The sequence below is a fragment of the Diplocloster modestus genome, from assembly GCF_019042245.1.
In the GTDB taxonomy this organism is placed as follows: domain Bacteria; phylum Bacillota; class Clostridia; order Lachnospirales; family Lachnospiraceae; genus Diplocloster; species Diplocloster modestus.
Window position 1 is genome coordinate 230,685 of record NZ_JAHQCX010000003.1, and the last position, 57,671, is coordinate 288,355.

A 57,671-nucleotide genomic window follows, 5' to 3' on the forward strand; every position below is an offset into this window, starting at 1 on the left:
TCAACGGCCTGCCTCTGAATCCGGTAACCCGTGAGTATCCCAGGAACTACATCCGTACCGGCATCTCCGCCATCGACGGCCTGACCACCCTGATCCGCGGCCAGAAGCTGCCGATCTTCTCCGGGAACGGACTTCCCCACAATGAGCTGGCCGCCCAGATCGTGCGCCAGGCTTCCCTGGGTGACGCCGAAGCGGACAAAAACTTCGCCATCGTATTCGCCGCCATGGGCGTCAAGTACGATGTGGCCGATTTCTTCCGAAGAACCTTCCAGGAGAGCGGGGCATCCGACCATGTGGTCATGTTCTTAAACCTGGCCAACGACCCGGTGGTGGAGCGTCTGATCACACCCAAGGTAGCTTTAACAGTGGCCGAATATCTGGCCTTTGACTGCAACATGCATGTGCTGGTCATCTTAACAGATATGACCTCCTTCGCTGAGGCTATGCGTGAAGTCTCCTCCTCCAAGGGCGAGATCCCTTCCAGAAAGGGTTATCCCGGCTACCTGTACAGCGAACTGGCGACTATCTATGAGCGCGCCGGTATCGTGGAGGGCGTAAACGGGTCTGTCACACAGATCCCGATTCTGACCATGCCCAACGATGACATCACGCACCCCATCCCCGACCTGACCGGTTACATTACCGAAGGCCAGATCGTGCTGGACCGGAACCTGCACGGCCAGTCCGTGTATCCGCCGATCAATATCCTTCCTTCCCTGTCCCGTCTGATGAAGGACGGTATCGGCGAAGGCTTTACCAGAGCCGATCATCAGGATGTGGCCAATCAGCTGTTCTCCTGCTACGCAAAAGTGGGAGACGCCAGAGCTTTAGCCTCCGTTATCGGCGAAGACGAACTGTCCCCTCTGGACAAAAAATATCTGGAATTCGGGAAAGCTTTCGAGATAGAATTCCTGGGCCAGAGAGCCGACGAAAACCGGACCATCGAAACGACACTGGACATCGGCTGGCACCTGCTGCGTATGCTGCCCAGAGAAGAACTTGACCGAATCGATACAAAGGTACTGGATGTATATTATAATAAAGAAGAATCTGAGCTGCCTTCCGAAGAGGACAGCACAGATGGACCTTCCAACGCAGAATAAGAGGTGATTTCATGGATCCCAGAACATTTCCCACTAAAGGAAATCTGATGTTAGCCAAAAACTCCCTGGTTCTATCCAGGCAGGGTTTCGATCTGATGGACAAAAAACGGAATATTCTGATACGGGAAATCATGAATCTGATCGATCAGGCAAAGGAAATCCAGACCCAGATCGATTCCACCTTCACAGCGGCTTATATCGCCCTCCAGAAGGCCAATATCGAGATGGGGATCCATTATGTCTACGATCTGGCCAGGACCATCCCCATCGAGTCCTCCATCGAGATCAAGTCCCGAAGTGTCATGGGGACAGAAATCCCCCTGGTCCGGTATGAAAGCCAGACCAATGCTCCGGCCTACGATTTCATGTCCACCAAGGAGTCATTAGATAAAGCCAAAACCTGTTTTGAAAAAGTGAAGGACCTGACGATTCAGCTGGCCATGATTGAAAATGCCGCCTACCGGCTGGCAGCCAATATCAAGAAAACCCAAAAACGCGCCAACGCGCTTAAGAATATTACGATCCCCCACTATACGGAGCTGGTCACATCGATCACCAACGCTCTGGAAGAAAAAGAACGGGAAGAATTTACCCGTCTGAAAGTAATAAAACGAATGCAGTCCAAGCGGTAAGAAAGAGAAAACAGAGGAGCCCTGCCGTCATGGACAGCAGGGCTCCTCTGTTTTTCGTTTTACTATTATCGGGAAATCAGCGTTCTGTGGTATCCCTCAGATGCTTTGCAAGCTCGGCTTCTTTATAACGCTCTTCTTCCAGGGAGGTTTCCAAGCGTCTGTAGTATTGGGAGGGAGGCACCTTTTCCAATTTTTTAAATACTCTGGAGTAGACCCGGTAATCTTTAAATCCAACACTTCCAGCGATTTCAGCTATGGACTTTTGGCTTGTCATGAGCAGTATCTTTGACTTTTCGATCCGTAAATGAGTAAGATATGACAAAAAGTTCACACCCATTTTATTCCGAAACATCTGGCTGACATATACGGGACTAAGATAAAATTTATCGGCAAGGACCTTCAGTGTGATTTCTTCCTGAAGATTTTCCTGTATATATTTTGTCATTTCAAATATCATTTTGTCTTCTCTTTCAATCTTGTCTGTCTCCTGTCTTTCACAAAACGTTTTTTCCTGATACAACGCAATCTTCAGATTGTCAATAACATCGCCGAATTCTTCATAGTCCACGGGTTTTCGTATATAATCGACAATTTTCAGCTTTATGGCTTCTTTACAGTAATGAAAATCGTCATACCCGCTTACCACGATAAAGGCAATCCCGGGATCTTTGGCCTTCAATATGCGGATCACATCCAGGCCGTTGATAATCGGGATGTTGATATCCATAATTACCACATCGGGCTTCAGCAAAGCAGCCTGATTGATGGCCTCCACACCGTCGCTGGCCTCCCCGACAACTTCGCAGTCATGCTCTTCCCATGAAAACAGTTTCTTGAAGCCTTCCCGGATCATATGTTCATCATCTACAAGCAATACCTTCCATCTTTTCATATTGCCTCCCTGCATGTTACTGTTACGGCTGCCGTCTGTAATTGGTTAACAGCTTACTGGTTACCCCGCATCAGAACTGCTGTCACCGTGCCGTTGGAATGGCGTCCTATGAGGGAAACGCTGATTGAGATCTCCAGTTTTCCGCCCTCATATCCATCGGCATTCAGTTCAAATTCCGTCTCGGCAGCAGAACCGCTTAAGTTGTTTAGCGGCAACTGCACACATTTGCTGCTGAGCATTTCTACCCCGGCGGGAACATAAGCTTTTATTTCGATCCACTGCTGCTGATTCAGATAGAATGCATTAAAGACTTTCACTTTTATTTTTTTATTTTCCCCTTTTTTGAAAAAAATTGAGCCCTCATAGTCGAGCAGCATCCGAAAAGCAGGGAACTCATATTTTACTACATAGGGGGATAGGGAGATTAATTCTTTGATATTTATATCTCCGTCTTTACACTGGGAGTTAAGTTCCGGCAAATATTCCGGGACATCCGGTGCATAGAGATCTTCTTCTTTCCCACAGATGATCTCCATTTGCTCTCCCTTCAGAATATCGCAGTACTTCAGCCCAAGAAAAGCAGGCATCACACGGATAACCCTGTCTGTCAGTTCACTGGCCGTATCCGGCACCCAGATTCCCGCACTTGTTTTGTCTATACACATGGTTGCTATCTTATCATTGAGCGGCGCCTTCCAGCGTTCCGGCAGTCTCTCATCTCCCAGAATAATTCCAAGCGTCGCCCCAAGTGTCGCACAGGTACAGTCCGTATCCTCTCCCATGGAATTGGCGATGATCAGGCTTTCTCCAAAATCACCATTCCCGTAAAGCCATCCTGCTATGACAAAGGCTACGTTTTCCGGAGCGTCGAAACCGGGTGCCCCCAGCTCCATCCCCTCATTTCCTTCGGTCTTTATGTCTTTAAGCCGCTGTCCCTGGATGCCAAAAGTCCCCGGTGCGGTATTATGAATCTGTTTTCTGGCCTCCTTAATTTCCACCTGGCGGTCATAACAGTCCACCGCTTTTCGAATCGCCCGGCTCATCATTGAATCATCCGGAATATAAGATAAGCCAATATTAATCAGGGTTCTGCAGTCGCTGATTATAAAAGCCGCACTCTGTAACGCGGCGAAAAAAATCTCTCCATACATCCCCTCGCCTTCATGATCCACCACTGCATCCTCATAAGCGTAGCGAACGGCGATATCGGGGTGCCCGGGCGCCAGACAAGCCCATATCTCCGATCGTATAAAGCATCCGCAGCTGTCCTTGTACGGATTATTAACTACACCGCTAAGCGGCGGCCTAAGACCCGCCCTCAGGTTCGCCTTACTGGTACCGTACTCGGCCCAGTTCGGTATGACATAGGCTAACCAGTACTCACCCAGTATGGAGGCATTCACATTTCGTCCGTACTTTTCTACTGCTGCAAGCCATATGATCTGTAGATCCAGATCGTCGTTGGGCGGAGGCCCCATGGATAAATCCTGTGTGTAAAACTCTACATCATTCACCTGTCTCATACACTCGAACGGCGCCCCCAAAACACCGCCGATATTCTTGCCGGCCCAGCAGCCCAATACTTTGTCCCGATAACTTTTAAAGGTCAGTTCCATAATCTTCTCCTTTTATTCCATTTAAGAAATTTCATATCTTTCTTTTATAATAATATGAGCTGTAACTCCTCCATCCTTATTCTCTGTGTAATGCAGGCCGCATTCCTCTCCATAAAACATTTTCAGGCGTCTCTGGACATTAACGATTCCGATACTGGTCCGTCTGTTCAGATCGCTTTGATCCTCATATTTATCCAGCAAGCCGCATATATGATCCCTGTCCAGCTGATCAAAACCCCTTCCGTCATCCATAATGGAAATCTCAATCTGTCCCCCGTTCGCCCTGCGGTGTGCTTCTATAAGAAGCTTTCCCTTATAGCCTTTATCACGTAAGCCATGTACCAGACTGTTTTCCACCAGAGGTTGAAGTATAAAGTTCGGCACCATTACCCCTAAAAGTGTTTGATCGATATTATAGTGATACCCGATCTGCTCATAGCGGTAACACATCAGTTTCAGATAGGAATCGATCAGGCTGAATTCATGGTCCAGAGTTACAAACTGATGACCAGCTTTCACGTTCAGGCGAAAAAACTTCACCAGTTCCATCAGCATGTAGCAAACCTCCGTATCTCCGTTGATCTGCGCCCTGATCCGTATATTATCCAGTGTGTTATATAAAAAATGAGGATTCACCTGACTTTTTAGATACAGCATGGAAAGCTTCTGCTCATTCAGCTTTATTTCATTGATTCTCATTTGATCCTTATATTGTGTTTCCATCAGTTGATCCAGCATATCCACCATACCCCGGAACGCTTTTACTAATTGTCTTATTTCATCACTTCTGGCCTCCGGGTAATGTATCTTACCGCTGTCGCCGTCAAAATCCGTCATCTCCTTTACCAGGAATTTCAGAGGTTTTAAATTTCTTCCTACATTCCGAAATGTCAGTATAATGATAATTACCGCCACTCCAAGGCCGATACCCACGCTATACCATACAAATCCGGTCGCCTCCTTAGCCAACAGACGGACAGGCTTTCCGGTGATTAACCTCAGACTGCTGTACTCAGACTGCAAAGACATGATTTTGCAGATTTCTCCATCCCATTTTGCTTCCATGCTCCCCTTCGTACTGAGGGCGGCAGCGATATCCCCGGAGATACTTTCCAAGTCCATCCCAATTAGATTCCCATCCCGACAGCATACGATCTTATTGGTCGGTGTCAGCAGAATATAAAACATCTCTTCCCCAATGCTGTCCTCCAGAATCTCCCTTAATTTTTCCGCCTGTATGGTCAGGGCGACACTTCCGACCACTTTATGAGGTGAAAAACTGTAGATATCTCTCAACATCCAGATACAGTTCCCTTGAAAAGGATTCTCTATATAATTCTGTGAATACCTCATAAATCCGGGCAGCTGTTCCGCCGCCAGATAACAGTTTGCCTGCTGCAGGTTCGTGGCCTTTTGCTTTACCCCCGCCATCAGGCTGAAAGCGTTTAAATTTCTGCGCAGAGAGGGATTCATGCTGTCATGATAGAATATCAGGGATTCCATATCATAGATATAGATACCACTGATATCATCTCTTATCCCAACCAGAGAAGTATAGTATTCATCCAGATATTCTTCATCCTGTATCTGCTCGTAGATATTCCGGTTTTGATTATTAAGCAGGATATCCTGGAACCTGTCCCCGGATGTGCTCATTAAAGATACCCTGCTCATATCTTTTAACTTATTGTCCACCGATATCAGAGAGTTTGTCAGATAGGCCCGGAATGCCTGTTCTTCCTTTCTGATAATCGTCTTATAATTCATCACGCTGACAATTGCCAGAATTACCGTCAGGGCGGCCAAAAAAAACACGCTGTTTAACATGCTTATTTTGAACCTCAGCCCTTTTTTCAGATTATTTAATCTTTTTAATAAGCGCTCTGCGTGATTTTTCAAAATAACCTACCCTTTCACCGCTCCCTGCGTTAAGCCGGAAATCAGGGATTTTGATGCAAAAATATAAAAAACCGCTATGGGAAAAAGACAAATGGTCAACGCGGCAAACATTACCTGCGTCGGAAATTTTGTGGAGGTAGCAGAGGCTGCGAATCTGATCGGTATCACCGATATTGGCAGCCTGCTCTGATCGCTGATAAAAATCATGGCCATCTGCAGTTCGTTCCATGCATTTAAAAATGTCTGGATCAATACAAATGCAAGTCCGGGCTTGGCGATCGGCATCATAATCGAGGAAAATATCCGCAGCATACCCGCTCCGTCTATATATGCCGCCTCCATCAGCTGATCGGGCAGCGAATCAAAATAATTCTTAAACATCATCAGACTAAAACAGCAGTTTAACGTGACATACGGCAGCACCACCGAAAGTCTGGAACCCAACATACCCATGCTCTTTACTGTATGAAACAGCGGGAAAATAAGTGCCGAGACAGGTATCATCAGTCCCATAAGTATAACATAATACAGCGTCTTTTTTAAGGGAAATTCCAATTTGGAAAAGGCAAAAGCCGCAAGGGAAATTACGACAGCCACCAATACCAAAGTGCATCCCACGATCAGGACACTGCTGGCAAAATTTTCCATCAGGTTAAAAGAATCAAAAACCAGCTTGTAATTCTCAATACCATCCACTGAAAATGATTTTACCAGCATGAGAACAATTGGAAAAACAAATAGTGCAGATGCCGCAATACAAAACACCTGCAGTAAGGTTCTTTTGAATTTTAAGATTGTCATCTAACACAGCTCCTTATCCTTATCGCCTTTATAATAAAAGTAGAGTTGGACAGCCGTTATAATCATTGCTATCAGGAACATAACCATCACAATCGCAGACGCCTCCCCCTGTTTAAACAGGTCGAAAGACATCGAATAGATGTAGGTGGAAAAGAACTCCGTCGCGTGATTCGGGCCTGCCGCAGTCAGAACATAGGGGATATCAAAAGTCTTCAGCGATCCGATCATACCCATGATAAATATTGTATAATGCGTTCCCCGAAGCAGCGGAAACGTAATCTTCGTAAACTGTGTCCATCCCCCGGCGCCATCTATCTTCGCAGCTTCATAGAGTTCCCCCGGTATATTCAGCATATTCGTGTAATACAGCAGCATGCTGTATCCGGTCCACTGCCATATATTTACAAAAATCACACAGCCCAGAGCTATCTTCGGCTCTGCCAGCCACTGCCGGCAGAGCCCATCCAGATGCACCGCCCGCAAAATACCGTTGAGATAGCCCCGGTTGGTTTCAAAGATCTTGGAAAATATCTGTCCTACAACGGCCGGCGTCGCGATGATGGGAAGATAGATCAGTGTCCGGTAAATCTGTGCAAATCTCATCTTGTTCCTGAGAATCACAGCAAAAAGCAATCCCATCAGTGCCTGGACCAGGATGGTCACCAACGCAAATATGCAAAAATTCCTGACGGCTATCCACATTACCGGATCGTTCAGTACCTCTATGTAATTTTGGATCCCGATAAAGGCTTTCTCCCGATCGATACCGTTCCATTCATAAAAGCCGATCCACAAATTATAAACAATCGGATATACGATAAATATCAAAAACAGGCCCAGTATTGGTGCGATAAACATATAACCTATATAATTCTGCCTTTTCATCTCTCATACCTTTCCTGCTTGCCACGGAGCTGCAGAAATAAAGAATTTATCCCGGCAGCTCCATCTGTATCAATAGGGCAATCGTTTTTATCTCTGGGTCGTCCCGGAGACGGATTCGATCTGCTCCGCTGCCTTCTGAGGAGTTACCTGCCCCACAGCAAGTGCCTGAAGCATATCTCCTATGCTGTTATTCAGCTCCGGATAAGGGATGATTCTGTCCCCCGCCACATTACCTGCTGCGTTATCCAGAACAACCTGCAGCGCCTCCTGACCGTCTTCGCTGAGTCCTTCCACATTTAATTCCATATCGGCGCGCGACGGCATATACTCCAAATATTTATTAACCAGCAGATCCTGGCCTTCATTTACCAGGTAGTCCATAAACCGGAAGGCTTCCTCCTTAACCTTAGAATCCTTATTCATACAAAGTACCACATCGGTTGCTGATGTTACCGGGCTAACCTTGCCGTCATTGTTCCAGTCGATCAGAAATATCTCATGATCTGCTCCGTCGGAGTTGAATACCTGATGTGTTTCCGTATCCCCCAGCGTATACATGTTCATCGCCCATGAACCATTGAGAATCATCGGGATGCTTCCTTCCTTCTGAAACTGGTCATTGACATCATTATACAGTGTCATACCCACGGCTCCGTCCTGGAATATCCCTTCCGTAAAACAGTTCTGCCAGATGGTAAACGATTCCACCAGTTCCGGGTCCGTAAAGGGGGTTTTTCCCTCAATGGCAGAGTAAAGTTTATCACTGTTCAAATCATTTGCCATACTCATCCAGACATCCACATTCAGCCAGGCATCCTTTGCGCCAATTGACAGCGGGAGCTGACCGTTTTCACGCAGCACTTTACTGTCTGCCAACAGCTCTTCATAGGAGGACGGAACATCCAGTCCGTATTCCTTCAGCATATTTTTATCTGCCCAGGCATAGCCGGCGTAGGTAACTCCCAGAGGTATTCCGTAGTAATTTCCATCCGACTCAAGTGAGCTCATACAGCTGTCGTAGAATTTGGATAACCATTCATCTCCCCAGGCACTGCTGCAATAAGATGACAGCTCTTCCTCAAAATCCCGGAACTCCTGATAATTAGCTCCCGTACTCATACCGTAAATATCCGGCCCCTCTCCTCCTATTAATCGAACCTTCAGCTGTTCGTGATGACTCCCGGGATCCACATATACATAGTTGATTTCAATATCCGGATTCTCCTGCTCGAAGGCTGAAATAATCTGATGAATCGCACAGTCCTCACCGGTATCTGCCGGATTCCAGGTCTGGAATGTGACAATTGTCTTTTCTTCCGATACCGCCGCATCTTCCTTCCCGGCTTCTGTGGCTGCCGGCTTATCTGTTTCGCCGCTCTGTGCAGCCTTTTCACTACCTCCCTGTGCACCGCAGCCGGTCACAAACATCGCAACCGTCAAAAGCACGGCAAATATTCTGTACCATTTCATCTTCCTTGTCATTTTGCATCCCTCCCATTTCATTCAGGTCAACAGTGTCAATAAATGCGTTTCACTCTGCAGAGCAAATAGGATATCAGCGGCTGCTACGGTCCTTACCGCTTACAAGTAAATTATACCGCTTGCCGACCGTTCTCAATAGTTCCATTATTACACTAAATGTGATAATACTTTAGATTTATTTCTCATTGAGCCACTGAAACATCAATGCAGTCCATTCCTGACAGGACGAATTTATCTCCTCCGGCCTGCCGGCTGTAAATTCATTGGCCAGTGCCAATCCATGTACTCCCCGCTCAAACACATGCAACTCATAGGGTATTTGGTGGCGCGATAATTGCAGGGCATATTCCAACGCGTTTTCCACGGATATCATTTCGTCCTCCGCTGTATGCCAGATAAAAGCTGGTCTTGTATTCTCATTCACCTGGCAGACCGGGCTTAACTTTTCTAATGTTAATATGCCTGGACTCTTATCTTTGCAGATAACCTCAATAGACCGTTCCAAAAACGCTTTTACCTCAATGTTCATACTGTCATCGTCTGTAAGGAACCTGCTTAAAATCCGTAAGTCACATAAGGGGTATCCTAATACTACTGCTCTGATCTTCAGCCTGGCACTTACGGTATCCAGCGTCTTCGCCATCTCCGAATCGGACCAGCAATTACTGTAGAAAGCCGCCAGATGAGCTCCTGCAGAAAATCCCACAAGAATAATTGAAGACGTATCCACATGCCACTGTTCTTCCTTCTCATATAATGTTCGAACGGTTATCCCCACTTCCCTCAGCGCCCTGAAAAAAATATCTGATCTCACGTCCTGTGCGGTAGCTATACTATAATGCAACACGATAGCATGGTACCCCTTCTGTAAAAATGTCAGCGCTACCGGCTCCCCTTCTCTTTCCGATAATTTCATAAACCCTCCCCCCGGGCATATAAGCACCACCGGTCTTTTCACCCCCTGCTGATACTCCTTATAATCGTCTATAAGATAAGCAGTAAAATAAGCCTGACTATCTGCCTTCGATAAATAATGTTTCCGTACTTTCATAACGTCCCCCTTTCCCATATAATATATTTCATGACCAATATACCAGACAAATCGTTTAAGCAATATACAGATAATCAAGGACTATGTATCTATTTTTATTAAGCCTTACAAATAATGCAACGCTTAACTGTATGGATACCGGCAAAATATTATCTTATAAATCGTTTGTTTCGGTGTTGTTATCAGACAATTTTCGACATTTCAGACTATCGTTCAGACGATAAAAAAGTCAATACTTTTTTCAACATATTTTTTATAAAACGTCGATTTATGAGGATTAAACAAAACTTCTGTTCGTTTTTTATCCACTCACATTCCCTCGTTTTATGTGATTTAATGTGGATAATGTGCATAACTTAGTGTATAACTCGATTTCACCTACTTTTTTCGAGTTTTCGATGTGGATAACTTTTTGCATAATACATCCTTTTTATGTTAAGCGCTATCGACGAAATTTGACATTTTTGTGCAAAATGCATACTTCCCACTTTGTCAATACCGCGGCCCCATGTACACAATTAAATACAATTTCATAACGCTACTATTCACCACCTGCAAGTAAGTAACCCTAACCCTTTTACCAAAGATCTCAGTCCGCCAGAACCAGGATATGGAAGGGTAAGCCCTCCGCTTAAGGCCAGGGATCGTGAGGGGGGCCGGGGACGCTTGCGGCGGCCGGGTTCTTTTGTGTCACCTTGAGAGCGCATAGGGCGGCTGTGCATCCGCTTAGTGAAATCGGAAAGCCGGGTTCAGGATGACCGGCGGACTTCACGTCCGACGGGCAAGAGCCTCTGAACCGGGAACACATCCTGTGTTCCTGGTGAATAGGCTCGGTTCCTGAACACGGCTTTCCGATTCCACTTAGCGGATGCCAGCACAAGCCCTCCGCGCTCCCAAGGTGACACAAAAGAACCCGGCCGCTGCAAGCGTCCCCGGCCCCCCTCACGATCCCTGGCCTTAAGCGGAGGGCTTACCCCAGCCCGAGCATGAGCCCGTCCATGGCGGGCAACCTAAAAAAGACCTCTGCATCCGCAGAGGTCCTAATTTTACTAATTCAGATAACTAACAGCCTTAACCGGTGAACGGTAATTGTAATTCGATACTTTAATGCCGCCCTGAGGGGTACTGGCATGGACTACCTGGCCATTTCCGATATACAAAGCCACATGATTGATGCTTCCGCCGTTAGAGTAGAACAACAGGTCTCCAGGCTGGATCGAATCCATAGAAACCTCTCTTCCGCCTGCTGCCTGGGATCTGGAATCTCTCGGGATTCCTACCCCATTATTCGCGAATACCGCCATGGTGAACCCGGAACAATCCGCTCCGTTTGTCAGGCTGGTGCCGCCGGCTACATAGGGATTACCCACTACGCTGAGTGCTGTATTGATGATAGCCGCTCTGCTGCCGGATGCTTCTCCGCCGGAGGAAGGTACTGAGCTTTCCTCTGACTTGGAACTCTTTGACTTAGAATTCGCATCTGCCTGTCTCGCGGCGTTTTGTGCCGCCTGCTTAGCTGCCTCTTCTTTTTCCAGTCTGGCCTGCTCTTCTTCTATCGATTCTGCCTGTACAAAATCTGTTCTGATATCTACATATTCGCTGGATACGAATCCGACTACGTCGGCGTCTAAGGATACCTTAACCCAGCCGTCCAGCTCTTCCACTACATCCAATTCTTCGTCGATGGGTACCAGCGTCAGGATGGTGGATTCCGTGTTCATGTCCTGGCGTACATACAGGGTCGTTGTATTTACCTTCGCTACCCTGTGCCCAACCTGCTTGGCCAGTTCTTCGCCCGCTTCCCCGGTCACTACATATTCTCCTTTTACATATCCGGTAACGGAACCTGAGGTGATCTGATACCAGTCTCCCTCCGAGCCCTGAACGGTAGCTGCCGAGTTATTATATAATTTACCGAGAACCTGGCCCTCTTCACTGGCGCTGTCTCTGATGTTCACGTAATTATCTACCTGCGCTATAGCGATGTCCGAATATTCGGACTTCACGGTGGGGACCAGATACTCCTTTATCTGAGCGTCCACATTTGGATTCGCGGTTTCTGCTTCTGTAAGTATTGTGCCGATTCCTGCTGTGACTCCTGCTGTTCCTGCTGCCGCGCTCATTGTCATTCCGCTGAATGTGATCGCGCCGACCAGACAGCCTGTTGCAATTCTCAGGTACTTGCTTTTCATGTGAATCCTCCGAACTATTAGTTATTTCAGATATATTATTAATTATTACAAATTTGTTACAAATGTTAAATTCAGTATACTGCAAGCACAGAGCCTTGTCAATACACTGGATAAATTTAACATTTTGTTCAGAATTCACATTTTGTTAATATATAAGGGGCTTTCAGAGCTTACTTCAGGGTCAGTAAATACTTCTGAACCGAGGTTACCGCGTTCGCCCCATCGGATACCGCCGTAACAATTTGCCGTAACATTTTCGTTCTCACATCCCCGGCCGCAAATACACCCGGGATGTTCGTAATGCCTTCTTCCCCTGCGATCAGGTATTTTCCTTCATCCATCTCGACCGGGTGTTCAAATTCATCGGAATTCGGAAGGATTCCCACCGCAATGAAAATGCCGTCTACCGCAAGCTCACTGGCCTCGCCGGTTTTCTTATTGTGAACCTTAAGTTTTTCCACCTGCTGATCCCCGCTGATCTCATCCACAACTGTATCCCAGACCATTTCCGCATTGTCCAGTTCGAATAGATTATGCTGCAGTATGTTTGCCGCACGCAGCTCATCCCTGCGGTGGATCACATATACTTTTTTGCAGATTCTGGCCAGAAAGATCGCGTCTTCCACGGCTACGTCCCCGCCGCCTGCCACCGCTACCGTCTTACCGCGGAAAAATGCGCCGTCACAGGTCGCGCAGTAGGAAACGCCCATACCTGACAGTTCTTCTTCCCCCGGTACTCCCAGCTTCCTGTGGCGGGCGCCGGTGGCGATAATTACCGATTTCGCTTCGTAGGTTTCCTGATCCGTGATCACCCTCTTAACCGCGCCGCCATCCACCAGCTTGCGCACTTCCGCCTCGGCAAATACCGCGCCCAGTTCATCCGCATGCTCCCGGAACTTGGTTCCCATGTCAAAACCATTGATTCCTTTTAAGCCCGGGTAGTTATCCACTTCGTAAGTATTCAGAACCTGACCGCCGCTGGCGTAGTTCTTCTCCATTACCAGGGTATCCAGTTTTGCCCGCTGCGCATAGATCGCCGCAGACAGTCCGGCCGGCCCGCTTCCTATTATAATAAGATCATATTTATGTCCCATATCATGATACTCCTTTTCTTCCATTTTTCTTGTAGTCAGATCCGTACCTATAGATTCATTTAGCAGCTATATACCAAATCTATTCCACTCATCAATTAGTATTCCCCTGTTTAAGAAAAAATCCGCCGATCCATGTAAACCTCGACGGATTTTTTATTGAACTTTTTATCATCAAACTTCCCGACTGGAACTGGCCGTTCTGATTGGACATGTCCCAATTCTCAATTCTATGCACTAACTGCTCTTAGTAATTTTCAACTTTTCTTTCAAAATATGCACGGGGATGGGAACATACCGGGCAGATCTCGGGAGCTTCCTCTGCCATATGCACGTAACCGCAGTTTCTGCATTTCCATCCCAGAGGGGCATCGGTCTTGAAAGTCTTGTCTGCCTTATAGCTGTCTAATAACTTCAGGTAACGTTTTTCGTGAGCAGCTTCCACACGGGCAACGCCTTCGAACTTAACCGCAAGCTCTTCAAAGCCCTCTTCTCTGGCTTCTCTGGCCATCCTGGCATACATATCGGTCCACTCGTAGTTTTCTCCCTCAGCAGCGCTTAAAAGGTTCTCATCTACGCTGCCGATCCCGTACAGCTCTTTGAACCACATTTTTGCATGTTCTTTTTCCTGATCCGCTGTCTCCAGATACAGAGCCGCCATCTGCTCAAAGCCCGCTTTCTTGGCTGCGGAAGCGAAATATGTATACTTGTTTCTTGCCATAGATTCTCCGGCAAATGCGTCGGCCAAATTTTGGGCTGTCTTTGTTCCATCGTACTTTGACATGTGTTTATCCTCCTTCGTTTCCAACATGGACAAAAGTGCCTGTTGAATAAGTAAAGGCAGGCATTATCTTTGCCTGCCCCGTTATCAATGCCTATATTTAATTATCCTATTATGCGAAGTATCTGTCAAGTAAACCTTTGAAAGCTTTACCGTGACGGGCCTCGTCTCTGGCCATTTCATGAACAGTGTCATGGATTGCATCCAGGTTAGCCGCTTTCGCACGTTTTGCCAGGTCGAATTTACCAGCGGTAGCGCCGTTCTCAGCTTCCACACGCATCTCCAGGTTTTTCTTGGTGCTGGCGGTAACCACTTCGCCTAAAAGCTCTGCAAATTTCGCAGCATGCTCTGCTTCTTCGTAAGCAGCTTTTTCATAGTAAAGGCCTACTTCCGGATATCCTTCTCTGTGGGCTACTCTCGCCATAGCCAGGTACATACCAACTTCTGAACATTCCCCTTCGAAATTCATTCTCAGGTCTTTGATAATATCTTCGCTGACACCCTGAGCTACTCCTACCACATGCTCAGCTGCCCACTGCATCTCACCGGACTGCTCGATAAACTTCTCAGCAGGTGCTTTACAGATCGGACAGAACTCCGGTGCAGAATCTCCCTCATGAACATAACCACATACAGAACATACAAATTTTTTCATCTTACTTATCTCCTTTTCTTTTTTATATTTTATTTTTAATATTAGTAACGATTACTGATATTAACTTACCACAAATTTCCATTCTCGTCAATAGGTTTTCAAAAATTTTTTAAGATTTTTTTATGCAGTCACCACAGACTCCGTAGAAATATGTCATATGCCCCTTGATCTCACCGTCAAAATTCTGACCGGCAATTACATTGATATGATCGATGCTTTCCATCTTAAGATCAAGGACGTTCTGACACTCCGTGCAAATAAAGTGATAATGTGGTTCCGTGTTACCATCAAAGCGGTCCGGGCCATCCCCTACCGAAAGCTTCAACACTTCACCCATATCCACCAGCAGAGATAAATTCCTGTAAACCGTTCCGAGACTGATGTTCGGATACAGGGCCCTCATATTCGCATATATCAAATCAGCAGTTGGGTGATCATAGCGATTAGCCAGAAACTCTTTGATTGATTCCCTCTGACGGCTGTATTTTAGAGCTGACAAAAGCATTCTCCTTTCTTTAAATAATAATAATTATTACTGTTTTCATTATAATAAGTTCAGCTGTCTGTGTCAACTAATTTTTTAATATTTTTTTATTTCAGTTGCTTTTTTTACAGAATGCGTGTAATATATGAATATCTTATTATGTAGTATTTATTACTATGTTATGAAATAATAAAAACACCATCTGGAGGTATTGCTATGAAATTGAAAATAAAAGATCCCGGCAGTACAGTCACCCATTTTATCGGAGTCCTGTTCGCACTCATAGGGGCGATCCCCCTTCTGATGAAAGCCTCTCAACACTCCAATCCCGTCTATCTAATTTCAATGGCAATTTTTATGTTAAGTATGGCCCTGCTGTATGCCGCCAGCACCACCTACCACTCTCTGGATCTGTCGGAACGCGCCAACCGGATCCTGAGGAAAATAGATCATATGATGATCTTCATACTCATCGCCGGGACTTATACTCCCATCTGCCTGATCGTCCTTCAGGGATCTACGGGATACAGGCTTCTGACTGTCGTTTGGGGAATCGCTCTTGGCGGAATCATCATTAAAGCCTGCTGGATTACCTGTCCGAAATGGTTTTCTTCTATATTATATATAGCCATGGGCTGGGTCTGTGTCCTGGCTTTTGCCAAAATTGTCCGGGCTCTGCCAACCGCGGCCTTTGTCTGGCTTCTGGCGGGAGGCATCATTTACACGGTGGGTGGAATTATCTATGCGTTAAAATTAAAAATATTTAACTCGCGGCATAAGAATTTCGGATCGCATGAAATCTTTCACCTGTTCGTCATGGCCGGCAGCGTCTGCCATTACATTGTCATGTATTATGTATTGGGGCTTTAAAGCACTGTCATTTAATTTATGCGGATACCGGCAATTTTATTCTGTGAAAAAGAGTTTCGCAAGCGAAACTTTCCACCGCAGTGCGATCCCCGCGGAGCGTTTTTTATTTCATAGGAGCACTTTCCTATGAAACAAGAAAGACCTTTGAATCTGGATTACCGCTTGCGCTTTCCGATTCAAAGGTCCTATGGGCACTGCGCTGATTTGATCAGCTGCAGCTTTTTTTTACGATCCATTCTTTTGATCTGCGCCTCTCTGGACATAGCCTCTTCCTTTGTATTAAAAGTCTCCAAATGAACCAAAGTAACGGGGCCCCGGCTTCTGGTGTATTTCGCGCCTCTGCCGCTGTTGTGGTCGGCGATCCTTTTTTCGATATTGTTTGTCCAGCCGGTGTACAGGCTGCCATCTTTACATTTGACTATATACGTATAATTCATAGCTGCTCCATATGTAAAGCGCACATACTAAAACGAAAGTATGCACGCCGTCTATTTTAAGCAATCGACCAAACAGTATATTACCCATAATAGAACGAGAAACGGAAAGTAAAGTATTTCGATTGCGTGATGTGCTGCTCGTTCCGTAATCCGTCGATTAATATATTATACTCCACTTTCCGGTTTTTGTGTATGGATTTTTCAATTACTCAAGATAGTTCATAGGGTCTACGGGCGCGCCATCCTTACGCATTTCAAAAAAGAGATTGCTTCCTTCTACGCTGTAATACTTCGTAGGCTCGCTGATATAACCGATAATCTCTCCTTCTTTTACGTTGCTGCCCTCTTCTACCGGCACTTCTTTTAACTGTCCGTAGATGGCTTCAAATCCATTTCCAAGATCTACGGTCACCGTGGTTCCGGTTTCTTCACTGACAACTACGGATGTAACGGTTCCGGGTGCCGCTGAAAATACCTGTGAATTCACATCGCCCTGTATAATCAGTGCGGGGTTATATTTATACTGATCCAGTGTGGAAAAATAAATGCTTTTATCCATGCTATAGTCCATCAGTACATTTCCGGTTACCGGCCATGCGATCTTATCTTCCTCGCTAAAGCTGGGACTGGGATTCACTTTGGCATTTGTCTGCGCTACAGGTTCTTCTTCCGGTTCCTGTTCCGTTTCTTCTGCTTCTGCTACCGTCTCTTCCGCCTCCGGGGTGGGAGTCGGTGTTGCCTCAGGTATTACTTCTTCATTTACAACGTGGTTGGTTGTCGCTTCAGCGGTATCCGGCGCCGGTGTCTGCTGTGCCAGCTGTTCCTCTGCTGTATCACTTAAATCAACCAGATCCTGTGTATCATCTTTTGATCTGTTTCCGGCCCAATACATACCAACTAATGCAACGGCAGCTACGAAACACAGACTCAAGGTTACTACCGTTGCCCGTGATTTCAGAAAATTTACTGCCTTCTTTCTCCTCATAATCATCACCTCGCATATATCTTTGCCGGATTCCAGAAAAGATATACTTATTTTGGCAGATTACTGAGGGAATTCCTGGCTTATTTCCCTTATTTTTTCAAATATAATTTTGGCTTATTTGGCACCGTCATAGGCCTTGACTTCAATATTCGGATAGAAATAGGCCAGGATTTCCTGACAGCCTTTTCCTTCTTTGGCCAGTTCGTTGGCCTGGTATTGGCTGACTCCCAGTCCGTGTCCCAATCCTTTGGTGGTAATCCTGATCTCATCCCCTGTCATGCCAAAGGACAGGCAGCTGGAATTCAGATCAAACAGCGTTCGGAACTCTTCACCGGACATGGTTACATTTCCTATCTGTAATTGGTTTACATATTCCGCACTGTCGGCACTTGCGATCTGAATCTGTGACAGCAGATCGTCTTCTGTGACTTCCATCTGGGGATATTTCTCCCGCAGCCGGTCCAGGATCTCGTCCGGCCTGTATGTACGGATCTCCAGGAACTGCTTTGATTCCAGATCCTTCGGACATTCCACACTGGCCAGATAGGGAAACTGATCACTCCCCAGAGCCTCCGCTGCGCTTCTGGTCTTACCGGCGCTGACAGCGTGGAAGGACGCTTCGATCAGTCCTCCCTGCCAGGTGGCTACCTGTCCCGCCGTCGATTGGACCAGTGTTTTCAGCCTGTCGTAATTTTCTGAAAAATTTTCAAACCCCCACAGCTTTTCAAGATCTTCTGTACCGGCTGCCGCCGACGGGTCCTTTCCCTCTTCGATCTCCTTATATGCCTCTGTCCTGGCTATGACAGCCTGGGTCTTTATGGCCTCATCTTCGTATGTCATGGGAATCTGCTTTGCAACCAGATGCATGACCCGGTCTTCCATATCGATACCGTCCGCTTTGCCATAACCTCCTGCCTGGCTCTCTGTCTGGCTCTTATCCTGGCTTTGGTTCCGGACCTTTGGCGCTGTGATAGAACTTTCATCCCTCCCAGAGATAAAGAGAGTCAATACATAAGGCAGCAGCAGTATTACAACCGCCACTGCCACTAAATTCTTTAATTTTTCTTTCAAAGGATCACCGCGTATACTTTGTCCTTATATCTATATGCGCGGAGTAAGGATTCCATTCTTACCGTCTTATTTTTTATTGTTACAGTCTGTCACAAACAAAAAATACTGCCTCCCAAACTTCACCAAAGCAGGAGCGGACAGGCGCAGGGCGCAGTTCCGGGGGAAGCGGCTGCCTGGAACGGGCGCCGGCCGGCCGCCTGAGGGAAGCGGGTATCCGTCTGTTCCGTCACATAAGGCGCCCGTGTGAAATCTTAATGAAATCCGGCCGGGCTGTTAAGGGCGAAGGGCTGCATTCCCTGCAGCCCTTCGGTGGCTTCTGAGCTGCGAATGCATCAGCATTCGGTGCGAATAAGCCACGTTCCCATAACAGCCCGGCCGGATTTCATTTAGATTTCACCGGGAGAAAGCCTTAAGTGACGGAACAGACGGATACCCGCTTCCCTCAGGCGGCCGTCCGGTGCCCGTTCCAGGCATCCGCTTCCCCCGGAACCGCGCCCTGCGTCTGTCCGCTCCGGCCCTAAGTTCTACAAGTTAGGAACCACCTACCCCTCCGTCACGATCTGCACTTTATCCAAATGCCAGATCTCATCCACATACTGCTGTATCGTACGGTCCGAAGTAAATTTTCCACAGCTGGCGGTGTTCAGGATAGCCATCTTCGCCCAGCGCTTCTCATCCCGGTAAGCCGCCTCCACCTGCCTGTGCGCCTCGGCGTAAGGTTTGAAGTCTTTGAGGATAAAATACGTATCAGCCCGTTCCGAGCTCTTGGTGTTCAGCAGCGAATCGTAGATATCCCGGAACATTTCCATGTCGCCGTTTGCGTAGGTTCCGTTGATCAGCTGCATCAGCACTTTCCGGATATCCTGGTCATTGTTGAAGATATCCATCGGATAGTAGCCGCCATTCTTTTCATACTGTATGACTTCATCGGACCGGAGGCCGAAGATAAAGGCATTCTCCTCACCCACTTCCTCTACAATCTCCACATTGGCCCCGTCCATGGTGCCAAGGGTGATGGCTCCGTTCAGCATGAATTTCATATTGCTGGTACCGGAAGCTTCCTTGGACGCGGTGGAGATCTGCTCGCTGACATCCGCGGCCGCGAAGATCATCTCCGCGTTGGATACCCGGTAGTCCTCGATGAATACCACTTTGATCTTACCGCCTATGGATGTATCGTTATTTACTACGTCCGCCACGGCGTTGATCAGCTTGATGGTCAGTTTCGCCCTCCGGTAGCCGGCCGCAGCCTTGGCTCCGAAGATAAAGGTTCTGGGATAGAATTCCATATCCGGATGCTCTTTGATCTGGTTGTACAGATACATGACATGCAGGATGTTCAGCAGCTGCCGCTTGTATTCGTGCAGGCGCTTCACCTGTACGTCGAAAATGGATCTGGGATCCACTTCGATGCCGTTGTGCTCGTATATATATTTGGCCAGGCGCAGTTTGTTCTGGTATTTGATATTCATGAATTCCTGCTGGGCCTTTTCATCATCCGCATAGACCTTAAGCCTTGAGATCTGCGGCAGGTCGGTGATCCACTCTTTTCCGATGTGGTCCGTCACCCAGGATGCCAGCGGCTGATTGCCGTGCAGCAGGAATCTTCTCTGGGTAATACCGTTGGTTTTATTGTTGAATTTCCATGGCATCATCTCATAGAAATCTTTCAGCTCCTGGTTTTTCAGGATCTCCGTGTGCAGCTTCGCCACACCGTTGACCGAATATCCGGAGGCGATGGCCAGATGCGCCATTTTCACCTGACCATCGTAGATAATGGCCATTTTCTTGATTTTTTCCTGGTTACCGGGATATTTCTGCTGTATTTCCATGATAAATCTGCGGTTAATTTCCTCGATAATCTGGTAGATTCTGGGCAGTAACTTGGAGAACAGCTCGATCGGCCATTTTTCCAGTGCTTCCGCCATAATCGTGTGGTTGGTGTAAGCGCATGTCTTCGTGGTAATCTCCCACGCCTCATCCCACTCCAGGCCTTCTTCGTCCATCAGGATACGCATCAGCTCGGCGATGGCCACGGTGGGATGGGTGTCATTCAGCTGGAACGTCACTTTTTCGTAGAATTTGTGGATATCACTGTGTTTCTTTTTATATTTTTCAATGGCCGCCTGCACACTGGCTGATATGAAGAAATACTGCTGTTTCAGTCTCAGCTCTTTTCCGGCGTAGTGGTTGTCGTTGGGATACAGCACCTCCACGATGGTCTTTGCCAGATTCTCCTGTTCCACCGCCTGATGGTATTCTCCCTTGTCGAATTTGTCCAGCTGGAAATTGTTGATCGCTTCCGCATCCCAGATCCGCAGCGTATTTACCACATGGTTGTTATAGCCGACGATTGGCATATCGAAGGGGATCGCCAATACAGACTGGTAATTTTCCTGGATAAATTTCATTTTGCCGTTTGGCTCCATCTCCACACGCACATAGCCGCCGAATTTCACTTCCTTGGCATATTCGGGTCTGCGAAGCTCAAAGGGATATCCATCTTTCAGCCACTGATCCGGCACCTCTATCTGATAGCCGTTTTCGATCTTCTGCTTAAACATTCCGTAACGGTAGCGGATTCCGCACCCATACGCCGAGTATCCCAGGGTTGCCAGGGAGTCCAGGAAGCAGGCTGCCAGACGGCCAAGGCCGCCGTTACCGAGGGCTGGATCGGGTTCCTGGTCCTCGATGGCATTCAGGTCGAATCCCAGCTCTTCCAGGGCTTCCCGCACCTGGTCATAGGCCATCAGGTTCAGCAGGTTGTTGCCCAGGGCCCGGCCCATCAGGAACTCCATTGACATATAGTATACGGTCTTCGGGTCTTCCTGCTCATAGGTCTTCTGCGTAGCCAGCCAGTCATCGATAATGACGTCTTTTACCGCATAGGACACCGCCTGAAATACCTGCTGGGGCGTGGCCTCCTCCAGGGTTCTGCGGTAGAGCGTTTTTACATTATCTTTTACACTCTTCTTAAAAGTTTCTTTATTAAACATTTGATTGGTCAATAATCATTACCTCCTTGTTTTGGCAGAAGTCTATTGTTTCTCCACCCCGAACACTACCTTCTCCCCATTGATATTCCATTCTTTGGTATATCCCAGTACAGCCTCCTGGCTCAGGGATACGGCCAGTACTTCTGATTTTATCTCATCCGCGTGTTCTGTCATAAGCTCCGCGATTTTTTTATTCTGCCCGTAAGTAACCCTGATCTTATCGGTCACTTCGAATCCGGCTTCTTTTCTCATAGTCTGGATCTTACTGATGATCTCACGGATAAATCCTTCTTCCAGCAGTTCCGGTGTCAGGTTTGTATCCAGAACTACCGTCACATCGCCGTCCTGTTCCGATACATAGCCTTCCATCTGCGCCGTGTCGATCAAAAGGTCCTCTTTCAATAATACGACATCCTGACCGCTAATATTCAATTTCAGACTGCCGCTTTCGTTTAACTCATCCATTGCGGCATTCCCATCCACATCGGCCAGCGCCTGCTTAATGCCCCCTAAAAGCTTGCCGTACTTAGGTCCAACCGTTTTTAACTGCGGTTTGAAACTGTAGGAAGTAAAGCTTCTGACGTCCTGCGTAAAGCTTAATTTTTTCACATTCAGCTCATCTTCGATGATCTCCTGATAGAATTCAGGCAGGGTAAAGGAAGCCTTGATAAACATCTGCCCTATGGGCTGGCGGTTCTTGATATTGGCGGAATTACGGCAGGCACGTCCCATAACCACCACTTTTAACACCGCGTCCATGTTGTTTTCCAGCTCTTTATCGATCCAGGCTTCATTGGCCTTGGGGAAATCACACAGGTGTACGCTTTCCGGCGCGGCCGGATCAATATTGCATACCAGATTCCGGTAGATATCCTCCGTCATAAAAGGAATCATGGGCGCAGCGGCCTTTGACACGGTTACCAGGGCGGTATACAGCGTCATATAGGCGTTAATCTTATCCTGCTCCATTCCCTTCGCCCAGAATCTCTCACGGCTTCTTCTGACATACCAGTTGCTCATATCGTCCACAAATTCCTGCAGTGCTCTGGCTGCTTCCGGGATCCGGTAGCTGGACAGATTGTCATCCACTGTCTGCACCAGCGTGTTCAGTTTGGACAAAAGCCACTTATCCATTACCGGCAGCTTCTCATATTCCAGTTTATATTTTGTCGCATCAAACTGGTCGATGTTGGCGTACAGCACGAAGAACGCATAGGTGTTCCACAGCGTACCCATGAACTTTCTCTGTCCTTCGGTTACCGCTTTTCCATGGAAGCGGTTCGGCAGCCAGGGCGCGCTGTTGATATAGAAATACCAGCGGGTCGCATCCGCCCCGTAGGTATTGAGAGCGTCGAAGGGATCCACCGCGTTTCCTTTGGATTTACTCATCTTCTGTCCGTTTTCATCCTGGACATGTCCCAGAACGATCACGTTCTTGTAGGGCGCCTTGTTAAAGATCAGCGTGGAGATAGCCAGCAGGGAATAGAACCATCCTCTGGTCTGATCCACAGCTTCTGATATGAAGTCCGCGGGGAACTGCTGCTCGAACAGATCCTTATTTTCAAACGGATAGTGGTGCTGCGCAAAAGGCATGGCCCCGGAATCAAACCAGCAGTCGATCACTTCCGGCACCCGGTGCATTTCTTTCCCGCATTTCGGACACCGGATGGTCACGTTGTCGATGAACGGACGGTGGAGCTCGATGTCATCCGGACAGTTGCCGGACATTTCTTTTAATTCCGCGATGCTGCCGATGGAGTGCATATGGCCGCATTCACATTCCCAGATATTTAAAGGTGTCCCCCAGTAACGGTTCCGGCTGATGCCCCAGTCCTGTACATTCTCCAGCCAGTCTCCAAACCGGCCTTTTCCGATGCTTTCGGGAATCCAGTTGATGGTGTTGTTGTTCCGGATCAGGTCCTCTTTCACATCCGTCATCTTGATGAACCAGGACTCTCTGGCATAATAGATCAGAGGGGTATCACATCTCCAGCAGTGAGGATAGCTATGCTCAAAACTGGGTGCGGAAAACAGAAGGCCTCTGTCTTCCAGATCCTTTAACACCAGCGGGTCGGCTTTTTTACAGAACGTCCCCTCCCAGGGAGTCTCCTTCGTCATCTCGCCTTTGCTGTCCACCAGTTGAACGAAGGGAAGATCATATTTTCTCCCCACGTTGGAGTCATCTTCACCAAACGCCGGAGCAATATGAACGATACCCGTACCATCGGTCAGAGTGACATAATTATCACAGGTAACATAGTACGCTTTCTTATTGGGCTTCACAAACGGGAAGAGAGGCTCATATTCCTTATATTCCAGATCCTTCCCCGCATAGGTTTCCAGCACTTCCACATCGCCTTCCAGCACGCTGTCTGTCAGGGCCTGTGCCAGATAATAGATTTCGCCGTTATTTTTTACCTTTACATAAGTCTCAGACGGGTTTACACATAACGCCACGTTGGACGGCAGCGTCCAGGGCGTGGTGGTCCAGGCCAGGATATAGGCATCCTCACCTTTCACCCTGAACTTTGCGATGGCTGATTTCTCTTTGACATCCTTATAGCCCTGTGCCACCTCGTGGCTGGACAGCGGGGTCCCGCAGCGGGGGCAATAGGGCACGATCTTAAAGCCTTTATATAACAGGCCTTTCTCCCAGATCTGTTTTAGCGCCCACCACTCAGATTCGATATAGTCGTTGTGATAGGTTACATAAGGGTGCTCCATATCCGCCCAGAAACCAACGGTAGCGGAGAAATCCTCCCACATGCCCTTATATTTCCAGACACTCTCCTTACAATGACCGATAAAAGGCTCCAGGCCATATTCCTCGATCTGCTCCTTTCCATCCAGCCCCAGCTGTTTCTCCACTTCCAGCTCCACCGGCAGTCCATGTGTATCCCAGCCTGCCTTCCGGGGAACCATGTGTCCTTTCATCGTCTGGAAACGGGGAATCATATCTTTGATGACACGTGTCAGCACGTGTCCGATATGGGGTTTTCCATTTGCTGTCGGCGGTCCGTCATAGAATGTATAAGTATCACATCCTTCTCTGTCCTGCATACTCTTCTCAAAGATGTGATGATCTGCCCAAAATTTTTCTGTCTTTTTCTCCCGTTCCACAAAATTCAGGTCGGTTGATACTTTGTCGTACAATTGAATTCCCTCCTTTAGTAATTTAAAAACTGACTTTTTTAATAGGATGCGACTATAGGATGCATCTTTTCTACTGAACAACTTTATTTCATAGGAGCACTCCCCAATGAAATAAAAAAACCTCCCTCCTGCGAACAGGACGAAGGCATTGACTCCGTTGTACCACCTATCACCGCATACCATCATACGCGTTCCCGGTAACGGCGGAATGCCGTCAGTCCCTACTGGCCGCCGGGCGGTTTTCAGGCTGAAACTCAGGAGTGATCTTCGGAATATTCCGACTGGCACCGGGCTTTCACCCTCCCCGGCTCGCTGCTGCGTTTGGAATATCTTACTGTCTCCGTCTGCGTTTTTTCATATCAACATATAGTAGCTATACGTTAACATATTATAAGTCCGAAATCCGCATTCTGTCAAGGAAAACCCTTTTTTTCAGGGCATTTTCAGGCCTGAATCCTTTCTTTTTCCTTAGACGATGATTTCTCTTTAGCCGGATAGGAGCTTCCGACAGAAAAGCTGTCCACAGGGAGAGACAGCCTTTAGTAGAATAAATTCTTGGAAAAATGATGTTCTGGAATCAGCTATGAACTCTTTTCTTCTTCCATATGTATGTTATGATCACGCCTGCGAAGATAAGCATCAGAATCGGAAAAAGAAAATGAGATTCATCGCCTGTAAGGGGGGCCTGCAGGTTATCCCCGGAATTTTGCTCCTTAGATATGGTTCCGCCACTTTCCCTGGTCTTGAGGTTGTTTATCGACGTTTGCAAATCGGAGAATGCCGTATCTACTTGCCCCTGGACGGCCTTGGGATTTTCCAATACTTCTTTCGCTTTTTTAAGAGCGCTCTGGAAGGATTCCCAGCTGGCGGCCGTATAATTATCATTACTCTTATCCTTATTCGCCTGATATAGCTGTAATAATCTATTTTTCTCGACGCGAATCACTTTCAGGCCGTCAGCTGCCGACGTAAGATCGCCATATGCTGTATCCACCTGTCCCTGGGTCGCTTCTGCATTCTCCAATACTTCTTTTGCTTTTTTAAGCGCTGTCAGGAAAGATTCCCAGCTGGCGACCGTATAATTATCGTTACTTTTATCTTGATTCGCAAAATATAGATCTCTCAGACTTTTGATCACTACCAATCCGTCGGCAGCCTCTGATAACATTCCTTCTGCTTTATCCAACACTGTTTGTCCGCTATATTCATTGTTAAGAGCTGATTTCGCATCTAACAGCGCTGCCTGTAACCGGCTCCAGCTCCCTGCAGTATAAGAATCCTTCTCAAGCCTATCTGTTTTACTTACCAGTTGATTCAGCCTGGCGGCGTTAACCATTTGCGCGGGTACGTCATAAAACGCCAGCATCGGCTCATTTCTTTGATTCCATACACTTGGCGATGGTTTCACCGCAGCCAGTCCATCTATTTTCACCACTCCTGAAAGTTCCCGGCCCACTTTCAATCTGACATGACAGCCGTCTATCTGCGCATTTATGATAGGCACAGTACCGTTGTCGTCCCGCACAGTAAAATCAGTAATGGCGCCGTTTGCCTTCAGCCCGTCATCCGCGTAACGAAAGGTCAGAAGAATCGTACGATCTTTGATAACTCCATAGCTAAGATTCGGCTGTTCCCATGGGATCTCATCCCCATATGCCAGGGCTAATGCGGCTTTCGCCATACGTTTTGCCAAAATGACGTTACTGTTAGCGCTGTTATGGATTCCGTCGCTCAGCTTTAAACCAGAGGTAGAAATTACAGCTGTATTAGGAATATAAATTTCACTTTGCGGATCACCTAATTGGCGCTGAATCTCTTTCATCTGATACCAGAGTGATGCCGGCGGATGCCTGTGATCACGGTCGGCATGACTATTGAGCTGCGCCGTAATTACAGTCAGGCTGGGATTATGCAAATCCGAGCGCAAATCCTCTATCAATTGAGTAAAACGTCCGGCATAAGCGTCTACATTCTCCTGGGGTACAGACCCATCGGAAGTAGACAGTGTTTCAGCCTCGCCCTGATACCAAAACATGCCTTTCGCTTTTCGGTTCTCAGGATCGAAACAGTCTAAAATACGGTCATAATAGGTTCCGCCCTTTAGCCATTCTGAAATACTGCTGCCTCCTACCGCGACCTGCATAATACCTACGGGAACATTTTCCATTCGTCTGATCTCTTTTGCAAAAGCCAGTCCCGGTGCGTGGTTTGCCGGAGACTGTACCTCCCCGATCGGCTGGGACGCCAGACTCCAGGACCCGCTTGCCCAACGGTAAAGGTGTACACCCTCCATGGAAGGGTCATCCCCGGCGCTGTTTACGTCTTCTTCCGGCAGATAGAGGCCGTAACCGGCCGCATTGCTCTGACCAGCGATTATCCATAAATCCCCGATTCCTACCGGAGCCAGTGTGCTTTGGAAAATTGTCGTTCCATCACTTTTTCCAGTTACCTGAATTCTATATAGTCCCGTGGGGACTTTTTGTATTACTGCATGAAATGTTTCTTGATCGACTTCAGCCTGCACCGGTTCCATACCCTCTATTTTTTCACCTGCAGAATCCAACAGTGTAATTTCCACATCGGCGGCTTGATTCCCTAACATTTTCCCGTTAACCGGAATGGCGGCTGTTCCATCCTCCTCTCTCTGTATAATCTGATAGCTCTTCGGCGTTTCTATTTCAGCTCTGTTTATTTTAGCTAGTCCTTGGATCTCTTCCCCGGATAAGGACCGATCATAAACTTTTAAATCATCTATGGCTCCCTTAAACATATGTCCCGTAAAAGGTGCGGTAGCCTGCGTGTTCCATCCTCCACCGATTAGTAGAGGTACATCCCATTGGTCTGCCGGACCTTCCGAAATTGTCTCTGCCTTCACCGGAGCGCCATTTAAATACAATATTTGTGTAGTCCCATCATTGGTTACCGCTACGTGCTGCCACTGACCCAGGGATACCGTACCCGCATCTGCCGCTGTCCAACTGCTACTGGATATCTGCGCTTCTAAAGCACCATTGTTTCGAATATACAAAGATAAATCCTTTTCCCCCATTACCGGCGTACGGGAACGGCAAATAATCCGGCTTAAACCATTTGGATTGAGATCCACCTTAACCCAGGCGGCAATGGTAACTTTTCCGCTGGCCACCTGGTAGTCTGTTCCCAAATTAATATAATTGGTGCCGCCGTCAAATTGCAGAGCTTTACCGAGGTCATCTTTGCCTTCCACAAGGACCGGCGAATTCCCTTGTACAGCAAACGCCCGGTTATCTACCGAGTTGGTCACAGATCCATTTTCTATAGAATCCATATTAAAATCTAAGAGTAAACCATTTTCTACAGACAGCTCTTCCGCAGACGGTACCTCTCCCGATGGTTCCGCGGCCTGTACAAACATACCGCCGGTACAGAAACATACGGTTAGTATGACTGCCAGCGCCATTTTACACCTTTTCCACATAAAATTCCCTCCCGATTTTCATCAGCCATGCCCCATACAGGTCTGAATATTTGGTATCAGTATAGCAAACATAGGGAATTTAATATTTAGAATAAATTTGGATCTATTGTGTACTTTTTTTACAAATGAAGAATCTGTAACAAAATATTAAATAGAGTTACTCGGTAAGCTTTCATGAATTGTCGAAACTTCGCATAATTTTTGACATTGTGGTCATCCTATTCGAAAAGTTGTCAATTTTCAGAACGGTTATGCTTTCGTTCCAATCTGTCATTTCATTCGTTTTTTGTTTCCATTTTCAACCATATTTGTAATCTTGCCATCTGTCATAAAATGACATATAATGTAAATATTACAAAATTGTTAATTAAGGAGTTTATCTTATTATGAAATATAGATTACGATCCCTATTTGCTTTGGGACTTTCTGTCCTGCTCTCTTTTTCGACCTTCCTGACTGCGTTTGCCACGGAAACGGACAATTCTGGTGATTCCTCCGGTCAGGCATCTTCTGATCAGACGTCGCAGGAATCTACCGGAGACATATCCTGGCCTCAGGGACCGGGTATCGAAGGGGAATCCGGAATCGTCATGGAAGTATCCACAGGTACCGTATTATATGATAAAAATATGCATGACCAGCACTACCCGGCCAGCATTACAAAAATACTGACTGTTCTTTTGGCTCTGGAAAACTGTTCCCTGGACGAGATGGTGACCGTCCCCTATGAAGCGGCGCATATGCCGGAAAAAGGGTCCCATATTGCGCTGGATGCCGATGAACAGCTTACTATGAAAGACTGCCTCTATGCCATGATGCTGGCGTCCGCCAATGATGCCGCCTATGCGGTAGCGATCCATATCGGCGGCACGATCGAAAACTTCGCCGACATGATGAACCGGCGCGCGCAGGAATTGGGATGTACCGATTCACACTTTACTAACTGCAACGGACTCTTTGATGAAAATCACGTATCCAGCGCTTATGACATGGCGCTCATCACCAGAGAAGCGTTAAAACACGAAACATTCCGCGAGGTATCCGGAACGGTATTCTATGAAATCCCTCCCAGCGACACACAGCCAGACCTGATACCCATGTACAACCATCACAAAATGCTGACCAGCTCTAAATATCACTATGACGGTGCATTCTCCGGAAAAACGGGATATACCAATATAGCCAGAAATACTCTGGTAACCTGCGCCTCCCGGGGCGGTATGGAACTGATCTGTGTGACTATGAAAACCGAAGGCAGACAGGTATATGTAGATACGGCATCACTGTTAGATTTTGGTTTTGATCATTTTCAAAAAATAAATATTGCCCAAAACGAATCTATCTACAGCCAATCATCCGTTTACCGGGAATCCTCACTGATTAAGGACAAATCCATGCTCCATGTCTCACAGGATGGTTATGTCATAATTCCAAACCAGGCTTCTTTTTCAGATCTGACAGAAGAACTGGTCTACGGGCCCAGCAAATACAAAGATTCCTCCGTCGGTCTTCTCAACTTCCGGTACGGCAGCCGTTTCGTCGGATCGACCAGCCTGGAATTGACCGCCCCGTCACTCCCCAGCTATACCTTTCAGTCTGTCAGCGCCTCCGTCTCTTCCGAAAACAGCACCGGCAGTACCACTCAAGCCCCGGAACCGGAGAAAAAAAGCGCAGGAAAAACAGCGGTCTATATAATAGCCGCCGTCATTCTTTTCCTTGCCCTCCTTTTCGCCATATGGGTCTGCGTAGTCAAATGGCAGCGTTGTAAACGGCTGCGCGCGCGATGCAAATGGAAAAAAGAATTCTATTCTAATTTAGATGACCAGGATGATTAAAACATAAATAACCGCCGGTTTTGTACCGTATTTCTGCTCCCCCCCATAGGATACGTCCGTACAGAGCGGACACCTGGCGGGCTGCGCCCTGGTTTTCGGACAGTCTCCCCAAGTATCAGGAGCGGGCCGTCCTTGCGCCTGCCCGCTCTACTTTCATATATTACAAATCCACAACCATATGCTGGTTCCTGGCTTTTTCTGCCGCGAAGCACATCAGATGGGCCTGCAGGCTCTGGGCCGCCGTCGTCTTGTTCTGAGCGGTTTCGTCCGCCTGCACTGCGCGCACGAAATCCCGGATCAGAAAGAAATCCCCGCCTCCGTGATTGTAGCTGTTTTTTACCTTCGGCATCTCCACCGTGATGTGGACGGGATCAGGAGCCCCGAACACCTGATAGACGATCTCGTTCTTCTCCATATCCCCGATTAACTCGCCCCTGGTACCCATTATTTTTAATGTCCGGTTACAGTCCTGCGTGAATGCAGTCATCACAAAACTGGCCGTGCCGGTGTTTTCAAATTCCAGATTTACCACCTGATGATCCACCACATTATTGTCACAGTGGTAGACACAGCGGCCGTAGGGGCCTGATTCCAGCGCTTCCAGAATCCCCTTTCTCGTGGTATCCGTAGTGATCGCGCTCACAAAGCCGTCCTTCTCCGCCCGGGGATGCTCCAGATAAAAGCGCGGCGCGTAATAGGGGCAGATGCCAGCAGCCGGACATCCGTCCAGGCATCGCGCCGGCGCTTTGCGGGGCGCGTTTTCGGGTTTGAAATGTGTCAGGCTGCCAAAGGAGGATACCCTGCTGCAGCGTGAATCCATAAGCCAGGATATAATGTCCATATCATGGCAGCTCTTCTGCAGCAGCATCGGGCTTGTGGTCTCACTGTTGTTCCAGTTGCCCCGCACGAAGCTGTGGGCCTGATGCCAGTAACCTACATTTTCGATCTGCTGTATACACAGCATCTGGCCCAGTACCCCTTCGTCCAGCAGCTGTTTGATTTTAGAGTAAAAGGGGGTATACCGTAGCACATGGCAGACACTCAGCACCAATCCGCTTCCGGACGCCGCCTGTTCGATCTGGCGGCACTCGGCTTCTGTGCTCGCCATCGGTTTTTCCAGAAGTACATGGTATCCCATGGTGAGGGCCTGAACCGCTGGTTTTGTGTGCATGTCGTCCAGTGTGCAGACCAGGCAGGCGTCGGCAAATTTAGGCTGGTCCAGAAGCTGTTCCCAGCTCTCGCAGGCGTGTTCTGGGGCGATCCCGTACTCTTCCACAAACTGTTCCCGCCGTGCCCGGTCCGGTTCGGCCACTCCCACGATTTGAAATTCTTCGGGGCATTCCCTGGCGTAATGGGCATAGATATTGCCGCGGGCGCCCGCTCCTAATAAAATTGCAGTTATTTTTTTCATGTTTACCTCCATATAGGCACACCTATGTCACGATCTTCGTCCGCAGCTGTCTGCGCAGATCAGTATAGGACGTCTCCACCAGTCCCATGTTCCAGGAGCTGTCACTCTTCTTTTTTCCGCCGTACCAGAGTTTCAGCTTATCGCCCGGTTCATCCAGCAGAAAAGATGCCCGGTAGATGCAGAAGTCATCCCATGCGCCTTTTGGCCCCGGATCCAGCACAGCATCGCTATAGGTTTCCCAGTCCTGCCCCGGGTCTTTGCGGGCATAGAACAGACTGCAGTAATCGCAGTTTGTACCGTCCGGATACGCGGGGTAAAACGCGTGCAGTACGTCCGTGGCCGGATCTCTCCACACACTGATATGCCAGATCTGGTGGCCGGGCTGTGCCAGGTCATTACACGTGGTTTCCTCTCCCCATAGCAGTCCGTCCAAAGAGATACGGCTGCGCACCTTATTGTTCTGATTTTCAAATCCGGTATTCCCGGAATCCACATACCACATCTGCCAGCTGCCATCCTTCCTCTGCTGAATCGCCGGTGACAATATACTGTACATCTGGCCGGGGTCTTCCAGTACGACCTGCGGTCCCTCCCAATGGCTGCCGTCCCGGGAGCGCAGAAGCTTTACCCAGGATCTCCTGATATCATCCGCCTCCACGTAGTACAGACGCAGTTCCTTAAGCTTTGGTTCATAGCATAGTTCCACATCACAGTTATGGCCTACGGCCGGGCGCGGCACCAGCGGATTGGTGACGCCCACAGGCTCCTGCCAGGAACGCCCGTCGCGGGATACCAGTACCGACGGATCTTCATATCCTCCGTCGTTGAAAGGATAAGGGGTCATGGCCATCCAATATTCATATCCCTGAAAGCCGTCGGGAAAGTATAATACCGATGGGTGGGTCGTCTGGTTCGAGCCGTCATAAGACGGGATCAATTCGGGTGTAATTGCATTTTTCAGTATCGCCATAGAAAAACCTCCTTGTTATTTATTGTGGATCAAGCCTACTCCTATTCAAGCGCATTCAGGAACTCTGTAAAATCCCGCTGGGCCAGCCCGATATGCCAGGAGGAATCCTCCTGCTTTTTAGCGCCGTACCATACCTTCAGCGTGTTACCTTCCATCAGCATGGAGGACCGGTAGATGCAGTAGTCATCCCATGTACCGCTGTTGCCGGATTTTAAGATAGGTTTGCTGAAGAATTCCCACTTATTCCCTGTCCGATTCACTGCGAAGAACAGTTTGCAGGAATCACAGTCCGTACCGTTGGGGTAAGCCGGGAATACCGCATAATAGCTGCCGCTGGCCGCATCATAATGAACGTCGATATGCCAGACCTGGTATCCGGGCTGGACAAAATCCGTACAGGTGGCCGCTCCCGACCAGGAGATTCCATCTGAGGAAGTGCGGTATTTTACCGTATTGCTCTGGTTGTTCCAGCCTGTATTTCCCGCATCCACATACCACATCATATAGGTGCCGTCCGGAAGAATCTCAATCGACGGGGACAGCATACTATATTTTTTGATCAGGTCCTTTAAGACGGTCACAGGCGCCGACCAGTTCACACCGTCTGTGGTACGGATCATTTTTATCCTGGAGCTGATGATGTCATCGGCATCCACGTAATACATGCGCAGTTCATCGGCATTCGGTACATAGACCAGATCTACATCACAGTTATGGCCCTTGCTGGGCGTATCAATCAGAGGATTGGTGACTCCCTGGGGTACCTCCCAGTTAATTCCGTCATTGGAAGCGACGATGGAAGGATTCTCCAATGCACCATTGTTAAATGGATACGGAGTCATTGCCATCCAATAGGTATAACCGTTCCAGGGCTGGTCAAACCGGACTACCGAAGGATGGGTCGGCTGGTCAGTTCCCTCATAGGTAGGAATGCTAAGAGGCGCGGCTGCGTTCTGCAGAGGCTCATAGCTGCTAAGATCCGTGACTTTTTCTAAGGTAACGTCATCCAGATATCCGTCGCCGGAGCCGCTGTTCTGCCGGAAACCGAAAATAGTTGCATTATGATTTGACTCCCCTGTGTTGAATGTGACTGTGATTTGTCTGTACTGCGTATCTGTGGTAGTGGAGAAGATCTCGCTCCCCCCAAAGTTTTTTACCCCCAGTGTCATCACGGAACCTGCGTTTGCTACTTTCACCCAGGCACGCAGTACGTATTTACTGTTGGGTTCTACGGATATATTCTGCTCATAGCTGCTATTCTTCGCCAGCTTTGCAGCATAATTTCCGGAGTGCTGGTTTTGATTTACGATGGAAGCGCTGTTGTAAGGTCCCCACGGATAAGCGGCTCCGCTCTCGAATCCCGCATTATCCACCAGGTTCGGTGCGGTACTGCTCGTATATAATATACTGTCTACATCGATAAAGTTATCCTGAGAAGATGCATTCTTCTGTCCTTTGCACACGATGCGCAGCGTATGTTCCCCAGGCGTCAGATCCACCGCGCAAAACAGCACCTGCTGGTAAATATTCCGGGCATCGTAACAGTCCACGGTTTCCTTCAAAACACCGTCCAGGTAGACTTCCGCCATTCCATAGTTGACGTCCTTCTGGCCAATCCAGGACACTGCGGTCCCTTTGAATGAAATGGCCGCTGCGGCTCCCGCGCTGTTCGTGTAATGGGAGTCGCCGGAATAACCGCCGGTACATGCGGTGTCATAGGTCCAGCTCCCCTGATAAGCGATTTTCTCATCATTATCATTAATCTGCAGCTGTACGCCCTGATCCGGCGTCGCATAAGCGCTCTCATGGGCCCCGATATCCGGCTGTCCATCATATAGCGCGTTGCCCCAGAAATCCAGGCCTCCGTTTCCGGACATTGCCTCGCCTGTATTAATGCAGGGTGATGCTGACGTCAGCTGATAGCCGGACAGACGGCCGGCGCTTAAAAAGTCTATGCCCGTTCCTCCGGTTCCCGGAGAGACAAGCGCAGGATCGGCTATCATATTCCCTGATCCGCCGGGCTTGTTACCGTTTCCATAAAAGCAGTTGTTGGCAAAGACAGCGTTCCCCGGATTATAGGCACCGGATCCCAGATTATAGAATATATTGTTGGTGTATTTTACATTGCTGCCGGCCGATGCAAAATGGCTGTCCTGAATTTCCGTGGAAAGACCCTCGCCAATATAAAATGTATTATTATAAGCGTTGACATGGAGCTTGGAATTACTGGAGAACATAAACAACCGGCTCAGGTCATTCTGGCTGATATTATAGCGCACTACTGTGTTGACAGCGTCTCCCATATCCAGGAAGAACCCGCCTTCATTATCGTGGCTGTAGTTGTATTCAAATGTAACATTCTCACACTTAATATCCGCATCAAAGGCCATTCCGTCATTATTGCCGGGCAGGAACCTGTGGGTATTATACACTTCATTGTACCGGAATACGGAGTTTTTACAGAACGCGCCCCAGATACCGGCGTAACAGCCGTATTGGGCACTGCTGCCGGCTCCCCCGTTGGCAGCTCCGTCACACACATTGTATTCAATTACCGCCCCATCCACATTTTTGGCCACAATACCGTCGCCCTTCACATTGCGGACCGTGTTACCGGCGATATACACATTCGTGGAATAACCAAAGGCCGCATCCCACACATTCCGGTCCTCATTAAATGTATAGGTAGTAATGCCGCCTTTACACAAGTCATGCACGTAATTGCCCTCTATGCGCACATCATTGTACTTGGAGGAAGAACCATATCCGGTGATGCTGATTCCCCCGAAGAGGCATTCCACATCACTATTGGTATCTTTGGAAGGAATATTGAACACTTCACAGTTTTTTATGTAAATATGTTCGATCGTACCCTGGTTTTTATTTTCCACCCAGATGCCGGTGCGGCGGTCGTTGTTGTGGGTCACGCTGCTGCTGATGCGCAGGTTATTGATCTCCCAGTAACCCTGGTTAATCAGGGATACCACTTTCTTATCCGCTTCCCCTCCGAGAATCAGCGGTTTTTCACCCTGTCCGTAGCTATCCAGTTGAATGGGTGCTCCGGCGCTGCCGGATCCTTTGGGCGCGAGCCCGCCGTTCCAGGTACATCCGGCTTTGAACAGAATCCGGTCACCCGGCTGAAAAACTGTGCTGTTCACTTTGTCAAGAGTCTTCCAGGCGGCAGTCTCGGATAAGCCTGTGTTGGTATCGTCACCGGCGGCTTGATCTACATAGTAGACAGCGGGACCAGCGTCTTCTTCTGCAAAAGAAACGGAACTGAAGGATATACATAGACAAACCGTTAATAATAAAGCCAGAATTTTTCTTAAATGGTTCATAGTAACCTCCCCTTTTTCTTTCATATAATCTGAACTGTGTTACCGATATGATCCTCTGTTACCCCTTCACCGCGCCGGCCGTCAGGCTTTTGATAAAGACTTTCGAACAGGCACAGAACAAGAGTATCGTAGGCAGCACGGAAACCACGATGGCTGAGAACATACCGTTGCGGTCCATGGAATAAGTGCCTTTAAACTGGCCCAGCAGGGCCGGAATTGTCATTTTGCTTTTACTGGTGAGCAGCAGGGACGCAAAATAAAACTCATTCCAGTTGTTCAGGAACGCCAGGATCGCACCGGTGGCGATACCTGGTTTTGCCAGCGGGAATATGATACGCCAGAACGTCTGGGAATAACCGCATCCGTCAATCTGGGCCGCCTCCTCCATTTCCCGGGGAATGGTCAGGAAATAGCTGCGGATTACAAAATAGGTGATCGCGATATTCAGGCCGCTGTATACGAAGATAACCGCCGAGCGGGTGTCCTGCAGATGGAAGGAACTCATCATCCGGTAAATCGGAAAACTGATGGAGATCGAGGGCACATATAAGGTCGACGCGAACATCAGCGTCACCAGCCCCTTTCCACGGAAATTCATTCTCGCAGAGACATAAGCTGCCATAGTGACCGCCACCGTGCTGACAGCTGTTGACAGTGTCGTTATGAACAGTGAGTTTGCAAAATAGGCCCCAATATTCAGTTTTGTAAATATAGAGATATAGCCGTCAAATTTCCATGGGTGCGGCAGTCCCAGCCCTCCCGGCACTTCTTTGAAGGATGAGATAAAAACCCATATAAGTGGATAAAGGGAAACCACCAGCACAAGGAACATGACCATATAGCATAGAATCGTCCCGGCTGCTCCATGGCGGTGTATATTTCTGTTTAATTTACTCATATTTTCCTCCATGCGTACGTTTGTACGTTTTCCCGCGCATATAGGTATACCTGACAGGTACTCTTAATACATGCCCTTCGGGCCCCCTATAAATCCGATTCACCGGTACGCAGCAGTTTATTGATGCTTAGTACCAGTACAAGACCGATGATTACCTGAATCACGCCCGCCGCGTTCCCAAGCGCAAAGTTTAGTTTTGTACTGCCCATGGATGTCTGGTATACATATAGGCTCAGACTGTAAGTGGCGCCGTCAGGCCCTCCTTTGGTCAGCAGGAACAGTTCATTGTAGAGCAGAAGGCCGTAATTACACGCTAACACCAGCACCGTACCGATCATAGGCCGAAGTAACGGCAGTGTAATCCTCCAGTCGGTCTGGAAGTCAGACGCGCCGTCGATCCGGGCCGCCTCGTACAGTTCCTGTGGGATGGCCGATATCTGCGACATCAGCAGCAGGCAGTTGGTCCCTCCGAACAGAATATAAGAAAAGGTAACGCCCCAGAACGCCGTTCCCGGTTTTGCCAGGATATTTAACGGCAGGTCCGGGTCAATCAGGTGGACCAGATCCGTAATCAACCCATTGGCCGGATCATACAGATTTAGAAAAATCAGGCCAATGGCAGCTGTGGAAATGATATTGGGTATTAAAAAGGCATTCCGCGTCAGTGCCCAGCCTTTTCGCTTTTTACTTAACACCAGAGCCACAAGGATCGAAAACGGCACCTGAATGACGGCGGTGAGCCCGATCCACTTTAAGGAGTTGATAAGAGCCGTTTTGAAATGAGTATCTTTTGTAAACAATCGGATAAAGTTGTCAAATAGATGATTCCATCCCAGGAATTCCGGATGCAGAAGATTCTTGTAGTTCCACTCGCAGAATGAGCTTCCAAATATATTCACCAGCGGATAGGCATAGATTGCAAAAAACAAAAACATCCCCGGCAGCAAAAAAGCAAAGATAAATACGCTCCTGCGCCAATTTTTCTTTTTGCGCGTATTAAGCACGGCAGACTCCCTCCTTTGATACCGGTCAGCTTTAATTCAGCAGGGCTTGAGGCCAAGCCCTGCTGTTATTCTGCCAAGACTAATTCAAAGTCTCATCCAGTTCAGCCACGATCTGATCTGCTGTCTTACTCCCATCGTGCATGGCCGCATACTTTCCGCCGATTTCCATTTCCACATCACTGCCCCACAGGGAACTCATGGCACAGGTCTGATAATCTGCCTGGGCACACTGCTTGCACGCTTCTGCTAACTTGCGCACTACCGGATCCGCGCTTTCGTCATTGATATACTGATCATAATCCAGACCCAGATATGCGGGCATCGCCAGAACTTCGGTAAAAATACGTTCGGACACTTCAGGGCTGCACATGTATTTCACAAACGCTACGGCTGCATCCTTCTGCGCATCACTTAACTTATCACTGATGACATAGCCGCAGGAAGCGGACATGATTGCCGCATGTTTTCCGTTCTCACTGGCAGGGAACACGGCTGGTTTTACCACTGCGGGATCGATCTTAAGTCCGTCGCCCACAAAGCTGCTGGCTTCCCACACTCCATTGAACAGCATGGCTGCGTCACCGTTTAAAAAGTCGTCGCGGTAGGATTCGGAGTCGGCCGCTCCGAAATAAGCGGTGTCGATCTGGCTGAGCGCATGTTTCTCAACAAAATCAACCGTACCCTTGAACGCGTCATTGTCAAATGTGGTAAGAGGTGTGTCGATAAAATCCCGGCCCTCCTGGGTACCCAGAAGATGTGCCATAAACATAATATTGGTAGGCCATCCCTGATTCAGTGAAACCGGTGTCTTAACATCGGGTGACGCTTTCAATTTATCAAACGCCGCTACAAAATCGTCCCAGGACTGCCATTGATCCGGAGTATCCGCGCCGGCTTTGCTGAACAGATCTTCGTTATACCAGAAGCCCATGGTTTCCAGCTGTTCCCGCACCGTATAGATTTTACCGTCTACCAGGTTTTGGTCATAGTTAACGCCTACTCCGGCCTTAAAGTCGGCATCCGCGTCTATGTAAGGCTTCAGATCCATAATCAGTCCCGCTTCGCTGGCTGCCGGCACTACATTCCAGCCGCCGGTCTCCACGATATCCGGGAAACTGCCGCTGGCTATTTCCTGTATACATTTGTTGTATACTGCTTCCGGATCTCCCTCCACGGGAACTGGTTTGAAGATAAACTCGTCTTTGTGCAGCTCGGCAAATTCGTCAAACAATGCGCGCATAGCTTTGGCATCCACCGCGTCATCCTGGTAGTAATGATGATAGAAGGTGATGGTGGGCAGATCGCCGCTCTCTTTTTCGTCTGCGGCTGCAGGCTCTGTGTTATCTTTACTTTCCCCGGATTCCGCCGGTTTGCTCTGACAGCCGGTCATCAGACCGCATACAAGCATCAGTGACAGAATACTTGCTAACATTCGTTTCATAAATAAAACCCTCCTTTAATGTATTTCAGTAACCTAATGGTACCTTTATTCCTACATTTTTGGGAGGGTTTTCCTTGACGGGAAATTGCAGTTTTTTGTTATATTATTTCATAATACCCTTAAAACCGGTTCCGTATTTGTGAAGTTTTTCAAAACTTGTGATTTATTGATCTGATTTTTCCATATCCTGCTGTGCTTTTAGCGCCAGATCCGTCATCTGCTGTGCCATTTCCACAGGGCTTATTTTCCCGTACATTAACTGTGGGTATAGCTTCGAACCTTCATTGTAAACCGCGGGATACCACATGGCCTGATAATCCTTTATCTTTATCTTAGCTCCTTTCGCGGCTTCCAGCATGGCGTACATCAACGGGTTTTCCTGTTTGAGCTGCCCCTGCAGATCAACCTCGGGATTCACCGGAACCGCCTTGATCTCCACAGCGATGCGCTCCTGTACTTTCGGGCTGCACATGAATTTAATGAATTCAGCGGCTGCCTCGATCCGTTCAGGACTGTTGTTTCCAACTACATATCCGGGGGATGCGGATGAGTATACCGTGGCATTGGGATATATGGCGGCCCCTACCTGGTCCGTGAAACCCGGAGGTACCTTTTCAGCATCGGACAGATCCAGCGCAAGCCATGCCCCATTGAATAGCATAGCCGCGTTGCCGGAAAAGAATTCGCTCTCCGCAATGCCGTAGTTGGCCGTGATAGCACTCTCCGGGGCGTAGCGTCTGAAACAGGTCTGTATCTGTCCCAGAGCTTCCACCATACCGGGGCTTTCGTAATCCGTGGGATGAAACGTCTGCATGAATTCCGTACCTCCCGCGCCGTCACTTCCGACTATCGCTCCCAGCAAAATATTGGTGGGCCAGGCGCTCTGACGCGTATCCAACGCCATGGGATGAATACCGCAGCTCACCAGTTTTTCACAGTTGTCCCAGAATTGAGGCCAGGTTTTAGCCGGTTCGATCCCCGCTTGTTTGAATAGTTCTTTGTTATACCAGTAACCGATCACATTTTTCTGTGCGGTGATGGAGCTTAGTTTTCCATCCACTACGTTATCCCTGAGGTTCTCTTCCCCTATCCAGCTCTTGAATTCCGGATCTGCTTCCACATAAGGCATGAGATCCGCCACTTTATCCGCGTCTTTCACCAGTGAGGAGAGTTCATAGCCGGACGTGTCGATGAGATCCGGCATTTCGCCGGAGGATATTTTAATGCGCACATGACTGATCAGATTCTCCAGGCCCGGCACCACTTCCACACGCAGAGTAATCTTCCCCGCATACTGTTCCTGAAACTCTTCGATCAGCTGTGTCATAATTTCATTATTCTGGTCCATATTATTCCAGCGGCAAAGTAAAATTTCAACCGGTTGATTCTCTTTATCCACCGGTGTCGTATTTGCTGCGCCAGCACTTTTCTGCCCACACCCCATAAGCAAAAGAAGCGCCAGGGATATCACAGCTATCCACAGCCGTCTCTTCATATCATCACCATCCTCCTTATCTATCTTAGCACATTCCCGCTAAAAGGACAAAAACCTTTGCGTTTTGGACGGGGGCTTTTTCTGTCTATCTTTTTTCTGTCTTTTTTCATTTCTGGAAATCTATCCGAAAAAGTAAATCTGTGATACAATTTTGGTATGTACCGTTAATTATAGGAAATGAGATCCGGCCTTGGCAGATGAGAAAATTTAACGGTTTATAGAATCGGGAGAGGAGAAGCCGCCATGAAAAAAAAAGAAAAAACCAGGTTTCCGCTTTTATCCTCTTACCGCGGTAAAATGCTGATTGCCGCCATGTTTCCTGTCCTGCTGCTGATGATCGCTTCCCTGGGCTACATGAGTGTAACTGTACGCAATATATTACAGCAGAACTTTGAAAAAGATCTGGGACTTTATCTGAGCCAGGTAGATGATAACTTTTCAAAACAATTAAGCACCCTCTATAATTTGAACATGCTTCTGGTTTCCGACGAACAGCTCACAGCAGATCTGAAGGCGGATCCCCTGGCACCCGGCACTTATGAAGCAGCCACACAGCGGATACGGCTGGAAGAACAGCTTGAGAATTCGGCAATCGTGACTACGTATTCCCTCGCCACGGTAGACAGCGGCTCACTCCTGGAACGCTTTTACCTGTTCCGGGATCAGAACACCTGCTTTAAAGCCATGTTCCGGAACCGCGGCGCCTACGAAAATGAATTTGACAACTTTTTTCTGGAGCGCTACCGGGAACACATCTCAGAGGGTGAAAACAGCCAGATGGGTCTAAACGACGGAATCCTGTGGTATGCCTTTGATTTTACGGACCCGGACAACGACCGGGTACTGGGCACCCTCCTCTACCACATCAATGCGGACGTGCTCAGTGAAATTCCGGAAAGTATTATGGAATATGAGGGGGCTGTCTGGCAGATCAGCACGGATGATGGGGAAGTACTGCTCTCCAACCATGACTCTGTCCTGATACCGGCAGCTTCCAATGACGGAACGATCTCAGAGCAGACCGTAGGAAAAACCCGTTATCTCGCCAGTCATTATCACATCTCTCAGTTTGGCCTTACACTTTCCCTGCTGGTTCCACAGGCCCAGACACAGCGCGCCGCCGCCCGCAGCACCACTTTATACGTACTTATCCTGCTGGCCCTGGCTGTCTTAGTCCTGGCCATATGTGCCGCTATCGTCTACAAGGTGACCACCCCGTTTAATGATCTGGTCCGAAGTATCGGCCGGATCGAGCAGGGCGATCTGCAGGCGAAACTTCCGCAATACAAAGACATGGAGTTTCAGGAACTCAGTCATGTGTTCAACTCCATGACCACAAAGATCGATCACCTGGTGAATGATGTTTATCAAAAACAGCTGCTGGTCACGGAGGCAGAGTTAAAATCCCTGCAGGCACAGATGAATCCTCATTTTATGTTCAATGTACTTAACACGATCTCCATACAGGCACAGATGGACGGCAATGAAAATATCAGCCAAATGGTCTGTACGCTGAGTCAGCTCATGCAGGCCAGTATTTCCAAAAAAGGCGCGGAAAAAGTAACTCTCTCCCAGGAGCTTCAGTATGCCAAGTTTTACGTGGCTCTTCAGAACGCCCGTTTCGACGGGAAAATAGATTATCAGGTAAACTGCGCGGTACCCTCTCTGCTGGATTGCTGCATACCGAAGCTCACTTTGCAGCCGCTGATCGAAAATGCGGTGGTACATGGACTGGAGCCAAAGTATGGGGAAGGACATTTGGCGGTAAATATCTACGCGGACCAATCCTCCATCTATATAGATGTATTGGATGACGGTGTTGGTTTTACACCGGATCAGGTGGATCTGGAGCTGAGTGAAGATACGCCGGCGCAGCCGGGGCATAAAAGGATCGGCCTGGTGAATTCCCATAAAATTATCCGGCATTTTTATGGACTGGGATATGGGATTAACGTGGTATCATCACCCGGAAACGGATGCCGGGTGTCCCTGCATATCCCCATAGACCGGCCGGTGAAAGGAGCAAAAAACGCATGTACAGAATCGCCATTGTAGATGATGAAGCCATTGTCCGAAAAGGGATGATGAATCTGGTATCCTGGGCAAACCTGGGATGTAAAGTTGTCTGTGAGGCTGCGGATGGACAGGATCTGCTGGATGTAATCGACCGGGTACAGCCGGATATCGTGATTACGGATATTAAAATGCCGCGTATGGATGGCCTTGCGCTGTGTGCCTGGCTGCACGAACACAGGCCGGAGACACAGATTATCATGCTGACCGCTTACGCGGACTTTGAATATGCCCGGCAGAGCATGAAATATGGAGTAACCGACTATGTGACGAAAAGCGGAGGTATGAAAGAAGTAACAAATGCGGTACAGCATGCGATTGAACAGATGGAAGAGCGCCGCCTGCTTCAATCTAAGGCGGAACTTCACAAAGAGAATCTGGAGACGCTCCAGCAGACATTTCTTAAAAATTTATTTGACGGCCTCTGGACCGAACAGAACGCCCTTTACAGCCGCGCGGCACAGCTGCATCTCGATCTTTCCACTCATTGCGTGCTGTGTATGGAGTTTGATATGGATACGGAATCCCCGGAATCCGATGGGCTTAAAACCCTGGAGCCGGTATGTGATTTTTTGATTCTGGCCTTCAAGGACTACCAGTGCTGGTGTGTTCCTCTCAGCAGTACCCAGCTGGCCGTAGTGCTGGCGTCCCGGTCAGAGGCTGATCTGACTGTGAATAATCTGGAAAGCATCTGCCGAAAACTGCTTCAGGTCTTACATAATATGCTCAGCTGCCCCATATTCATAGGGGCAGGACCCATCGGCAGCCGTCTGCCGGAACTGGCACAGACCTATCAGCATGCGCGCGAAGCGCTGAACCGCCGCTTTCTGGAGGATGAAAGCCATCTCTATTTTTATGCAGACGATGAGCGTGTGTCCACGGAAGGTTTCACTCCGGTCAATGAAGCCATGGACCGGCTGATCACGGCCATTGGCAGCGGCGACCTGCAGGAGACGGAATTAAAGCTTCAGGAGCTGTTCGATCTGCAAAAGCAAAACCATATTCCGGCAGAGGTCTTAAAAAGCCAGGCCATGACGATCAACGCCGGCTGCGGCCGGCTGCATGCCGAGCACAAACTGGCCCCTGATAATATATATCAAAAGGAGGTACAATTCTATCAGTCTGTAACCGCCTGCCGCTCCCTGGAAGAATATAAGCGACTGCTTACCCCGGTCGTGATGGAGACCTGCCGCCAGCTGCAGGCTTCGGCGGAAAAAGGCGATCCCGTATTTCTTGCCAGGGAGTACATCCAGAAGAACTATAACCGGGATATTAATCTGAATGATATCGCGGAACAGATTCATGTGACTCCCAGTTATCTATGCCGGCTGTATAAAGAATCCACAGGCGGCACTGTAATGGCCGATGTGAATGCGCTGAAAATCGATCGCGCAAAACATTTGCTGCGCCAGCCGGGTGAAACGGTGCAAAGTGTAGCCCTGGCCATTGGCATGGAGGATCCGGCTTATTTCTCCCATTTTTTTAAAAAGCATGTGGGGATGTCTCCCAGAAAATTTCAGCAGAGGTAAGACTGGTTTTCCAGACCAGTTTATAATACGAAGTGTTAGATCAATATGGTATATACCGCGCTTTCGTATGCGTGCAGAACATGGTGGTTCACTGGCCCGCTGTAATTTCCAATAATCAATCGCCCGATATTAACGTGCAGATCCGATATGCTTAACTCCCTATCCGAAAAATTACACAGGACCAGATATCCTTCCTTTCCGTAATTTCTTGTATATGCAAATAAATCTTCATCGTCCGGCCGCAACAGCCTGAAATCCCCCTGCTGAACAATGGGATTCCCTTTACGAAGCTGTAAAACCTTTTGATAAAAATAATAAACCGAATCAGGATCCGAAAGTTCTCTTTTTGCATTTACCGCTCTCCAATTCGCCCCAACACTGATCCATGGCGTTCCCTGGGTAAATCCGGCACCTGCATTATTCTCCCACTGCATCGGCGTCCGGGCATTGTCCCGGCTGACATGCGCCAGATAATCCAGCATGGTACGTTTATCCAAAGTTCCTGCGTCCACAAAGCTATGATATGCGTTAAGGCTCTCTATATCCCTATACTGACCAATGTCAAAGAAGCCTGCATTCGCCATTCCAAGCTCTTCCCCCTGATAAATATAGGGGGTTCCCTGCATAAAATATAAGCATATGCACAACATTTTAGCAGAGAGATCCCTGTATTCCGGAAGATCGCACCCGAATTTGGAAACCGCCCTGGGCTGATCATGATTTCCCCAGAAGAGACAGTTCCAGGCCTCTTCCTTCATTTGTATCTGCCATTTTTGGAATACCGCCTTTAAGTCCGGCAAATAGGGGGATTGATTTGTCCATTTTCCATAAATTCCATCTGTCAGGCCGGTATGTTCAAACTGAAATACCATATTCAGCTCCTTACGATCAAAACCGGCATACTTTTTTGCGGTTTCTACCGTAAGTCCCGGACATTCGCCTACTGTCATAATATCGAAATGAGCTGTCACTTGACGGTTCATCTCTTTCAGATATTGATGTACTTTAGGTCCGTTTATGCAAAAGGGCGACAAATCTCCATTGATCCCATCCGGCATTTGTTCCGGTTTGGAAATCAAATTGATCACGTCCATCCGAAAGCCATCCACACCTTTTTTTAACCACCACTCCATCATTTTATAAATTTCTGCTCGAACAGAGGGATTATCCCAATTTAAGTCCGGCTGCTTTCTGTGAAATATATGCAGATAATACAATCCAGTAGCAGAATCCTTTTCCCAGGCGGATCCCCCAAACCAGGAACTCCAGTTATTGGGCTCATGGCCGTCCTTCGCTTCCCTCCAGATATAATAATCCCAATATGGATTATCCTTTCCTTTTCTGCTTTCCTGAAACCATTTATGTTCATCCGACGTATGATTAACCACAAGATCCATGATTAATCTCATGCCCCGTAGATGAATCTCCTCCAACAGACGGTCAAAATCTTCCATTTTCCCGTAATCTGCATGAATCGAGTAGTAGTCCCTGATATCATATCCATTATCTGCGTTTGGGGAATCGTATATTGGGCTCAGCCAGATCACGTCCGCTCCCAATGCCTTAATATAGTCTAACCGCCGTATAATCCCCTGCAGATCCCCAATGCCGTCCCCATTGCTGTCTTGAAAACTTTTTGGGTAAATCTGATATACAACCGCGTCCTTCCACCATTTTACGTTATTCATTCTGCGTATCCCCCTTAAAATATTTATGATATGCCGTGCTGAAATAATAGACATTCTGATATCCAACCATAGATGCAGCTTCTTTTTCATCAAAATGATACTGTTCTATTAATTTTCTGGCCTTTTCCATCCGCGTTTTCTGCAAAAACTCGGTAAAGGTGTATCCCGTAGCAGACTTAAATTGCCTGCTCAAATAGATGTAATTAATAAAATATGTTTGCGAAAAATTCATAAGGCTCAATTCTTCCATATATTTTTCCTTTACCATCGAAATAATTTCCTCAATGATCTCTTTTGTCGTAAGACTTCTCTTCAAATTTACGATATCCCAGGTCGAATCCAATAGACGGCTTAAAAAGAGCTCTATTTCTCCATACCATTCGAGATTATGAATGCACTCATTACATTCCCCTTCAATCGCTTCACTAACATTCATGATTATCCCATTATCCTGACAGCAGCGTTCCAGATAAAAGGTAAAATCCCGAATTGCATTTTGCAGGGCAGGAATATATACATAATCCATATCTTTGATCGGCCGGCAAAAGGCAGAAAGAATCTGGTCTCTTAGATCCTTTTTAGATACGATCATATCCAACAAGCCTTTTTTACATGCTGACAGGTTTATTTCTGAATGGGTTATTCTTTCAATATTTTCAAACCAGACTATCTCTCCTCTTCCATGCACCAGATATTCCACGGATCGCGCCGCATGATTTAAAGCATGGGCAAACAGCCCGATCTCTGAAATGAAATGTGTGGTTCCTATTCTTACTTGTTCCCCATATTCTTTTTTTATTTTTCTGAAATACTCTTTTAACCATTCATGATAGAGGTGGGTAACTCCCGCTGTTACCGGCAATGGAACTAATATTAATAAGCCAAACATACCCCTGCTTTCATTATATGGACGGACCCGTGCTTTAAAAGGGGCTTGAAAACACATATCATTCAAGTTTTTCTGTATCCCGACATCATAAATCTCCCCCTGGCCCTTCCCGAGGCAGATCATCGAAATCCATAATCCGTTTTGGGGGAATAGACGATTATACATACAAAACAGCTCTCTCATCTGATTAGAAGGTGTTTTTTTGATTGCCCCTACGAAGATTCTGTCAATTGGATCTTTTATATTTAACTCCAAACGCCTTTTTTCTTCTACACGCCTGCATGTCTTTCTTAAAATATCTTCTAATTTGGAAGGATCTATCGGCTTTAACAGGTAATCCGCCACATGTGCATGGATAGCCTGCTGCATATATTCAAAATTAGTATATTCGCTTAATACAATAATCTCACATTCATATCCTTTCTCCTCTATCAACTTTAATAATTCCCTGCCGTCACATACAGGCATACGCATATCTGTTATAACAATATCTACCGGCCTGTTTTCTAATATAAGAATGGCCTCTTTTCCGTTTCCGGCTTCACCGGTAAGCATTGGTCCAAACGGCAGTCTATGTATTTCCTCTACGATACTTTGGCGAATAATCTCTTCATCCTCTACCACCAATATCTGATACATCCCTATTCCTCCATAAAAACAATAACTCTTATCACAGTACCTTCATGGACATCACTGTCTATTTCCAATCTGGCGTTTTTAAATAATAGTTTAAGCCGCGCATTTAAGTTAGACAAACCAATATGTTCCGCCGGTGTTAACATCGTAATATCCGGCACGGATAATTCATTCTGAAGATTTTTCAGGCTTCCTTTTTCGATTCCGTTACCGTCATCCATAACTTCAATAATCAGACAGCTTTCACGCATATAGGCAGTAACATAAATATGCCCCGTTTCTGTTTTGTCTGCAAATCCATGAACGATCGCATTCTCTACCATGGGCTGAAGTGTAACCCTCGGAATCTGTTCATTCATTAAATATTCAGGAATAAAGATTTGATAATCAAGCCTGCTTCCAAACCGGATTTTTTGTATCGCCAGATAATTTTCCACATGATCGGCTTCTTCTCTTAAAGTGGCGCGAAAATCAGAACCCCGTATATTGTACCGCAGGATATTTCCTAAGGCATTTGACATAGTTACAACATCTGAGATACCATGCAAGGCCGCCATACTGCTGATCGACTGCAGGACATTATAAAGAAAATGAGGATTGATCTGTTCCTGCAATGCTTTAATAATCGTGTCCCGCTGCTTAATTGCCATCAAATATTCTTTTTCTATGGAATTCTTTAAATTATCCATTAAAGAGTTAAAAGTCTGTCCGATCTGAGCGGTCTCGTCCTGCCCGTTTATTTCTACCCGGTTATTTAAATTTTTTATTCCGGATGTTTTCATGACGGCCGCCAGTTGCTCAATCGGTTTGCTGATCGTCCCGGAAACATAGACGGTAATCACTACTGCCACTAAAATAATAATCACTGCCGCCAGCATAATGCCTGTCGAAACCGAAAGCGCATCTGCCGCATATACAGAATCCGGAATAAGCATGATAATAGAACAATCCATTTCTTCTGCTTTTTGAAAAATCCCTACATAACGCTCTTCTTTCCATTCCAAGTCCCATGCGGAATTTTCTGTTCCTGCCGGTGGCTTCAAATCATCAGGAAGATGAATCCCCGTTAATTGCTGAGCCGTATCATAGATAACACAGTTATTTGCGTCACAAATCACAGTTCTGGCGGAGGGATCCGGTTTCATCATTTCAGCCAAATGCTTTATTCTTGAGAGGTCAACGGTTATAAACATGGTTCCTTCCTCTTCAAAATGATACTGGGTATTGATAATATTTCTTGCAATCGCGTATACATCAGATGGATGCGCATTATTACGCAATGGCATATGTTTATGTGTCGGGATAAGTATCTGATTTTGATTCCAATCACTTCTATTTTTAATCAATTCCATATATTCTTCCGGAAGCAGCACATCCTCATAAAACTGATAATGCCCCGCCTCATCTCTGGTTGTATAGGTTAAGTATCCCTTTTTATCCACATAGATAATACTGTATACATCTGAACGGCTGCTTATACACGATAAAAAAACACTTTTCAATACTTCAAAATAACTTCTGCTGCCTGAAAAAGAAGCATTTGACCGCTGCTGCAGAAAATATTGAAAATTCTCGTTCAGATAAATAGATAAGAACAGATTGCTTAACTGATCATAAGAGGTCTCCATGTTTTCAACTCCCACCTGCATCAAACTTACCGTCGTCCGCAATGATTGTTCCCTTATTTTCTTCTGCGCCTGATACTGCGCGATCACAGCAACGAAACTCAGAGACAGAATCATAAGAATCAGAACAGCAAAGAGCATTTTATACCTTATTTTTTTAAATTGAATTCTTTTTAAGGTCATATAATCGATTCCTTCCTGATTTGGAACCATAGATTTTATAATCGTATTATAACAAAACGCCTCTGTATTTTGGGCATTTTGCTGAACAAAGCTAAATATTTTCATAGGAAAGCTAAATAATTTTATTGTATACTGCTTATCAGGCTCTTATAATTAGGGCATCTTAGACAAAGGAGGTTGTGAAATGAAAAGAAAATTTGCTGCTTTTTTATCAATCCTATTGGTTATGGGGTACCTGGCAGGCTGTGGAAACGCCAAAGGCACAGAGGATGCCTCACAATCAAAACCAAAAGAGGCAGACACTTCATCTGCAGAGTCTGCGGCGAAAGAAGTGTCTGAAGCGGAAAAAGGTTCCACAGATCAGAATTCCAAGGAACCTGTGACGATCCATCTGTTTCACCAGAAACAGGAGGCGCAAGAAACCTTTGCTCAAATCATCGACGCATTTCAAGAGGAATACCCTTATGTCACGGTGGAACAGGAAATCGTGACAAATGACCCGGCGTCTATACTAAGGGCGCGTGTTGCAACCGATGAAACACCTGATATCTTTCAGGGAGCCCTTGATACCATGGACATAGCAAGCGGCGGATATATTATGGATCTTGCCGGAGAACCATTTCTGGACAATATTAATAAAGAGGTCCTGAACGATTCTTCTTTTACAGATGGTGACGGACATGTCTGGGCTTTGCCCATAGACGGCAGCTGCGAAGGGATTTTTTATAACAAAGATATTTTTAACCAATTGGACCTGACTCCTCCCACGACCTTATCCGAACTGGATCATGTAATTGAGGTATTGGAAAAAAATAAAATTACGCCCTTTGCTCTTGGCTTTAAGGATTCCTGGACCATCAAACCAATCACTCTTGTGGTTGTATCACCGGCAATCTACGCAAAACAAGATGATTGGAACGATCTGAAAACAAGCGGCCAGACTACCTTTGCTGATACACCAGAATGGAAAACCACCTTTGATATCCTGAAAAAAGTCTATGAACATGGCAACACAAAAACTGCCTTTGATACAGATTATAACGGCGCCTGCAATATGATAGCCCAGGGTGAAGCTGCCATGATGGTTCAGGGGCTCTGGGCACTTGAGCCGATCAAAAGTATGAATGCGGACATCAATCTGGGAATGATGGCCATGCCTGTTTCAGAAAATCCTGAGGATACAAAACTTTTCCAATTTCCTGATTTTGGGTTATCCATCTCATCCAATACCAAACATCCCGAAGAGTGCAATCTATTTTTGGAATATCTGACCCGGCAGGATACAGCCGCGTTATGGTGCAGTTCCTCAATGTTGTTCTCAGCCATTAAAAATGTATCGGTTGATTTTGATCCGTTAGCCGCGGATGTAAACTCTTATATCGACTCCGGCATGATCTGTACGCAGGCAGACCGGGGATGGCCTACTGCTTTTCAGACCGAATATGAATCTTCCTTATCGGAATTTATATTAGGCCATGACAGTTTAGAAAACATATTGGCAAGGTTGGATACTGCATGGGATACCGCTGTTAAGGCTGCACAATGAAAAAGAGTTTCGCTTGCGAAACTCTCCGCCTGCGGCGGGCCCGGTTAGCGGCATCTTCCTTTCCGCCGCAGCGCGATCCACAGGGGGAGGGGATTGGGAAGGTGCCAGTTTCCTCCCTTTTGCCTATATGTTGAAACGAATCCATGGAGGAGATCATGAGATTTACAAAACGGAAAAATAGCATCCTTTATTTTCTTTTTATATTACCTGCATTATTTTTCTTTTCCCTATTTTTCTTATATCCTTTTTTCAGAAGCCTTTGGATTTCCTTAACAGACGCATACGGCTTCAATCCGGAAATACATTTTATCGGCTTGGAAAACTATTGGGAAGCCTTAACAACCAAAGGGTTCCTGAATTCAATATGGGTTACGGTAAAGTATACTGCTTTCGTTACTGTCTTTGCCAATGTCTGCGCGCTTTTATTTGCTTTGCTTCTTGATGGTAAATGTGCATTTAAAAAGTTTTTTCGAGCTGTTTTTTTTCTTCCAAACCTTATGAGTCTTATCATCGTTGGTTTTATTTGGGTGTTCTTATACGGAAGTGTATACCGCTCTTTTGTCTCCGCTTTTTCCATACCGGAAATGTGGCAGATCAGTTGGCTTGGAAATGAAAAAATGGCTCTTGTTTCCATGGGGATAACTGCCATATGGCAATGTGCCGGCTACTATATGCTGATTTATATTGCATCCCTGCAAAATATTTCTGCCGAGCTTATTGAGGCTGCAGAGATTGACGGCGCTTCCAAAATGCAGATCATTCGCAAGATTAAACTTCCGCTTTTAATACCTACCATTATTATAAACAATATTTTATTGATCACAGCCGGCTTTAAGACCTTTGATATACCCCTGGCCATGACTTCCGGAGGCCCAGCAGGAGCTACCACGACAATTGCCCTTCAAATATATAATACCGGATTTCGTTCAAACCGCACGGGATATGCAGCTGCTCAATCTGTCGTTTTATTCCTGCTTATTTCTATTATTACCGCTATTCTATACTTATTTCAAAACCGGAAAGGAGGCAGTCAGCCATAATGAAGAAAAAAATACAAAAAAATACAGGAGTTACTCTTGCTACTTTTTTCGCTGCTTTGATTTATTTCTTTCCGGTTTTTATAGCAGTTATTAATTCCTTCAAAACAAAGGGAGAGATACTTTCCTCCGCAATCTCTTTTCCCAAGGCTTTCAGTTTAGAAAATTATAAGGTTGTCATAGAAACCGCCGATTTTATACATGTATTTTTTAACTCATGCCTCGTTACCGGAGGTAGTATCTTGCTGAATCTTCTGGTAAGCAGTCTTGCCGGATACGCGCTTGCCCGTTGGAACTCAAGATGGTCGAAGTTTATAACTTTACTGTTCCTCTCTTCTATGTTCGTACCCTTTCACACGATAATGATCACTTTGTTGACAACTGCTAAATTACTGAATCTGGTGGGGCATATTTACGGATTAATTTTCATTTATTGTGGATTACAATGTTCCATTCCCATTTTTCTTATTCAAGGTTTTGTCAAGGCCTTACCGATCGAACTTGAAGAAGCCGCAAAAATAGATGGATGCGGAATGATTAAGCTTTTCGGCATTATTGCAATCCCTTTAATCAAACCGATTCTAGCCACAATCTCTATATTAAATGCTCTCTGGACATGGAATGATTACCTATTACCCTATTTAATCCTGGGAAAGCCAATTACAATTCCATTGAGTCAAATGTATTTTTATGGTCAATATAATCAGCAATGGCATTTGATTATGGCAGGTTTTGTGGTTTCGACCATACCGATCATTATTTTCTTTTTAATCATGCAAAAACATATTGTAAACGGCATTTCCGCCGGAGCAGTTAAGGGATAAGGGAGAAACAACATGGTGACGAAAAATAAAATGGGATTCGCAGCCTTTTCCATCGATGAAAGTGATAGAATTTATATGATCGTCACAGATCGTTTCTATGACGGCAATCCGAAAAACAACGGCATCTTAGGTCAGGAGTATCGTCCGGGTAATCTTTCTTTTTATCAAGGGGGAGACTGGAATGGAATCATGCAAAAACTCCCTTATATTAAAAAACTGGGCTTTACTGCTATATGGATCTCTGCGCCGCAGGATAATGAATTATTCAGCCGTTCCGGAGATGAAGCGGGCTATCATGGTTATTACACGAGAGACTTCAGCAATGTAAATCCTCATTTTGGAACAGCTGCTGACCTTGCCGACTTAATTCTCGCATCTGCAGATCTTCATATAAAAGTGATCTTGGACGTACAGTTAAATCATACGGCCGATTATTTGCAGTATCCGTCATTGACTTATGATCCTCCGGAATATTATCCGGCTCCTCCCTTTAATAATCCTAGTTGGTATCATAACTATCCTAACATAGTTGATTTTTCGAACCCAGAAGAAATGCAAAATTTTAGTCTTGGTGGATTGGACGATCTCGCTCAGGAAAATCCTGAATGCTTCCGGGCTTTAAAAGAAGCCTATTGGAATCCTGATACTCAGGATGGATGGTTTAGTTATGGTTTTGCAGGTTCCAGAATCGATGCCGTTTTAGAAATCCCTCCCCAATATTTGGAGGAATTCCAAAATTTTACATGCAAACCCGCCTTTGGAGAAGCTTTAACCGGATCTGTGGATGAAAATGCCGCTTTGGCAAAAACCTTATGGGGCATGCTGGATTATCCCCTTTATTTTCAAATGAATAAAGTTTTTTGCCAGGATAGTTTCTGGGAAGGTATTCATTGGATATTTTCACAGGATTACAAATATCCCTTTTCCAATCGTCTTTTTACCTTTTTGGATAATCATGACCGGGCCCGTTTTCTGGCCAATGCCGGTGACAGCTTTTCAAAATTACGGCTGGCTCTTACTTTTCTTTATGCTGTCCGCGGAATCCCGGTCATTTATTATGGCACGGAACAAAATATGGCAGGAGATTATAAATATTCAGATGAGAATCTGAACCGGGTGAATCGGGAATCTATGACTAGCTTTTCGACAGAAACCACAACCTTCGTTTATCTGGAACATTTAAATCATATACGGAGTCTGTACACCGATTTGTTTTCCAACGGAATGCAAATTGAGCAATATTTTAATTCTGATGACCGAGTGTATGCTTTTAGCCGGGAACTATTCCATAAGACCGAAGCCGTCCTTTGCATATTTAATAATTCTCCCGTTAGGCAAGAACGGCAAATATTGATAAATAGTACTTCGACGGTATTTATTCCAGGCAGATTTTTGGTCGATCTGCTAAATTCTAATAACAGGGTAAAAATTCAAGATTCCGGTCAAGCACCTATCGTTGCCATTTCCATTCCAGCCTACGGCGCTATGCTATTAAGCAACGAATATACCGGAGAATATATTCCTCCCGTATACCGTCAAACGACAATCCGCATTCATTACGATGCCGGATGGGGCAACCGTTTGACAATTCGCGGGAACTCCGTCCCTCTCAATTGGGAATGGGGCCAACCCTGCGATAACATCAATTGTAATCTTTGGCAATATGTTCTGGAACGTCCCTTAAGAGATCCTTTCTTATTTAAAATACTTCTCAACGATTCCGTATGGGAAGCTGGGGAGAATCATTGTATTCGGGAAGGAGAAACGAAAGATCTCTATATTTCTTTTCATGATAAAATATAGTTACAAAACTACGCCGAAATAAAGAAAGCCGAAAACCTTGATAAATTAAGGTTTTCGGCATTACATTCTGGCGTTCCCGAGGTGATTCGAACACCCGACCTACCGCTTAGGAGAACAAATAACTCTTTGTCCTACGATTCCCTTACACTACATTCCGCTTCGTTTTGTGTCAATTTAGCCCAATGAATTTTTGATTTCTCACGCCGTTTTGTGTCATTCTGCACAGTTTCAAGGCGCTGGAATACCTTTCGCGCAATTAGCAAAAAATTAGCAGACGGCATTTTTGAGCTTTTGTAAAAACGCAAATTAGCAGATTATTAGCAGAGCGGCCCGCCCGGGGTGTGTTATTTTTATACGCATCCCGGGCTATTTTATCATTTTTATGCAATAGAATCAATCTTAAAATAGGAGGTTTCCATGCCGGCTTATCAATTACAGATCAAACAGGTCGTGGATTACCCACGATGCCGGATTTATCGGCAATTCGTCCATCGGCTGATGGCAGACCGGAGCATTCGCACAAGCGGAGGCTCTGGTCTTTTTTATTTTACCGTGCTTTGCAGTTACGCAAACTTCCGCACTTCATACCGCCGCATAGATGGTATTAGCTATACCATCTATCCGGGCGAATGGGTCTGCACACTCAAGGAAGTGTCCCAATGGTTTCGCACACGGTTTCAATGCCAGGCGTTGACAGTGCTGGAACAACTGCAGAAACAGCACTTTATCACTTTTCAGACACTGGATCGCGGCAATGTGATCCGCTATAAAATTTGCGACTGGGCGCGGCATAACACGGTGCTTGAATATAATGCTCCCTGCCAAAAGGATACCGGCTTTTTCTTTCTACCCGTTTCCGTTGTCACAGATCTCATCAGCACAAGCCGATGCTCCGAAATGGATATTATTCTGGACCTCTGGGTTTCAGCCGTCTACAACGATAATCAGGTACAGGGGTCAGACCTGGGGCCAGTAGTCTATTTCCGCAACGGCACCGGCAATCCTCTTGTTGCCTACACTGAACTGGCTGTCCGCTGGGGGTTGTCCCGGGCGACAGTCGGCCGCGTCCTCAAAAAGCTGGCCGCGCTGGACTATATCTCCCTTATGTCCTTCCCGGGCCGACACGGCAGCGTGGTCTATTTGAAAAATTACCTGTCCACCATGTTTGAAATATCGGATGTTATGGTGGACAAAGAGGAGGTCGCTATGACGCTCAACATCCATTTGGAACTCCCCGATGAATCAGGCTCCAGCCAAAACACACCAAGTATAGAGCATGAGGTTATCGTTTCAAACGAACTCAATAGCGTTTCAAAATCGCACATTGAAATTATCATCCAAAAGATGGCTCAAATCCTGATGGCACAAGGGATTTCGTGCTTTGGTTGTCCCCTCTCCCGCTATAAGTTATATCCCTTATCGGGCGACTGCCGGGAAGATTTACTACCCCGCGCACGGGAACAGTCAACGCTCTGTTTTGGCTTGTCCATCCTGTGCGGGAACAGACAGGTCACCACTTTTGAACTTACACTCTCTCCCGTTGCGGAGAATTGAATAAGGAGGTCTTACCATGAAGAAATTTGTTGAAAAAGATGTCGCAGAAAACCCGCTGTACCATGATACCTGGAAACTGTTGAAAAAATACCGCGATGTGGTGTGGAGCCTGGAAATTTCTGTCCAGCATGTGCGTTCCAAGTTTGAGATCGAATACGGCACATCCATCGAGGAATTTCTGGATTCCATCTATCTGGCCGGCGCCGATCTGAATGGGAGCGATATTGAACACCATGCCAAGTGCATTGAGCGCAGCCACAAAATGCTGAAACTTTTGGATTCAGCAGTCGAATTGCTTCGTACCCGCCACAAGAACGGCGAGGCCTATTACTGGCTGCTTTACTACTCCTTCCTCTCCCCGCAGCAACTCAAAAATGTGGAGGAGATCATCGAGAATTTGCGTCCGCATATCCGGGACATCTCATTCCGTACTTACTACCGCAGGCGCAGGGAAGCCATTGACGCACTCAGTTCCGTACTATGGGGGTACACCTCCAAAGACAGTTTGGATATGCTGGAACAGTTCTTTCCAGCGCCAAAACCAGATGAAAAGGCCAAGGGCAAATAATTGGCAGAATACGGGAATGAAATTGGCGCATTCCTGCCCTTGAGCCGTAAATCCTGGTGTGCTAAACTGAATATGCTCAAACTTGCACCCAAAACTGAATGCAGGCAGTGAACGGCACCTTTTTCAAGGTGCTTTTTTGCTGCCCTAATGACCGGCCGATTGGGGAGGGAGCCCGCATCTATTACAAGAGCTGCGGGCTCCTCTTTTGTTTGAGTCCCGCATATTACATTTGGATTGGAGGTCCGAAAATTGAAAAAACGCAAGATTCCTCACCAAAAGCGAAACGGCGATACCAGCCCTCCGCGCCGTTTTTCCATTGGCAGAATCGCTTATATGGCGTTTCTGTGTCCCACCGTCTCATTGATGTTCAGCCAGCCGGCCTTTGCCGCAACCGATGTTTGGACAAAGGCCACAGAAATCATGCAGGATGTCTACACGCAGATCCTCGCTATCTCCACGATTGCGGCCATTGTGACCGCTTCGGTAGCATTGCTGCTCATGAATTTCTCCCGTTCTGGTAAAACGGTGGATGAAAGCAGAGCTTGGCTCAAACGAATTGTTATCACCTGGGCCATCTTAAACAGTCTGGGCTTTATCATGTCCTATATCGTCCCCTTCTTTGAGGGTGGTCAGTGGGCAGGTTGATCGGCATCACATTGATACCCGACGAAAGGAGGCATGACCTATGGGTATTCTGGACGGCATTGTTGAATGGATTGCAGAGCAGGTCATGGCGGGCCTTGACTTGATAACCACCTCGGTTTTGGGGGCACTGGGCTGCGATATGGCGG

At 46.9% G+C, this 57,671-nt stretch carries 42 protein-coding genes (2 of these 42 cut by a window edge); 14 read left to right on the forward strand and 28 right to left on the reverse strand.

The features are described from left to right. Together KTH90_RS06040 and KTH90_RS06045 are read left to right on the forward strand one after the other, a co-directional pair. On the forward strand, nucleotides 1-1,103 hold the 3' portion of the coding sequence (locus tag KTH90_RS06040) for a V-type ATP synthase subunit B (RefSeq protein ID WP_158350567.1). The gene continues 331 nt to the left of window position 1, outside the view; the window shows 1,103 of its 1,434 coding nt (coding positions 332-1,434); its start codon lies beyond the left edge, outside the window; the stop codon is at nucleotides 1,101-1,103. 11 nt (nucleotides 1,104-1,114) lie between these two features. Further along, complete coding sequence (locus tag KTH90_RS06045) at nucleotides 1,115-1,735, forward strand: V-type ATP synthase subunit D (RefSeq protein ID WP_158350565.1); 621 nt, start codon at nucleotides 1,115-1,117, stop codon at nucleotides 1,733-1,735. A 76-nt stretch (nucleotides 1,736-1,811) separates the two neighbouring features. On the opposite strand, the gene KTH90_RS06050 is transcribed toward KTH90_RS06045, so the two are convergent. The 12 genes from KTH90_RS06050 to KTH90_RS06105 form a co-directional block, all read right to left on the reverse strand. Continuing rightward, nucleotides 1,812-2,627, reverse strand: coding sequence for a response regulator transcription factor (locus tag KTH90_RS06050; RefSeq protein ID WP_238726444.1), 816 nt, complete (start codon nucleotides 2,625-2,627; stop codon nucleotides 1,812-1,814). Between the two features lie 53 nt (nucleotides 2,628-2,680). Next, nucleotides 2,681-4,243 carry an ADP-ribosylglycohydrolase family protein gene (locus KTH90_RS06055; RefSeq protein WP_238726445.1) on the reverse strand — a complete coding sequence of 521 codons (1,563 nt, stop codon included), beginning with the start codon at nucleotides 4,241-4,243 and terminating at the stop codon, nucleotides 2,681-2,683. Between the two features lie 21 nt (nucleotides 4,244-4,264). After that, nucleotides 4,265-6,142, reverse strand: coding sequence for a sensor histidine kinase (locus tag KTH90_RS06060; protein WP_238726446.1), 1,878 nt, complete (start codon nucleotides 6,140-6,142; stop codon nucleotides 4,265-4,267). Nucleotides 6,143-6,148: 6 nt separating this feature from the next. Next, nucleotides 6,149-6,943, reverse strand: a complete 795-nt coding sequence (locus tag KTH90_RS06065) for a carbohydrate ABC transporter permease (protein ID WP_158350557.1) — start codon at nucleotides 6,941-6,943, stop codon at nucleotides 6,149-6,151. Beyond that, entirely contained in the window at nucleotides 6,944-7,828 is an 885-nt protein-coding gene (locus tag KTH90_RS06070; RefSeq protein ID WP_158350555.1) for a carbohydrate ABC transporter permease, read from the reverse strand. An 87-nt stretch (nucleotides 7,829-7,915) separates the two neighbouring features. Continuing rightward, nucleotides 7,916-9,310 carry an ABC transporter substrate-binding protein gene (locus KTH90_RS06075; RefSeq protein ID WP_238726447.1) on the reverse strand — a complete coding sequence of 465 codons (1,395 nt, stop codon included), beginning with the start codon at nucleotides 9,308-9,310 and terminating at the stop codon, nucleotides 7,916-7,918. Nucleotides 9,311-9,485: 175 nt separating this feature from the next. After that, the gene (locus KTH90_RS06080; protein ID WP_238726448.1) at nucleotides 9,486-10,361 is read right to left on the reverse strand and encodes an alpha/beta hydrolase; all 876 of its coding nucleotides are present in this window, start codon (nucleotides 10,359-10,361) and stop codon (nucleotides 9,486-9,488) included. Nucleotides 10,362-11,410: 1,049 nt separating this feature from the next. Then, on the reverse strand, nucleotides 11,411-12,553 hold the full coding sequence (locus KTH90_RS06085) for a C40 family peptidase (protein WP_158350549.1): 1,143 nt from the start codon (nucleotides 12,551-12,553) through the stop codon (nucleotides 11,411-11,413). A gap of 170 nt (nucleotides 12,554-12,723) precedes the next feature. Next, the gene (gene trxB, locus KTH90_RS06090; RefSeq protein ID WP_238726449.1) at nucleotides 12,724-13,647 is read right to left on the reverse strand and encodes a thioredoxin-disulfide reductase; all 924 of its coding nucleotides are present in this window, start codon (nucleotides 13,645-13,647) and stop codon (nucleotides 12,724-12,726) included. A 244-nt stretch (nucleotides 13,648-13,891) separates the two neighbouring features. Next, complete coding sequence (rbr, locus tag KTH90_RS06095; protein WP_158347123.1) at nucleotides 13,892-14,428, reverse strand: rubrerythrin; 537 nt, start codon at nucleotides 14,426-14,428, stop codon at nucleotides 13,892-13,894. Between the two features lie 109 nt (nucleotides 14,429-14,537). Further along, nucleotides 14,538-15,080: an NADH peroxidase gene (locus tag KTH90_RS06100; RefSeq protein WP_158350545.1), complete on the reverse strand. Its 543-nt coding sequence runs from the start codon at nucleotides 15,078-15,080 to the stop codon at nucleotides 14,538-14,540. 109 nt (nucleotides 15,081-15,189) lie between these two features. After that, a complete protein-coding gene (locus KTH90_RS06105) occupies nucleotides 15,190-15,585 on the reverse strand; it encodes a Fur family transcriptional regulator (protein ID WP_238726450.1) in 396 nt (131 codons plus the stop codon). Nucleotides 15,586-15,780: 195 nt separating this feature from the next. Here KTH90_RS06105 and trhA point away from each other — a divergent pair, with 195 nt between their 5' ends. Next, complete coding sequence (gene trhA, locus KTH90_RS06110; RefSeq protein ID WP_238726451.1) at nucleotides 15,781-16,434, forward strand: PAQR family membrane homeostasis protein TrhA; 654 nt, start codon at nucleotides 15,781-15,783, stop codon at nucleotides 16,432-16,434. 185 nt (nucleotides 16,435-16,619) lie between these two features. Here the strand turns inward: trhA and KTH90_RS06115 are convergent, their stop codons facing one another. From KTH90_RS06115 to KTH90_RS06140, 6 genes are all read right to left on the reverse strand, one after another. Beyond that, a complete protein-coding gene (locus tag KTH90_RS06115; RefSeq protein ID WP_158350539.1) occupies nucleotides 16,620-16,871 on the reverse strand; it encodes a GIY-YIG nuclease family protein in 252 nt (83 codons plus the stop codon). Between the two features lie 205 nt (nucleotides 16,872-17,076). Further along, nucleotides 17,077-17,856 carry a M23 family metallopeptidase gene (locus KTH90_RS06120; protein WP_158350537.1) on the reverse strand — a complete coding sequence of 260 codons (780 nt, stop codon included), beginning with the start codon at nucleotides 17,854-17,856 and terminating at the stop codon, nucleotides 17,077-17,079. A 114-nt stretch (nucleotides 17,857-17,970) separates the two neighbouring features. Next, the gene (locus KTH90_RS06125) at nucleotides 17,971-18,927 is read right to left on the reverse strand and encodes a SpoIID/LytB domain-containing protein (protein ID WP_158350535.1); all 957 of its coding nucleotides are present in this window, start codon (nucleotides 18,925-18,927) and stop codon (nucleotides 17,971-17,973) included. A gap of 542 nt (nucleotides 18,928-19,469) precedes the next feature. Then, on the reverse strand, nucleotides 19,470-21,923 hold the full coding sequence (locus tag KTH90_RS06130) for a glycogen/starch/alpha-glucan phosphorylase (RefSeq protein ID WP_238726546.1): 2,454 nt from the start codon (nucleotides 21,921-21,923) through the stop codon (nucleotides 19,470-19,472). A gap of 42 nt (nucleotides 21,924-21,965) precedes the next feature. Continuing rightward, nucleotides 21,966-25,076, reverse strand: coding sequence for an isoleucine--tRNA ligase (gene ileS, locus KTH90_RS06135; RefSeq protein WP_238726452.1), 3,111 nt, complete (start codon nucleotides 25,074-25,076; stop codon nucleotides 21,966-21,968). A gap of 577 nt (nucleotides 25,077-25,653) precedes the next feature. Further along, the gene (locus KTH90_RS06140) at nucleotides 25,654-28,533 is read right to left on the reverse strand and encodes a sialate O-acetylesterase (RefSeq protein ID WP_238726453.1); all 2,880 of its coding nucleotides are present in this window, start codon (nucleotides 28,531-28,533) and stop codon (nucleotides 25,654-25,656) included. Between the two features lie 386 nt (nucleotides 28,534-28,919). On the opposite strand from KTH90_RS06140, the gene KTH90_RS06145 reads away from it, so the two are divergent. Beyond that, nucleotides 28,920-30,368 carry a D-alanyl-D-alanine carboxypeptidase family protein gene (locus KTH90_RS06145; protein ID WP_158350528.1) on the forward strand — a complete coding sequence of 483 codons (1,449 nt, stop codon included), beginning with the start codon at nucleotides 28,920-28,922 and terminating at the stop codon, nucleotides 30,366-30,368. 160 nt (nucleotides 30,369-30,528) lie between these two features. Here the strand turns inward: KTH90_RS06145 and KTH90_RS06150 are convergent, their stop codons facing one another. The 7 genes from KTH90_RS06150 to KTH90_RS06180 form a co-directional block, all read right to left on the reverse strand. Further along, complete coding sequence (locus KTH90_RS06150; RefSeq protein ID WP_238726454.1) at nucleotides 30,529-31,779, reverse strand: Gfo/Idh/MocA family protein; 1,251 nt, start codon at nucleotides 31,777-31,779, stop codon at nucleotides 30,529-30,531. A gap of 22 nt (nucleotides 31,780-31,801) precedes the next feature. Continuing rightward, nucleotides 31,802-32,749 carry a hypothetical protein gene (locus tag KTH90_RS06155; protein ID WP_238726455.1) on the reverse strand — a complete coding sequence of 316 codons (948 nt, stop codon included), beginning with the start codon at nucleotides 32,747-32,749 and terminating at the stop codon, nucleotides 31,802-31,804. 41 nt (nucleotides 32,750-32,790) lie between these two features. Continuing rightward, nucleotides 32,791-36,087 carry a carbohydrate binding domain-containing protein gene (locus tag KTH90_RS06160; protein ID WP_238726456.1) on the reverse strand — a complete coding sequence of 1,099 codons (3,297 nt, stop codon included), beginning with the start codon at nucleotides 36,085-36,087 and terminating at the stop codon, nucleotides 32,791-32,793. 58 nt (nucleotides 36,088-36,145) lie between these two features. Then, entirely contained in the window at nucleotides 36,146-36,985 is an 840-nt protein-coding gene (locus KTH90_RS06165) for a carbohydrate ABC transporter permease (protein ID WP_158350520.1), read from the reverse strand. Between the two features lie 86 nt (nucleotides 36,986-37,071). Further along, the gene (locus tag KTH90_RS06170) at nucleotides 37,072-37,989 is read right to left on the reverse strand and encodes a carbohydrate ABC transporter permease (protein ID WP_238726457.1); all 918 of its coding nucleotides are present in this window, start codon (nucleotides 37,987-37,989) and stop codon (nucleotides 37,072-37,074) included. A 79-nt stretch (nucleotides 37,990-38,068) separates the two neighbouring features. Then, nucleotides 38,069-39,430: an ABC transporter substrate-binding protein gene (locus KTH90_RS06175; RefSeq protein ID WP_158350518.1), complete on the reverse strand. Its 1,362-nt coding sequence runs from the start codon at nucleotides 39,428-39,430 to the stop codon at nucleotides 38,069-38,071. Between the two features lie 163 nt (nucleotides 39,431-39,593). Then, on the reverse strand, nucleotides 39,594-40,925 hold the full coding sequence (locus KTH90_RS06180) for an extracellular solute-binding protein (RefSeq protein WP_158350516.1): 1,332 nt from the start codon (nucleotides 40,923-40,925) through the stop codon (nucleotides 39,594-39,596). 243 nt (nucleotides 40,926-41,168) lie between these two features. Between KTH90_RS06180 and KTH90_RS06185 the strand changes: the two genes are divergently transcribed. Further along, a complete protein-coding gene (locus KTH90_RS06185; RefSeq protein WP_238726458.1) occupies nucleotides 41,169-42,980 on the forward strand; it encodes a sensor histidine kinase in 1,812 nt (603 codons plus the stop codon). Beyond that, complete coding sequence (locus KTH90_RS06190; protein WP_238726459.1) at nucleotides 42,959-44,527, forward strand: response regulator; 1,569 nt, start codon at nucleotides 42,959-42,961, stop codon at nucleotides 44,525-44,527. The genes KTH90_RS06185 and KTH90_RS06190 overlap by 22 nt, the downstream gene beginning before the upstream one ends. Nucleotides 44,528-44,562: 35 nt before the next feature. Here KTH90_RS06190 and KTH90_RS06195 read toward each other — a convergent pair whose 3' ends face one another. From KTH90_RS06195 to KTH90_RS06205, 3 genes are read right to left on the reverse strand one after another with little or no spacing between them, the layout of a single operon-like run. Continuing rightward, entirely contained in the window at nucleotides 44,563-46,215 is a 1,653-nt protein-coding gene (locus KTH90_RS06195) for a glycoside hydrolase family 13 protein (RefSeq protein ID WP_238726460.1), read from the reverse strand. Then, nucleotides 46,208-47,728 (reverse strand): response regulator, encoded by a 1,521-nt coding sequence (locus KTH90_RS06200; protein WP_238726461.1) that lies wholly within the window; start codon nucleotides 47,726-47,728, stop codon nucleotides 46,208-46,210. The genes KTH90_RS06195 and KTH90_RS06200 overlap by 8 nt, the downstream gene beginning before the upstream one ends. Nucleotides 47,729-47,745: 17 nt before the next feature. Further along, nucleotides 47,746-49,092 (reverse strand): sensor histidine kinase, encoded by a 1,347-nt coding sequence (locus KTH90_RS06205; RefSeq protein ID WP_238726462.1) that lies wholly within the window; start codon nucleotides 49,090-49,092, stop codon nucleotides 47,746-47,748. A gap of 640 nt (nucleotides 49,093-49,732) precedes the next feature. Here KTH90_RS06205 and KTH90_RS06210 point away from each other — a divergent pair. The 8 genes from KTH90_RS06210 to KTH90_RS06245 form a co-directional block, all read left to right on the forward strand. After that, on the forward strand, nucleotides 49,733-51,094 hold the full coding sequence (locus KTH90_RS06210) for an ABC transporter substrate-binding protein (protein WP_158350505.1): 1,362 nt from the start codon (nucleotides 49,733-49,735) through the stop codon (nucleotides 51,092-51,094). A gap of 155 nt (nucleotides 51,095-51,249) precedes the next feature. After that, nucleotides 51,250-52,134, forward strand: a complete 885-nt coding sequence (locus KTH90_RS06215; protein ID WP_238726463.1) for a carbohydrate ABC transporter permease — start codon at nucleotides 51,250-51,252, stop codon at nucleotides 52,132-52,134. Then, entirely contained in the window at nucleotides 52,134-52,955 is an 822-nt protein-coding gene (locus KTH90_RS06220) for a carbohydrate ABC transporter permease (RefSeq protein ID WP_158350501.1), read from the forward strand. The genes KTH90_RS06215 and KTH90_RS06220 overlap by 1 nt, the downstream gene beginning before the upstream one ends. A 12-nt stretch (nucleotides 52,956-52,967) precedes the next feature. Further along, on the forward strand, nucleotides 52,968-54,758 hold the full coding sequence (locus tag KTH90_RS06225) for an alpha-amylase family glycosyl hydrolase (protein WP_158350499.1): 1,791 nt from the start codon (nucleotides 52,968-52,970) through the stop codon (nucleotides 54,756-54,758). Nucleotides 54,759-55,175: 417 nt separating this feature from the next. After that, nucleotides 55,176-56,312, forward strand: a complete 1,137-nt coding sequence (locus KTH90_RS06230) for a MarR family transcriptional regulator (RefSeq protein WP_238726464.1) — start codon at nucleotides 55,176-55,178, stop codon at nucleotides 56,310-56,312. A 16-nt stretch (nucleotides 56,313-56,328) separates the two neighbouring features. Then, nucleotides 56,329-56,880 (forward strand): hypothetical protein, encoded by a 552-nt coding sequence (locus tag KTH90_RS06235; RefSeq protein ID WP_009258068.1) that lies wholly within the window; start codon nucleotides 56,329-56,331, stop codon nucleotides 56,878-56,880. Between the two features lie 333 nt (nucleotides 56,881-57,213). Further along, a complete protein-coding gene (locus KTH90_RS06240; protein WP_227123557.1) occupies nucleotides 57,214-57,525 on the forward strand; it encodes a fimbrial protein in 312 nt (103 codons plus the stop codon). Between the two features lie 40 nt (nucleotides 57,526-57,565). Further along, nucleotides 57,566-57,671, forward strand: partial view of a hypothetical protein gene (locus tag KTH90_RS06245; protein ID WP_009258066.1) — the start only. The gene runs 605 nt beyond the window's last position; only the first 106 of its 711 coding nucleotides appear in the window; it begins with the start codon at nucleotides 57,566-57,568; its stop codon lies off the right edge, out of view.

Coding starts and splice junctions, on each gene's coding strand:
- KTH90_RS06045 (WP_158350565.1), top strand. CDS start 1,115: ATGGATCCCAGAACATTTCCCACTAAAGGAAATCTGATGTTAGCCAAA.
- KTH90_RS06050 (WP_238726444.1), bottom strand. CDS start 2,627: ATGAAAAGATGGAAGGTATTGCTTGTAGATGATGAACATATGATCCGG.
- KTH90_RS06055 (WP_238726445.1), bottom strand. CDS start 4,243: ATGGAACTGACCTTTAAAAGTTATCGGGACAAAGTATTGGGCTGCTGG.
- KTH90_RS06065 (WP_158350557.1), bottom strand. CDS start 6,943: ATGACAATCTTAAAATTCAAAAGAACCTTACTGCAGGTGTTTTGTATT.
- KTH90_RS06070 (WP_158350555.1), bottom strand. CDS start 7,828: ATGAAAAGGCAGAATTATATAGGTTATATGTTTATCGCACCAATACTG.
- KTH90_RS06075 (WP_238726447.1), bottom strand. CDS start 9,310: ATGACAAGGAAGATGAAATGGTACAGAATATTTGCCGTGCTTTTGACG.
- KTH90_RS06080 (WP_238726448.1), bottom strand. CDS start 10,361: ATGAAAGTACGGAAACATTATTTATCGAAGGCAGATAGTCAGGCTTAT.
- KTH90_RS06085 (WP_158350549.1), bottom strand. CDS start 12,553: ATGAAAAGCAAGTACCTGAGAATTGCAACAGGCTGTCTGGTCGGCGCG.
- trxB (WP_238726449.1), bottom strand. CDS start 13,647: ATGGGACATAAATATGATCTTATTATAATAGGAAGCGGGCCGGCCGGA.
- rbr (WP_158347123.1), bottom strand. CDS start 14,428: ATGTCAAAGTACGATGGAACAAAGACAGCCCAAAATTTGGCCGACGCA.
- KTH90_RS06100 (WP_158350545.1), bottom strand. CDS start 15,080: ATGAAAAAATTTGTATGTTCTGTATGTGGTTATGTTCATGAGGGAGAT.
- KTH90_RS06105 (WP_238726450.1), bottom strand. CDS start 15,585: ATGCTTTTGTCAGCTCTAAAATACAGCCGTCAGAGGGAATCAATCAAA.
- trhA (WP_238726451.1), top strand. CDS start 15,781: ATGAAATTGAAAATAAAAGATCCCGGCAGTACAGTCACCCATTTTATC.
- KTH90_RS06115 (WP_158350539.1), bottom strand. CDS start 16,871: ATGAATTATACGTATATAGTCAAATGTAAAGATGGCAGCCTGTACACC.
- KTH90_RS06120 (WP_158350537.1), bottom strand. CDS start 17,856: ATGAGGAGAAAGAAGGCAGTAAATTTTCTGAAATCACGGGCAACGGTA.
- KTH90_RS06130 (WP_238726546.1), bottom strand. CDS start 21,923: ATGTTTAATAAAGAAACTTTTAAGAAGAGTGTAAAAGATAATGTAAAA.
- KTH90_RS06140 (WP_238726453.1), bottom strand. CDS start 28,533: ATGTGGAAAAGGTGTAAAATGGCGCTGGCAGTCATACTAACCGTATGT.
- KTH90_RS06145 (WP_158350528.1), top strand. CDS start 28,920: ATGAAATATAGATTACGATCCCTATTTGCTTTGGGACTTTCTGTCCTG.
- KTH90_RS06150 (WP_238726454.1), bottom strand. CDS start 31,779: ATGAAAAAAATAACTGCAATTTTATTAGGAGCGGGCGCCCGCGGCAAT.
- KTH90_RS06155 (WP_238726455.1), bottom strand. CDS start 32,749: ATGGCGATACTGAAAAATGCAATTACACCCGAATTGATCCCGTCTTAT.
- KTH90_RS06160 (WP_238726456.1), bottom strand. CDS start 36,087: ATGAACCATTTAAGAAAAATTCTGGCTTTATTATTAACGGTTTGTCTA.
- KTH90_RS06165 (WP_158350520.1), bottom strand. CDS start 36,985: ATGAGTAAATTAAACAGAAATATACACCGCCATGGAGCAGCCGGGACG.
- KTH90_RS06175 (WP_158350518.1), bottom strand. CDS start 39,430: ATGAAACGAATGTTAGCAAGTATTCTGTCACTGATGCTTGTATGCGGT.
- KTH90_RS06180 (WP_158350516.1), bottom strand. CDS start 40,925: ATGAAGAGACGGCTGTGGATAGCTGTGATATCCCTGGCGCTTCTTTTG.
- KTH90_RS06185 (WP_238726458.1), top strand. CDS start 41,169: ATGAAAAAAAAAGAAAAAACCAGGTTTCCGCTTTTATCCTCTTACCGC.
- KTH90_RS06190 (WP_238726459.1), top strand. CDS start 42,959: ATGTACAGAATCGCCATTGTAGATGATGAAGCCATTGTCCGAAAAGGG.
- KTH90_RS06195 (WP_238726460.1), bottom strand. CDS start 46,215: ATGAATAACGTAAAATGGTGGAAGGACGCGGTTGTATATCAGATTTAC.
- KTH90_RS06205 (WP_238726462.1), bottom strand. CDS start 49,092: ATGGAATTGATTAAAAATAGAAGTGATTGGAATCAAAATCAGATACTT.
- KTH90_RS06210 (WP_158350505.1), top strand. CDS start 49,733: ATGAAAAGAAAATTTGCTGCTTTTTTATCAATCCTATTGGTTATGGGG.
- KTH90_RS06215 (WP_238726463.1), top strand. CDS start 51,250: ATGAGATTTACAAAACGGAAAAATAGCATCCTTTATTTTCTTTTTATA.
- KTH90_RS06220 (WP_158350501.1), top strand. CDS start 52,134: ATGAAGAAAAAAATACAAAAAAATACAGGAGTTACTCTTGCTACTTTT.
- KTH90_RS06225 (WP_158350499.1), top strand. CDS start 52,968: ATGGTGACGAAAAATAAAATGGGATTCGCAGCCTTTTCCATCGATGAA.
- KTH90_RS06230 (WP_238726464.1), top strand. CDS start 55,176: ATGCCGGCTTATCAATTACAGATCAAACAGGTCGTGGATTACCCACGA.
- KTH90_RS06235 (WP_009258068.1), top strand. CDS start 56,329: ATGAAGAAATTTGTTGAAAAAGATGTCGCAGAAAACCCGCTGTACCAT.
- KTH90_RS06240 (WP_227123557.1), top strand. CDS start 57,214: ATGGCGTTTCTGTGTCCCACCGTCTCATTGATGTTCAGCCAGCCGGCC.